Annotated in this window: 48 protein-coding genes and 1 tRNA gene; 31 read left to right on the top strand and 18 right to left on the bottom strand. The window is 69.2% G+C overall.

All coding sequences use genetic code 11. From position 1 onward, the window contains the following. The first annotated feature begins 44 nt into the window (after nt 1-44). Nucleotides 45-893, top strand: a complete 849-nt coding sequence (locus VEC04_RS01655) for a thioesterase family protein (protein ID WP_324773190.1) — start codon at nt 45-47, stop codon at nt 891-893. On the opposite strand, the gene VEC04_RS01650 is transcribed toward VEC04_RS01655, so the two are convergent. The 7 genes from VEC04_RS01650 to VEC04_RS01620 form a co-directional block, all read right to left on the bottom strand. Then, nucleotides 883-2826, bottom strand: a complete 1944-nt coding sequence (locus tag VEC04_RS01650) for a S9 family peptidase (RefSeq protein WP_324773188.1) — start codon at nt 2824-2826, stop codon at nt 883-885. The two genes, VEC04_RS01655 and VEC04_RS01650, sit on opposite strands and share 11 nt — an antisense overlap. A gap of 98 nt (nt 2827-2924) precedes the next feature. Continuing rightward, nucleotides 2925-3506: a hemerythrin domain-containing protein gene (locus VEC04_RS01645; protein WP_324773186.1), complete on the bottom strand. Its 582-nt coding sequence runs from the start codon at nt 3504-3506 to the stop codon at nt 2925-2927. Further along, the gene (gene mnmA, locus VEC04_RS01640) at nt 3499-4698 is read right to left on the bottom strand and encodes a tRNA 2-thiouridine(34) synthase MnmA (RefSeq protein WP_324773184.1); all 1200 of its coding nucleotides are present in this window, start codon (nt 4696-4698) and stop codon (nt 3499-3501) included. Before mnmA ends, VEC04_RS01645 begins: the two co-directional genes overlap by 8 nt. 115 nt (nt 4699-4813) lie before the next feature. Further along, entirely contained in the window at nt 4814-5104 is a 291-nt protein-coding gene (locus VEC04_RS01635; protein WP_168046867.1) for a DUF1153 domain-containing protein, read from the bottom strand. Between the two features lie 164 nt (nt 5105-5268). After that, the gene (gene flgE, locus VEC04_RS01630; RefSeq protein ID WP_324773180.1) at nt 5269-6723 is read right to left on the bottom strand and encodes a flagellar hook protein FlgE; all 1455 of its coding nucleotides are present in this window, start codon (nt 6721-6723) and stop codon (nt 5269-5271) included. A gap of 13 nt (nt 6724-6736) precedes the next feature. Continuing rightward, nucleotides 6737-7492 (bottom strand): flagellar hook assembly protein FlgD, encoded by a 756-nt coding sequence (locus VEC04_RS01625; RefSeq protein ID WP_324773178.1) that lies wholly within the window; start codon nt 7490-7492, stop codon nt 6737-6739. 3 nt (nt 7493-7495) lie between these two features. Next, on the bottom strand, nt 7496-8860 hold the full coding sequence (locus VEC04_RS01620) for a flagellar hook-length control protein FliK (RefSeq protein WP_324773176.1): 1365 nt from the start codon (nt 8858-8860) through the stop codon (nt 7496-7498). Nucleotides 8861-9250: 390 nt separating this feature from the next. Between VEC04_RS01620 and flgK the strand changes: the two genes are divergently transcribed. The 8 genes from flgK to VEC04_RS01580 all read left to right on the top strand — a co-directional run bounded on the left by flgK (nt 9251) and on the right by VEC04_RS01580 (nt 18597). Next, entirely contained in the window at nt 9251-11365 is a 2115-nt protein-coding gene (gene flgK, locus VEC04_RS01615) for a flagellar hook-associated protein FlgK (RefSeq protein ID WP_324773174.1), read from the top strand. Next, nucleotides 11365-12291, top strand: coding sequence for a flagellin (locus VEC04_RS01610; RefSeq protein WP_324773172.1), 927 nt, complete (start codon nt 11365-11367; stop codon nt 12289-12291). Before flgK ends, VEC04_RS01610 begins: the two co-directional genes overlap by 1 nt. 63 nt (nt 12292-12354) lie before the next feature. Next, nucleotides 12355-13596: a putative DNA modification/repair radical SAM protein gene (locus VEC04_RS01605; RefSeq protein ID WP_324773170.1), complete on the top strand. Its 1242-nt coding sequence runs from the start codon at nt 12355-12357 to the stop codon at nt 13594-13596. After that, on the top strand, nt 13596-15029 hold the full coding sequence (locus VEC04_RS01600; RefSeq protein ID WP_324773168.1) for a UdgX family uracil-DNA binding protein: 1434 nt from the start codon (nt 13596-13598) through the stop codon (nt 15027-15029). Before VEC04_RS01605 ends, VEC04_RS01600 begins: the two co-directional genes overlap by 1 nt. 113 nt (nt 15030-15142) lie before the next feature. Then, nucleotides 15143-16258 (top strand): ABC transporter permease, encoded by a 1116-nt coding sequence (locus tag VEC04_RS01595; protein WP_324773164.1) that lies wholly within the window; start codon nt 15143-15145, stop codon nt 16256-16258. After that, nucleotides 16255-17034: an ABC transporter ATP-binding protein gene (locus tag VEC04_RS01590; RefSeq protein WP_324773162.1), complete on the top strand. Its 780-nt coding sequence runs from the start codon at nt 16255-16257 to the stop codon at nt 17032-17034. Before VEC04_RS01595 ends, VEC04_RS01590 begins: the two co-directional genes overlap by 4 nt. Nucleotides 17035-17047: 13 nt before the next feature. After that, entirely contained in the window at nt 17048-17986 is a 939-nt protein-coding gene (locus VEC04_RS01585; protein WP_324773160.1) for an MlaD family protein, read from the top strand. After that, nucleotides 17983-18597 carry an ABC-type transport auxiliary lipoprotein family protein gene (locus VEC04_RS01580; protein WP_324773158.1) on the top strand — a complete coding sequence of 205 codons (615 nt, stop codon included), beginning with the start codon at nt 17983-17985 and terminating at the stop codon, nt 18595-18597. Before VEC04_RS01585 ends, VEC04_RS01580 begins: the two co-directional genes overlap by 4 nt. Here the strand turns inward: VEC04_RS01580 and VEC04_RS01575 are convergent, their stop codons facing one another. The 3 genes from VEC04_RS01575 to VEC04_RS01565 all read right to left on the bottom strand — a co-directional run bounded on the left by VEC04_RS01575 (nt 18598) and on the right by VEC04_RS01565 (nt 20900). Next, complete coding sequence (locus VEC04_RS01575; RefSeq protein ID WP_324773156.1) at nt 18598-19437, bottom strand: toxic anion resistance protein; 840 nt, start codon at nt 19435-19437, stop codon at nt 18598-18600. Between the two features lie 69 nt (nt 19438-19506). After that, the gene (locus VEC04_RS01570; RefSeq protein WP_324773154.1) at nt 19507-20160 is read right to left on the bottom strand and encodes a 3-oxoacid CoA-transferase subunit B; all 654 of its coding nucleotides are present in this window, start codon (nt 20158-20160) and stop codon (nt 19507-19509) included. Further along, nucleotides 20160-20900, bottom strand: coding sequence for a CoA transferase subunit A (locus VEC04_RS01565; RefSeq protein WP_324773152.1), 741 nt, complete (start codon nt 20898-20900; stop codon nt 20160-20162). Before VEC04_RS01565 ends, VEC04_RS01570 begins: the two co-directional genes overlap by 1 nt. 710 nt (nt 20901-21610) lie before the next feature. On the opposite strand from VEC04_RS01565, the gene VEC04_RS01560 reads away from it, so the two are divergent. From VEC04_RS01560 to VEC04_RS01530, 7 genes are all read left to right on the top strand, one after another. Continuing rightward, complete coding sequence (locus tag VEC04_RS01560; RefSeq protein ID WP_324773150.1) at nt 21611-22477, top strand: DUF459 domain-containing protein; 867 nt, start codon at nt 21611-21613, stop codon at nt 22475-22477. Nucleotides 22478-22479: 2 nt separating this feature from the next. Beyond that, nucleotides 22480-23775 carry a GDSL-type esterase/lipase family protein gene (locus VEC04_RS01555; RefSeq protein ID WP_324773148.1) on the top strand — a complete coding sequence of 432 codons (1296 nt, stop codon included), beginning with the start codon at nt 22480-22482 and terminating at the stop codon, nt 23773-23775. Further along, the gene (locus VEC04_RS01550; RefSeq protein ID WP_324773145.1) at nt 23776-25191 is read left to right on the top strand and encodes an MBOAT family O-acyltransferase; all 1416 of its coding nucleotides are present in this window, start codon (nt 23776-23778) and stop codon (nt 25189-25191) included. A 15-nt stretch (nt 25192-25206) separates the two neighbouring features. After that, nucleotides 25207-25722, top strand: a complete 516-nt coding sequence (locus VEC04_RS01545) for a hypothetical protein (RefSeq protein ID WP_324773143.1) — start codon at nt 25207-25209, stop codon at nt 25720-25722. Nucleotides 25723-25778: 56 nt separating this feature from the next. After that, nucleotides 25779-27098, top strand: a complete 1320-nt coding sequence (locus tag VEC04_RS01540) for a tyrosinase family protein (RefSeq protein WP_324773141.1) — start codon at nt 25779-25781, stop codon at nt 27096-27098. A 10-nt stretch (nt 27099-27108) separates the two neighbouring features. Then, nucleotides 27109-27930, top strand: coding sequence for a hypothetical protein (locus VEC04_RS01535; protein ID WP_324773139.1), 822 nt, complete (start codon nt 27109-27111; stop codon nt 27928-27930). Between the two features lie 67 nt (nt 27931-27997). Next, nucleotides 27998-30433 (top strand): S9 family peptidase, encoded by a 2436-nt coding sequence (locus tag VEC04_RS01530; RefSeq protein ID WP_324773137.1) that lies wholly within the window; start codon nt 27998-28000, stop codon nt 30431-30433. A gap of 702 nt (nt 30434-31135) precedes the next feature. On the opposite strand, the gene VEC04_RS01525 is transcribed toward VEC04_RS01530, so the two are convergent. After that, the gene (locus tag VEC04_RS01525; protein ID WP_324773135.1) at nt 31136-32056 is read right to left on the bottom strand and encodes a hypothetical protein; all 921 of its coding nucleotides are present in this window, start codon (nt 32054-32056) and stop codon (nt 31136-31138) included. 168 nt (nt 32057-32224) lie between these two features. Here VEC04_RS01525 and VEC04_RS01520 point away from each other — a divergent pair, with 168 nt between their 5' ends. The 4 genes from VEC04_RS01520 to VEC04_RS01505 all read left to right on the top strand — a co-directional run bounded on the left by VEC04_RS01520 (nt 32225) and on the right by VEC04_RS01505 (nt 36257). After that, nucleotides 32225-33652 carry a circularly permuted type 2 ATP-grasp protein gene (locus VEC04_RS01520; RefSeq protein WP_324773133.1) on the top strand — a complete coding sequence of 476 codons (1428 nt, stop codon included), beginning with the start codon at nt 32225-32227 and terminating at the stop codon, nt 33650-33652. Further along, a complete protein-coding gene (locus VEC04_RS01515) occupies nt 33652-34584 on the top strand; it encodes an alpha-E domain-containing protein (RefSeq protein WP_324773131.1) in 933 nt (310 codons plus the stop codon). Before VEC04_RS01520 ends, VEC04_RS01515 begins: the two co-directional genes overlap by 1 nt. 7 nt (nt 34585-34591) lie before the next feature. After that, nucleotides 34592-35416, top strand: a complete 825-nt coding sequence (locus VEC04_RS01510; RefSeq protein WP_324773129.1) for a transglutaminase family protein — start codon at nt 34592-34594, stop codon at nt 35414-35416. 73 nt (nt 35417-35489) lie between these two features. Next, on the top strand, nt 35490-36257 hold the full coding sequence (locus tag VEC04_RS01505; protein WP_324773127.1) for a peptidase: 768 nt from the start codon (nt 35490-35492) through the stop codon (nt 36255-36257). Nucleotides 36258-36260: 3 nt separating this feature from the next. Here VEC04_RS01505 and VEC04_RS01500 read toward each other — a convergent pair whose 3' ends face one another. Beyond that, nucleotides 36261-38522 carry a hypothetical protein gene (locus VEC04_RS01500; RefSeq protein WP_324773125.1) on the bottom strand — a complete coding sequence of 754 codons (2262 nt, stop codon included), beginning with the start codon at nt 38520-38522 and terminating at the stop codon, nt 36261-36263. A gap of 186 nt (nt 38523-38708) precedes the next feature. Between VEC04_RS01500 and VEC04_RS01495 the strand changes: the two genes are divergently transcribed. Both VEC04_RS01495 and VEC04_RS01490 read left to right on the top strand, forming a co-directional pair. Then, nucleotides 38709-40103: a glycoside hydrolase family 47 protein gene (locus VEC04_RS01495; protein WP_324773123.1), complete on the top strand. Its 1395-nt coding sequence runs from the start codon at nt 38709-38711 to the stop codon at nt 40101-40103. Between the two features lie 14 nt (nt 40104-40117). Next, nucleotides 40118-40642, top strand: a complete 525-nt coding sequence (locus tag VEC04_RS01490) for a hypothetical protein (protein ID WP_324773121.1) — start codon at nt 40118-40120, stop codon at nt 40640-40642. A 10-nt stretch (nt 40643-40652) separates the two neighbouring features. On the opposite strand, the gene VEC04_RS01485 is transcribed toward VEC04_RS01490, so the two are convergent. Both VEC04_RS01485 and VEC04_RS01480 read right to left on the bottom strand, forming a co-directional pair. Next, nucleotides 40653-42977: a GH92 family glycosyl hydrolase gene (locus VEC04_RS01485; RefSeq protein ID WP_324773119.1), complete on the bottom strand. Its 2325-nt coding sequence runs from the start codon at nt 42975-42977 to the stop codon at nt 40653-40655. Nucleotides 42978-43037: 60 nt separating this feature from the next. Next, a tRNA-Lys gene (locus VEC04_RS01480) sits at nt 43038-43113 on the bottom strand. Between the two features lie 171 nt (nt 43114-43284). Between VEC04_RS01480 and VEC04_RS01475 the strand changes: the two genes are divergently transcribed. Then, nucleotides 43285-44736 (top strand): amino acid permease, encoded by a 1452-nt coding sequence (locus tag VEC04_RS01475; RefSeq protein WP_324773117.1) that lies wholly within the window; start codon nt 43285-43287, stop codon nt 44734-44736. Then, nucleotides 44736-45089, top strand: a complete 354-nt coding sequence (locus VEC04_RS01470) for an Hpt domain-containing protein (protein ID WP_324773115.1) — start codon at nt 44736-44738, stop codon at nt 45087-45089. The genes VEC04_RS01475 and VEC04_RS01470 overlap by 1 nt, the downstream gene beginning before the upstream one ends. Here the strand turns inward: VEC04_RS01470 and VEC04_RS01465 are convergent. Together VEC04_RS01465 and VEC04_RS01460 are read right to left on the bottom strand one after the other, a co-directional pair. After that, the gene (locus VEC04_RS01465) at nt 45086-45451 is read right to left on the bottom strand and encodes a chorismate mutase (protein WP_324773113.1); all 366 of its coding nucleotides are present in this window, start codon (nt 45449-45451) and stop codon (nt 45086-45088) included. The genes VEC04_RS01470 and VEC04_RS01465 overlap by 4 nt on opposite strands. Beyond that, nucleotides 45423-46238: a ferredoxin--NADP reductase gene (locus VEC04_RS01460; RefSeq protein ID WP_324773111.1), complete on the bottom strand. Its 816-nt coding sequence runs from the start codon at nt 46236-46238 to the stop codon at nt 45423-45425. Before VEC04_RS01460 ends, VEC04_RS01465 begins: the two co-directional genes overlap by 29 nt. 104 nt (nt 46239-46342) lie before the next feature. On the opposite strand from VEC04_RS01460, the gene VEC04_RS01455 reads away from it, so the two are divergent. From VEC04_RS01455 to VEC04_RS01445, 3 genes are all read left to right on the top strand, one after another. Continuing rightward, nucleotides 46343-48670, top strand: coding sequence for a S9 family peptidase (locus tag VEC04_RS01455; RefSeq protein WP_324773109.1), 2328 nt, complete (start codon nt 46343-46345; stop codon nt 48668-48670). A 143-nt stretch (nt 48671-48813) separates the two neighbouring features. After that, nucleotides 48814-50319 carry an amidase gene (locus VEC04_RS01450; RefSeq protein WP_414642631.1) on the top strand — a complete coding sequence of 502 codons (1506 nt, stop codon included), beginning with the start codon at nt 48814-48816 and terminating at the stop codon, nt 50317-50319. 268 nt (nt 50320-50587) lie between these two features. Then, nucleotides 50588-51934, top strand: a complete 1347-nt coding sequence (locus VEC04_RS01445) for an amidase (RefSeq protein ID WP_324773200.1) — start codon at nt 50588-50590, stop codon at nt 51932-51934. Here the strand turns inward: VEC04_RS01445 and VEC04_RS01440 are convergent. After that, complete coding sequence (locus tag VEC04_RS01440; RefSeq protein ID WP_324773107.1) at nt 51931-52665, bottom strand: helix-turn-helix transcriptional regulator; 735 nt, start codon at nt 52663-52665, stop codon at nt 51931-51933. The genes VEC04_RS01445 and VEC04_RS01440 overlap by 4 nt on opposite strands. A 171-nt stretch (nt 52666-52836) precedes the next feature. Between VEC04_RS01440 and VEC04_RS01435 the strand changes: the two genes are divergently transcribed. From VEC04_RS01435 to VEC04_RS01420, 4 genes are read left to right on the top strand one after another with little or no spacing between them, the layout of a single operon-like run. Further along, entirely contained in the window at nt 52837-54957 is a 2121-nt protein-coding gene (locus tag VEC04_RS01435) for a marine proteobacterial sortase target protein (protein ID WP_324773105.1), read from the top strand. Beyond that, nucleotides 54954-55553: a class GN sortase gene (locus tag VEC04_RS01430; RefSeq protein WP_324773103.1), complete on the top strand. Its 600-nt coding sequence runs from the start codon at nt 54954-54956 to the stop codon at nt 55551-55553. The genes VEC04_RS01435 and VEC04_RS01430 overlap by 4 nt, the downstream gene beginning before the upstream one ends. Before the next feature lie 36 nt (nt 55554-55589). After that, the gene (locus VEC04_RS01425; protein ID WP_324773101.1) at nt 55590-56075 is read left to right on the top strand and encodes a low affinity iron permease family protein; all 486 of its coding nucleotides are present in this window, start codon (nt 55590-55592) and stop codon (nt 56073-56075) included. Beyond that, nucleotides 56072-56338, top strand: coding sequence for a SemiSWEET family sugar transporter (locus VEC04_RS01420; RefSeq protein WP_324773099.1), 267 nt, complete (start codon nt 56072-56074; stop codon nt 56336-56338). Before VEC04_RS01425 ends, VEC04_RS01420 begins: the two co-directional genes overlap by 4 nt. A 3-nt stretch (nt 56339-56341) precedes the next feature. Here VEC04_RS01420 and cysC read toward each other — a convergent pair. Beyond that, on the bottom strand, nt 56342-56958 hold a 617-nt coding region (gene cysC, locus VEC04_RS01415; RefSeq protein ID WP_324773097.1), incomplete at its 5' end, for an adenylyl-sulfate kinase.

The following is a 56958-nucleotide window of genomic DNA, read 5'->3' as shown; positions in this document are numbered from 1 at the left end:
GTTTCGGCCTTCCGCCCTCTCCTTGCTCGCGATACTCCGGACGCATGACCCAGCAGACGCTTGCCGAGGCCCTGACCCTGACCGACGACGGGGCGGGCGGCTTCACCACCCGGCTGGACGGCGGCTTCTCCAATGCGCCCCAGTCCGCACCGCAGGAGCGGGGTGCGCCCTTCGGCGGCCTGATGGCGGCGCTGGCGGCGGGCGCCATGCGTCAGGGCCTGGGCGTCGAGACGCCGCTGCAGACCCTCACCATCCAATACCTTGCCGCCGCCCGTTTCGAGGAGGCCCGATTCACGCCCGTCCTGAACCGCGGCGGCCGCAACGTCGCCTACGCCTCGGTGGTCGGCGGCCAGCCCGACCGCCCCGCCATCCAGGCGATGGGCACCTATGGTCGCGATGTCGCCGGTCCCGTGCTGACGCCCCTGACCGCCTCGCCCACGCCCGTCGACACGCTCGAGCCGACGCCCCTCGATCCTGCCTTCGGCCCCTGGTTCACCCGCCACATCGACTACCGCTTTGTCGCAGGGCCTCGCCTGTTCGGCGACAACGCCGGCCGCACGCCTGAACTCGGCTGCTGGATGCGGACCACCGACGCGGCCCCTCTGGACGAGGCGCGGCTGCTCTTCCTCCTCGACGGCCTCTACCCGACCTATTTCACCGCCCTCCCGGCCCCGCCGGTCATCTCCGCCAGCGTCGACCTGCGCGCCGACCTGCTGACGGAGATCACCCCGGACCTGTCGCCGGAGGGTTGGGCCTATTTCCACTTCACCAGCCGCGACGTTGGCGGCGGCTGGGCCGTCGAGGACGGGGTCGCCCACGCCCCCGAAGGCCGCCCCATCGCCCTGGTCCGCCAACGCCGCAAGCTGATGCCGAGCCGCGGCCCTACTTCCTGACGTAGCGGTTCAGGAAGGCCAGATAGGCCTCCTGCGCCGTGATCCGGTTCTCGCGCCGCTGGAAGCCGTGGCCCTCGTCGGGGAACAGCACGTATTCGACCGGCACGCCGTTGGCCCGAACGGCCGCGACGATCTCCTCGCTCTCGACGGGCAGCACCCGCGGATCGTTGGCCCCCTGAACCACCAGCATGGGCCGGCGGATGCCGGAGGCGTGGAACAGCGGCGAGATGCGCCGGTGCCGCTCGCCGTCCGTGGCCGGAACGCCCATCTCGTCGAACAGCGCGTCGCGCTGCGCGCCCCACCAGGCCGGAATCGACTCCAGCGTCCGCACCCAGTTGGTCACGCCGTAGATGTTGATCCCGGCGTCGAACGCCTCCGGATGGAAGGCCATGGCCGCGGCGGTCAGGAAGCCGCCGTAGGAGCCGCCCATCACCGCCACCTGGTCGTCGGCGACCCAGTCCTGCTGGCGCAGCCAATGCCCGGCGTCGACGATGTCCTGCAGGTCGGCCTCGCCGTGGGCGCGGTCGTCCATGTGGAAGAACGTCTTGCCGTAGCCCGACGAGCCCCGGTTGTTGGCCGCCAGCACCGCAAAGCCGTGGTTCACCAGATGCTGGATCTGGGCTGAGTAGCCGCGGGTGCTCTGCCCGCCGGGGCCGCCGTGGGTCAGCACGATGGCCGGGGCCGGGTTGGCCGCCGAGGCGCCCTTGGGCCGGTAGAGGACGCCGGGAATGATCGTCCCGTCGGAGGCGGCGTACCGGACTACCACCGACCCGACCAGATCGGCCTCGTTGATGGCCTGGTTCAGCGCGGTGAGCAGCCGCCGCGCCTGCCCCGTGGCGAGGTCGGCCGTCCAGACGTCGTTGGGCGAGGTGTCTGACGAGACGGTGAAGGCGATGCGCGTCTCATCGGCGTTGTAGCGGATCTGGCCGATGCTGCCGGCGGGCATGCCGTTCAGGCGGACCGGCTGGCCCGTCGCCGTGTCGAGCAGGGTCAGCTCCGTCGAGCCGTCCGCGTTCAGCGCCCAGACGCGATAACGGCCCGAGGGCGAATAGCTGACGAACTCCACATCCCAGTCGGCCTGGATCAGCGGGGCCTTGGCGCCGGTGGTCAGGTCGTGGGTCCAGGCCTGCCAGAACTCGCCATGCTCATTGGTGCCGTAGACCAGCTTCCGGCTGTCGGGCGTGAAGGCGTAGGTGGCATGGGCCACATCGCCTTCGTGGGCGGTGACCAGGCGCGGCTCGCGGTCGCCCTGCAGGTCGACCAGATAGACGTCGCTGTCGGCGCTGGTGACCGGCTTGTCGATGGCCAGCCAGCGTCCGTCCGGCGAGACATCGGCGATCAGCACGCCCGGGTTCTCGAACACCAGCCGGCTCTCGTAGGTGTCGGCGTTATAGGCGTAGAGATCGAAGACCTCCGGATCGCGGACGTTGGACGTCACCCAGAAGATGTCCCGGGCCGCGTTCCAGCCGAGCAGGTCGGCCTTCACCGCCTCGCCCGGCGTCAGGTCGCGCACCGTGCCGTCCAGCTCGCGGACATAGACGTGGGTCAGTTCGCTGCCGCCGCCGCCGCTGTCGGCCATGAGCAGCACGCGGTCGTCGTTCGGGAAGTAGCTGACGCCGCGCGTGGCCACCGTCGTCGAGGCGCTGAGCGCGACCGGCTCGCCACCGTCGATCGGCAGGGCGTAAGCGTTGAAAACCCCCGTCTGGTCGCTCGAGATCAGAACCGAACGGCCGTCGGTCGAGAACGCGAGCCCGGCGGGACTGGACATGCCGTAGCTGCGGGTCTGGAAGAACTCGGCGGCGCTGTAGGTGCGGTGCGCATCGGTTTCGACGGATGTCCCGACAGCCGGTTCGGCCCATGCCGGCGCGGCGACCAGAGGCGCGGCGGCGGCGAGCGCCAGAACGGACGCCATGCTGGCGGTGGTGAGTTTCATCGGTAGCCCCTGTCGATTGCTGGTGGTCATCGTCAGAGGAGGCAGGGGAGTGTTTCAGATGCGACCTGTCGCGGATTTAACCTCGGCCGCCACGGCGTTCACTCCAGCGGGTCGCCGCGCAGGGCGATCAGGGGAATGATGATCTCCTCCTCGTCGTCCAGATGCCGGCTCAGCTGGGGAGCGGCGAGAGCGAGCACTTCGGCCAGCCGTTCCACGCGGTCGCCCGCGTCGGCCGCGCCGCCGACGACCGCCTGATGCAGGGCCCGTCCGGTCTCCACCATCGCCTCGATGTGGGTGTGAATGGCGTCGTGGTCGCGGTCCAGCAGGTCGATGCCCGCCGCGATCCGCGGCTCCAGCCTCCGCAAGGCCGGGAAATAGTGGCCGCTTTCGATCCGGTGGTGGCCATCGAGGTGCTGCAGGAACTGCTGCAGGGCCGGGATCAGAGCCTGATGTAAGGTCCGGACATCGAACTGATCCGTGCGCCAGGCGCCGATCATCGCCCCCATCTCTGTCTGATGCGCGCGAAACCCGCCGTGCATGTGCAGCCAGCGGCGGGCGGTTGGATGCAGCCCGCCCATGGTCCAGCGCTCGCGCGGGAAGGATTGGCTCAGATACAGGAACTCGTCCGGCAGGCCGCCACGTGACGCGAGCGCCAGCGGATCGTCCGGCTTGTCAGGCAACGGCCGTCGTCGACTTGATGAAGCCGCCGCCCAGCAGCCGGTCGGCGTCAGCCGGATCGTACAGGGCGCAGGCCTGTCCCGGGGCCACGCCTTCCTCGCCGGTTTCGAAGGCGACGGAGACCGCGCCGTCGATCAGTGACAGGCGGGCGGGAGAGGGGGGGCGGGTCGAGCGGACGCGGGCCAGCACGGGGGCGCCCGCCTCCGCGGCCGCCTCGATCGAGGGCGCGTCGCCCAGCCAATTGGTTTCGTCGAGCGTCAAGCCGGCCGTCAGCAGGGCCTCGCGCGGGCCGACGATGACGTGGCGCCGGGCCGGATCGAGCTTCGTCACGAACAGCGGCTCGCCCACGGCGACGTTCAGGCCGCGGCGCTGGCCGATGGTGTAGTCCGTAATGCCCGAGTGCGTGCCGAGAACACGACCGTCCATGTGCACGATCTCTCCGGCCTCGCGTCCCTCCGGGCGCAGCTTGTCGATCAGCGTCCGGTAGTCGCCGTTCGGCACGAAACAGATGTCCTGGCTGTCCGGCTTGGCGGCGATGCGCAGGCCCAGCTCGGCCGCTACACCCCGCACCTGCGGCTTTTCCAGATCGGCCAGCGGGAAGCGCAGGTAGTCGAGTTGCTCAGCCGTTGTGGCGAAGAGGAAATACGACTGGTCGCGCGAGTGGTCCACCGCCTTGCGCATCTGAGGGCGGCCGCCGACGACGGAGCGGCGCACATAGTGGCCGGTCGCCATCGCCTCGGCGCCCAAATCGCGGGCGACGTCGAGAAGGTCGCGGAATTTGACCGTCTGGTTGCAACGGATGCACGGCACCGGCGTCTGGCCGGCGAGATAGGAGTCGGCGAACTGGTCGATCACCGCGTCCCGGAAGCGGCTCTCATAGTCGAGCACGTAGTGCGGGATCCCCAGCATCTCGGCGGCGAGCCGAGCGTCGTGGATGTCCTGGCCGGCGCAGCAGGCGCCCTTCTTCTTAAGCGCCGCACCGTGGTCGTAGAGTTGCAGTGTCACGCCAACGACATCGTAGCCGGCCTTGTGCAGCAGCGCCGCCACGACGGTGGAGTCCACGCCGCCTGACATCGCCGCCACAACGCGCGAGCCGACCGGCAGCCCGACCGCCGCGCGTGCGGCCTCGACCGCCGCGTCCATGTCGGCGCGGGCGATGGTCGGAACCGGGCAGATGTCTTCTGCGAGCGTCATGGCGCGCTATCTAGTGCGAAAGCCGCGCGATTTCGAGGCCGACGGAAAAACAGGCCGAAACGACAACGGCCGCCCCCGTCGCCGGGAGCGGCCGTCGCATCTTCGGGGAATGGATTTAGCTGCCGCGACCGTAGTGCTGGATGCGGGTCGTGCGCAGACCCTGCATGCCCCACTTGTCGATCGCCTTCTGCCAGGCGAGGAACTCCTCGGCGGTCAGGCGGTAACGCGCCAGCGCGTCGTCCAGGCTGATCAGTCCGCCGCGAACGGCGGCCACGACCTCGGCCTTCCGGCGGATCACCCAGCGGTCCGTATTGGCCGGCGGAAGATCGTGAAGGGTCAGGGGCGTGCCCGTCGGGCCGACCACGTACTGTTCGCCTTGATTGTTAAGGCGTCGCTCTTGCAACATGGGCTTATGCCTCATTGACCACCATCACTATGGTTCGAACCGTAGCGGTCGGCGGCTAAGGGCCGTTTAAGCGTCGTGGTGAAGGAAAACCTAAAATGGCCTTCCCCCACAGGCTCAATATTCAACAAAGACTTCATTGAGGTTTACGACCCCTTACCCAGAGATCAGCGTTTGATGCTGATCAGTTCGGCCAGCATCTCGTCTGCGGTGGTGATGATCTTGGAAGAGGCGGAGTAGGCGCGCTGGGTTGTGATCAGGCCGGTGAACTCGGCCGACAGATCGACGGTCGAGGCCTCCAGCTGGGAGGAGCCGATGGTGCCGGCGCCCCCGGTTCCGGCGGCTTTCAGATTGTAGGTGCCGGATCCCTGGCTGACCCGGAAGGCGTTGCCGGTGGACTCCAGCAGCGCATCGGGGCTGGGGAAGGTGGCCAGCGCGATCTGGGCGATACGGCGGGTCACGCCATTGTCGAAGATGGCGGTCACGAATCCCGTGTCGTCGATCTTGACCTCCGACAGGTTGCCGAAGGCGGTGCCGTTGGTCAGCACCGCCTGGACAACCGAGGCGCTGTCGTATTGCGTCAGGCCGCCGGCCGAGGCGGTCAGATCGAAGGCCAGAACCTGGTCGTCGATGCCGAGGCCCGCGGCCCAGTTGAACTCGCCGGCGGCAGGCGCGCCGCTGTCGGAGGCGCCGAAGGTCAGGGTCGCGGCCGCGGGGTCGGGGAAGAGGGCGGCGGCGCCCATCGCTTCCATCGCAGCGACGTCGAGCCGTCCGTCCTGGGTGAAGGCCACCAGACCGGTCTTGAGCTGGCCATTCGAGAGGCCCGCGCCGGTTGCGACGTCGGACTCGGGAATGGCCCGGATTTCCGCATACCACTGGTTCGGGACCGTGCTCTTCAGGAACGACAACGCGATGGTCCGCTGGCCGCCTTTGGAATCCGACACAGGGATGGTGAGTTCGAAGTCGGGCTTCACGCCGTCACCGGTTTCGGGATCCCACATCGACATCGAGTTGGTCGCGGGATCATAGGCGTTGGCGCCGACCGGCACGGCCGCGGCGTCCGCCGCCTCGGCGGAGATCGCCTGGCTGGACTTGATGTTGGCATTCAGCTGCACCCGGGTGGTGGGCTCGGCCGTACCGCCGACGGAACCGACGTTGATGGTGCGCAGACGGTTCAGGTCGGACGGATCGGCGTTGATGTTGCCGTCGGCGTCGACCGGCCAGCCCTGCAGGTAAAGGCCGGCGGAGTTCTTCAGATAGCCCAGGTTGTCGACGCGGAAGGCCCCCGCGCGGGTAAACAGGCGAGCGTCCGTGACTTGCAGGTTCTCAGCTTTCTCGGTGACGACGAAGAACCCTTGGCCGGCGATGCCGAGGTCGGTGTTGGACGTTGTCCGCTGCAACTGCCCGGCCTGGCTGGTGTAGTGGCGGGCGCTGGCCAGTACGCCGCCCGCAGAGTAGCCCGCGCCGGTGACCTGGCTGTTGATCACGGTCTGGAATTCGGCGGCCGAGCGCTTGTAACCGACCGTATTCACGTTCGCGATGTTCTGGGAGATGGCCGCGAGGGCGGCGGAGTTGGCGGTCAGGCCGGACACGCCGGCCAGAAGTGCGCTGTTGATGCTCATGGCGCGGGGCTCCTTACGAGAACAGTTTCAGGGGGTTGAGCGACGAGGCAAGCGAGGCCAGCAGGCTCTCGTCCTCTTCGTCGGCGGGAGAGGGAGTTCCGGCGGTGCGTGCTTCCTCGAGCGCGATGACGCTGGACATCGGCACGATCGAGTTGCCGACCGTCAGGTAGGTCTCGCCGTCGTACATCTCGACGCCGGTGATGCGGCCGCGGGTCAGGACCTGGGCGTCGATGGCGCCGCCGGCGGCGTCCTTGGCAACGACCTTCAGCGTATAGACTTGGCCCTCCTGGCCGTCGTTGCCGCTGGTGGCCTCGCCGTCCCACGAGAATTCGTGGACGCCGGAGGTCTTGTTCGGGGCGTCGCCCGACCAGACGACATTCCCCGAGCCGTCCAGCACCTCCAGCTTCACCGAGGCGGCGTTCGTGGCGACTTCATAGCTCCACCCGGCCTCGCCGTCGGTGAACTTGGTGGCGGTCCAGGCGGCGGTGGCGTCCTTGCCGATGTAGTTGGCGGCGCTGGCCAGACCGCCGCCCCCTTGCGCCGCGACAAGGCTCTTAAGCAGTTCGTTGGTCAGCAACTGCTGCTCGACCCCGGCCATCTGCGTCAGCTGGGCCGTGAATTGGTTGGAGTCGACCGGCGACAGCGGGTCCTGGTTCTTCAGCTGCGAGGTCAGCAGGGCCAGGAAGGTCTCGAAATTCGACGCCAGCATGGTCGTGCCGGCGTTGATCCGGTTGGTCGCGTTGTTGGCGGTGGTGACGGCGTCAACCATCGGTCAGACTTTCATGTCCACGCCCGCGGGCGAGAGGGAGAGCGCCAGCCACTGCGGCGGCTGGGCGACATCGGTTTCGGTGTTCAGACGGGCGGCGGCGGCAAAGGCGCGGTTCGATCCGTGCCGGGCGTCCTGACCCCTGTCGAAAGCGCTGGAGCCGCTGTCGCGTTCGGCGAACTCGAAGGCGTCGTCGGCGAGATGGAAGCCCGCGGCCTCCAGTTGGCGACGCAATTCGTCCGCCCGGCCGCGCAGGTCGGTGGCCGCCGCCGGGTTGTCGAACGCCAACCTCGCGGTCAGTCGGCCCTCGGTGTCGACGTCCAGCTTGACGTCCACCCGGCCCAGTTCAGCCGGCTTCAGCGTGATCTCGAAGCGGGTTGAACGACCCTCAAGCTTGCGCAGGATCTGCGCGGCGATCTGCGCCGTGGCGTCGACGGTGGCGCGGGAAAGGGTCGAGAGACTGTGCTCCCGCGCCGGGGCGGGGGCTTCGGTCTGGGTCGTCGCGGATCCGCCCGTCGCGCCCTCTTCCGGGGCCGGGACGGAGGCGTCAGCCTGCGGAGCGGTTCCCGTCGGAGCGGGCGGCGGCGTGGGTTTTGCCGGCTGGTCCGTCGGCGTGGCAGGCGATGACGCTGCCGCACCGAAGGCCTTCGCGTCCGCCGAAGACGGGGAAGGCGCGGAAGGCGCGCTCCCGTCGAGCGGCTTCGAGGTGCGTTCGGCCAAGGCGCGGAGCGGCGGCGGCGCCGGTTGGAGCGAAGCCGCCACAGCTCCCGGCGGCCTGATCGGATCGCCGGTCGGCCCGGGCGGGGCGAGATCTATGGAGTCGCCCTCGGTGGTGAGGGGCAGGGTGATGTCGCCCACTGCCGCGGGCAGGATTTGCGGCTCGGAATTCTTGCCTTGGGTCGTGCCTGGCAGCACCTGCGGTTCCTGGGCCTTGACGACGGGCGTTCCCGGCAGGACGAGCGGCTCTGGATCCTTGGACGGCGCCGTTCCCGGCAGGACCTGCGGCTCAAGAACCTTGCTGCCAACGGACCCCGGCAGAACCTGCGGCTCCGGCGCCTTCACGACCGTGCCCGGCAGAACCTGCGGCTCGGCATCCTTGCTCACGACGCCGCCCGGCAGCACCTGGGGTTCCGGAGCCTTTGCGTCCACGGCCCCCGGAAGGACAAGCGGTTCGGCGTCGGCGATCTTTTCGGGATCGGACGACTCCGTCGGCCGCTCCGGGTCGGTCGTCGGCCGGGCGCTCTCGCCGGCGTCCGAACGGAGCGCGGCTAGCAGCCCCCGGAAGCCGGACGCCTCGTCACCTCCGGACGGCCCCCGCGGGGTCGCCGGCAGGCGGGACGCGATCATGGCGAGGACGGCTTGAGCGGACATGGTCCCGAGGGGCGTCGCCGGAGCGATGTGGCTGGGGCGCCTGCTGCGCCGAACATTCGGATGATGCGGCGCAAGTCGTGGGCCACTTCACGCTCGGCTCACAATCTCCTGAAAAGAAATGGAAAACTCGCCGAGACATGACCAACGGATCGGGCGGCGCACGGTCGATTATTGCCGTGTGGAGACGTTTCTTGCCCGGCGCCGCCCGCCGGGCCGAGAGCCGCGTCATCTGGCCCGCGGTTTGCGCCCCTCGTCGGTCATGACCCAAGCGCGAAACGCGATCTCGCGAAATTACAGTGACTTGACCGGACGGCTGCATCCCGCCGCCGGGCAAAAAGCGCGCATCGGCTGGCAGGCCTTGCCGGGCGCCGCCGCATCGGAGGCCTCCGCATGTCGCTGAACGCCATCATGAACACGGCGACCAGCGGCCTGTCCGCGGCGCAGACCCAGCTCCGCGTCGTCTCGGACAACGTCTCCAACGTCAACACCCCCGGCTACGTTCGCAAGATCGCGGATCAGGTCACTCTGACGAGCCAGGGAATGGGCGCCGGGGTCGAGGTCGCTCGCATCCGCCTCGCGACCGACCGCTTCCTGCAGGCCGCCAGTCTGAACGCCGGCGCCGAGGCCGCACGGCAGGGCGTGCGCTACGAACTCTATGACCGCATCCAGTCCCTGTTCGGCGACCCGGGCGGCGACAGCGGCTTCTTCTCGCAGGTCGACGGCGTGTTCTCCGCCTTCGCCGCCAGCGCCGAGGATCCGACCTCCTCGCCGCGCCGGCAGGATGCCCTGTTCCGCACCCAGGCCCTGTTCGACGAAGCCGGCCGGATTGGCGAGCAGATACAGGCCGTGCGCGAGGACGCCGATGGCCGGATCCAGAGCGCGATCGAGAAGGCGAACAGTCTTCTGCAGCAGATCGAGGGCCTGAACCTCGAGATCGCCCGCGCCACGGTCGTGAATGGCGACGCCTCCGGCGCGGAAACGGCGCAGGCGGCCCTGATCGGGCAGCTGGCCGAACTGATGGACATCCGGGTCTCGGTACGCCCGGTCGGCGGGGTCTCGATCCGCACAGGCGCCGGAACCCTGCTGGCGGGAGAGGGCGCGGCGACGCTCAGCTATACGCGTGCGGGCACCGTCACGAGCGAAACCGCCTTCAACGAAATCTGGGTTACCGAACCGGGCGGGCAAAAGCGTTCGTTACTGGACAGCGTGGTGTCGGGCGAGATCAAGGGTCTGGTCGAGTTGCGCGACGTTGAGGCCCCAGCGACCGCGGAACGGCTGGCCGAGCTGGTCGCCCACGTCGCTGACGAACTGAACCGCGCTCACAACGCCAACAGCCCGGTCCCGGCCCCGACCAGCCTGACCGGCCGCAACGTCGGCCAGACGTTCGAAAGCGCCATTGCGGGCTTTGCGGGCCAGACCACGATCGCCGTTACCAATGCGGCGGGCGTCATCCAGAACCGCGCCGACATTGTCTTCAGCGGCGCCACGATGACGGTGAACGGCGCGGCCGCGACTCCCGCGACCTTCCTCACGGTGCTCAACGCCCAGCTGGGCGGCGGGGCGACCGCCAGCTTCGTCGACGGCAAGCTGACTATCGCGGCCGGCGGGAGCAACGGCGTCGCCATCGCCGACGATCCGACCAGCCCGTCGGCCAAGTCAGGCCGGGGCTTCTCGCACTATTTCGGGCTCAACGACCTGATCTCGACCGATCGCCCGGCCTTCTACGACACCGGTATGACGGCGGCCTCTCCCCACGGGTTCACGGCGGGCGAGGCCCTGAGCTTCCGGTTCACGGGTGAGGGCGGATCGAAGCTGCGCGATATACAGGTTTCGATCCCGGTGGGCGGCACGGTCGGCGACCTGATCACCGCTCTGAACGATCCGGCGACGGGCGTGGGTCGCTTCGGGTCGTTCGCCCTCGCGGCGGACGGATCGCTGGGTTTCACCGGCTACGGCAATCCCGCGCCGACGATGAGCGTGCTTGAGGACACGACGATCCAGGTTCCGTCAGGGGTTTCGGTCACAGAGCTGTTCGGGATCGGCGGCGGCGTCCGGGCGTCCCGCGCCGACGGCTTCTCGCTGCGCGCCGATATTCGCCAGAGCCCGGCGAAACTGGCGCTTGCCCAGCTGAACCTTTCGGTCGCTGTCGGAGCGTCGGCGCTGAGTCCGGGCGACGGACGGGGCGCGCTGCTGCTGGCCGACGCCGGCGAGCGCGCAGCCAATTTCGCGCCGGCCGGCGACTCCTCAGGCGGTTCGATCTCCGTCTCGCGCTACGCCTCCGAGCTGTCGGGCGAGATCGGCGGCAAGGCGGCCGCGGCCAGGAATCGCAACGACACGGCGGCGGCGCTCGCGACGGAGGCCTCGGCCCGGCAGACCGCTTATGAAGGGGTCAATCTGGATGAGGAGCTGGTGCTGATGACGACCTATCAGCAGGCCTTCAACGCGTCGGCGCGCCTGATCCAGGCCGCCAAGGACATGTATGACACGCTTCTGGGGATGGTCTGATGAACCGCGTCGCCACGTTCGGAAACTATCAGTCGGCCCTGCTGGACCTGATGAAGGCCCAGACTCGCGCCGCCGACGCCCAGGAGCGTGTGTCGACGCAGAAGAACGCCACGGACCTCAGCGGCTTCGGCCGGCAGTCGGAGACCCTGACCGCCCTGAAGGGCGCGCAAAGCCGCATCCAGGGCTTCATCGACACATCGAAGGCCGTCAGCGCCCGGCTGACCACCCAGAATCTGGCCATGACCCAGGTGAGCGACGGCATCGCCGGACTGCGGGAGGCCGTAGGCAGCGTGCTGGCCACGGACTCGGCCGGTTCGCTGATGCTGGAGCTGGAAGGTCATTTCCAGGCGATCCGCGGCGGCCTGACGATGCGGCACCATGGGGGCTATCTGTTCTCGGGCGCCTCCACCGCCACGTCGCCGGTGACGGCCGGCACCCTTGGCGAACTGGCGGCCGCGCCGGACGTGGCCTCGGTGTTTGTCAATGACACGCTGAAGACCGCCAGCCGGGTCGCGGAAGGCACAACGCTCGAGACCGGCTTCCTCGCCGATGATCTCGGCAGCGAGGTCTTCGAAATCCTTCGGGACATCCAGATCTTCCACACCGGCGTGAACGGTCCCCTCACCGGCAAGGTGACCGAGGCGCAGAAAACCTTCCTCACTGACCAGCTGGCGCGACTGGAACAGGCCGCAACGGGCGTCATCGACAAGATCGCCAAGACGGGATCGATCGCCAACCAGGTCGACAACATCACCACGGGCCACGAGGCGCAGCTGGGCTCGTTGGACGAACTGGTCTCGAACCGGACCGACGCCGACATGGCCGTCGCGATCACCGATCTTCAACTTTCGCAGGTGGCCATTCAGGCGTCGGCGCAGGTGATCTCTCAGCTCAGGCAGGTCTCGCTTCTCAACTATTTGAGGTAGCGCGACAAATCGCCTCCACGGCCATGCTGGACGCGCTGTTCCTGGCGGAACATAATGCGAACAATGGCTCAGATCGATCTCCGGCGAAAGCTGTCCATCCTCGCAGACGCCGCCAAATACGACGCCAGCTGCGCGTCATCAGGCACGTCGAAGCGCGACTCCGCGGGCGGCAGGGGCCTCGGGTCCACCGAGGGCATGGGCATCTGCCATGCGTATACGCCGGACGGACGTTGCGTTTCGCTGCTGAAGATCCTGCTGACCAATTTCTGCATCTACGACTGCGCCTACTGCATCAATCGGGCGAGCTCCAACGTGCCCCGTGCCCGTTTTTCGGTGGAGGAGGTCGTCGAGCTGACGCTGAAATTCTACAAACGGAACTACATTGAAGGGCTCTTCCTGTCGTCCGGCATTATCCGCTCGGGCGACTACACGATGGAGCAACTGGTGCGGGTGGCGAAGGACCTGCGCACCGAGCATGACTTCCGCGGCTACATCCACCTGAAGCTGATCCCGGAGGCTGACCCGCGGCTGGTCGAGGAGGCGGGTCTCTATGCCGACCGCCTCTCCGCCAATATCGAACTCCCCCGGGACGAGGCGCTGAAGCGGCTGGCGCCCCAGAAGAACGTTGGCGTCATCAAGAAGGCGATGGGCCAGGTCAGGCTGGCGAGCGAGGCGGCAAAGCCTGGCCGCCGGGACAAAGCCAAACCGCCGCAATTCGCCCCGGCGGGTCAATCAACCCAGCTGATCGTCGGGGCGGATGGAGCGCTCGACACCGAGATCATGGCCCGCAGCGCCTCCCTGTATGGCGGCTATGGGCTGCGCCGCGTCTACTATTCAGCGTTCAGCCCTATTCCGGACTCGTCGAGCGCCTTGCCGCTAACGAAGCCCCCGCTGATGCGTGAGCACCGGCTGTATCAGGCCGACTGGCTGATGCGCTTCTACGGCTTCTCCGCGCCGGAAATCGGCGAGGCGGCTACGGATGGGATGCTGGACCTCGCCATCGATCCCAAGCTGGCTTGGGCGCTGAACCGGCGGGAGCAGTTTCCTGTCGATGTGAACACCGCCCCGCGGGAGATGCTGCTCCGGGTGCCCGGGCTCGGCGTGAAGTCGGTGGACCGGATCGTTTCCGTGCGTCGTTGGCGCACGCTTCGGCTGGAGGACATCGCCCGTCTCTGCCGGGGCATCGACAAGGTGCGGCCGTTCATCACGGCGCTGGACTGGAGCCCGGGTGGGCTGACGGACGCCGTCGATCTGCGCGGAAGGATCGCGCCCGATCCGGCCCCGGTGCAGATGAGCCTGTTCTGATGCGTGTCGCGGCGCTCGCGGGAGAGATCGATTTCGGCGGCTGGCGCAAGGCGGCGAGGGCGTTCCGTCAGGCGGGCGTGACGCCGGAGCAGGCGGCGTTCCGCGTCGGAGCGGACGGCGATGGCCTGTTCGACGAAAGCCTTCCTCCGTCTGCGCCGGGCGCGCCGTCGTTCAGCGTCCCCAAGGCATTCGTCGACCTGGCGCAGGAGGTGATCCTGCATCGCTCCGCTGACCGTTTCGATCTGCTCTACCGGCTGCTGTGGCGGCTAGCCGCCGAACCGGACCTGATGCACGTAGTCACCGATCCCGACGTGGCCGACGCCGTGGAGCGGGCGAAGAACGTCAGCCGGGCCAGCCACAAGATGAAGGCCTTCGTCCGCTTTCGGCAGATGGAGGACGTGGCGGGTGAATGCTGGGTCGCGTGGTTCGAGCCGGTGCACCGGGTCGTGGAGAAGACGGCGCCGTTCTTCGTTCGCCGGTTCGCCTCCCTGCGCTGGTCCATCCTCACGTCCGACGGGTCGGCCTCATGGGACGGCGAAAAGCTGACCTTTGGCCCGTCGGCGACTCGCGACATGGCCCCGGCGGAGGACGAGATAGAGGAGTTCTGGAAGACCTACTACGCGTCAACGTTCAATCCGGCGCGGCTGAAGACAAGGGCCATGCAGGGCGAGATGCCACGGCGCTACTGGAAGAACCTGCCCGAGGCGGCGCTTATCCCGGAACTGGTGGCCCAGTCGGCGGTTCGAACGGAGGCCATGGTCGCCGCCTCCGCCCCCGAACCGAACGCCCGTCTCGCCAAGACGCTGTCGCGGTTGAATCGGGATCACGCCTTCGATGAAGGGTTCGTGCCTTCGACCCTGTCCGAACTCGATCAGGCGGTGCAGGCCTGCCGCCGATGCCCGCTGTGGCGCGACGCCACGCAGGGGGTTTGTGGGGAGGGACCCAAGCGGGCGAAGCTGATGATCGTCGGCGAGCAGCCGGGTGATCAGGAAGATCTCGCGGGCCACCCCTTCGTCGGTCCAGCGGGACGGGTGCTGGACGCGGCCCTGGACGAGGTGGGTATCGACCGGGAGGACGTCTTCGTCACCAATGCCGTCAAGCACTTCAAGCATGAGCCGCGCGGCAAGCGGCGACTGCACAAGACCCCGTCGGCAGGCGAAGTCAGCGCCTGCCGCTGGTGGCTCGATGCGGAGCGGCGGCTCGTCAAGCCGAAGGTGATCGTGACCCTTGGAGCGACGGCGGCGTTCGGCGTGCTCGCCCGCAAGGTGGCGGTGACGAAGGAGCGGGGCCGCGGCATCGATCTGACCGACGGCGCCAAGGCGTTGCTGACCGTACACCCCTCCTATTTGCTGCGCATTCCCGACGCTGCCGCCAAGGCCGCGGAGCGGGACCGCTTCGTCGCGGACCTCGAGCAGGCCAAGGTCCTGCTCTAGCGGCGAATTCACCGTGTCTGAACGAATACGGCCGGCCGGCGTTGTTCGGCTCTGCCCCAGCTTTGCCGTGGTCATACCGTAGGCAAATCGAACGGCGCAATCTAGGTAGGGGCATGGCCGCAGCGGACTTTCAGATTGACGAGGACGAGGGCCGCCTGACCCTGCGCCTGATCGGCGACTGGACCGCGACCAGCCTCGGCCGGATATCGCGCCGGCTCGACGACTCGCTGCATCAGCGCTGCGTCGACGCCGTCGATCTGAGCGAGCTCGGGCGTTTCGACACGGCCGGCGCCCTCGCCATCGTCCAGGCTAGCAACTGCGTCCTTCCGGAAACCGCATGGAAGCAGCGGCCCGAGGCGGGACGCACCTACGCCCTCGTCGAGCGGCTCGAGCGCGAGAGCGCGGGGCCGCCCCGTCGGTCGCCCGGCTGGGTCCGCGGCTTCGCCAAGGTCGGACGGGGCGTTCAGGACATCATCGGCGAGGCCACGCTTTCGATGGCGTTCCTCGGCCGGCTGATCGTCGCCGTCGGCGCGGCGCTGCGCCATCCCGGCCGCATCCGCTGGGCGGCGTGGTTCAGCCAGGGCGAACGCGCCGGCCTGGACGCCATACCGATCATCGCCGTGACGAACTTCTTCATCGGCGCGGTCATCGCCTATCTGGGCGCCAATATGCTGACCCAGTTCGGGGCCGCCGTGTTCACGGTCCAACTGGTCGCGGTCTCGGTGCTGCGCGAGTTTGCGGTGGTCATCACCTCGGTGCTGCTGGCGGGCCGGTCGGCCTCCTCCTTCGCCGCCGAGATCGGTTCGATGCGTATGAACCAAGAGGTGGACGCCATGCAGGTGATGGGGGTGAATCCCTTCCAGGCGCTGGTCATTCCCCGCCTCGCCGCCATGCTGGCGATGCTGCCGCTACTCACCTTTGTCGGCATGGTCGCGGGCCTGTTCGGCGGCCTGCTGGTGACATGGAACGAGCTGTCCTACGGACCGGCCTTCTTCGTGCAGCGGATCGCCGAGGACCCCAAAATGGGCACCCATCTCGGGGTCGGCTTGCTGAAGGCGCCCGTCTTCGCCGTGGTCGTCGCCGCGATCGGCTGCCGACAGGGAATGGCGGTGGCCGGCGACGTCGAGAGCCTCGGCCGCCGGGTGACCGCGGCGGTGGTGCAGGCCATCTTCGCGATCATCTTCCTGGACGCCGTGTTCGCGATGATCTTCCTGGAGCTGAACTGGTGACCGGGACGGCCAGAGCGGAAAACCTGATCGAGGTGCGGGGCCTGCTCAGCCAGTTCGGCGAGCGCGTCATCCACGAGGACCTCGACCTCGACGTGGAACGCGGCGAGGTGCTGGGGGTGGTCGGTGGGTCGGGCGCGGGCAAGACCGTGCTGCTCAACTCGATCATCGGGCTGAAGGAGCCCGAGGGCGGGTCCGTGCGGGTGTTCGGCCACGACATGGCGGACCTCAGCAAGGAGCAGTCGGCCGACATCGAACGCCGGACCGGCATCCTGTTCCAGCAGGGCGCGCTGTTCTCGTCGCTCAGCGTCATCGACAACGTCGCCTCTCCGCTGGTCGAGCACACGCGCCTGCCCAAAGATGTCATCCGCGAACTGGCCGAGATGAAGATCGCCATGGTCGGGCTCAAGCCCGAAGCCCACCACCAGAAGCCGGCCGAGCTGTCGGGCGGAATGCGCAAGCGGGTCGGACTGGCGCGGGCGCTGGCGCTGGATCCTGAGCTGCTGTTCCTAGACGAGCCCACCGCGGGTCTGGACCCGATCGGCGCGGCGGCGTTCGACGATTTGATCCGGCAGTTGTCCAACGACCTCGGCCTGACCGTCTTCATGATCACCCACGATCTCGACAGCCTCTACGCCATCACCGACAAGGTGGCGGTCGTGGCGGACAGGCGGATCGTGGCCAAGGCGACCGTCCAGGAGCTGGAACAGTCAGACCATCCCTGGATCAGGGAATACTTCCTCGGCCCGCGCGGCCGCGCCGGCAACAAGGCCGCCTGAGGAGAGCGGAGAGATGGAAAGAGACGCCCACTACGCCGCCGTCGGCATCGCCACCGTCGCCCTTCTGGCGGCCCTGGCTGTTTTCGCCATCTGGCTGGCCCGGCTGCAGTTCAACAGCGACTACGACGTCTACGATATTGTCTTCTACGGGCCGGTGCGCGGGCTGTCGGAGGGCGGCGAGGTGCATTTCAACGGCATCCGGGTCGGAGAGGTCACCGATCTGAACCTGGATCCGAACAAGGGCGACCAGGTGATCGCGCGCATTCGCGTGGACGGCACGACCCCGATCCGGGTCACCTCGCGCGCCCAGCTGGAGCCGCAGGGCATCACGGGTCTGAACTACATCCAGATCACCGCCGGCAATCCGAACAGCGCCATCCTGAAGACCCAGTATCCGGACAATGTCGTGCCGGTGATCCAGAGCCAGCCGTCGCCGATCGCGGAACTCCTTTCGGGATCGGGCACGGTGCTGGCGCAGACGGTGGATGCGCTGAACCGGATCAACCGGGTGCTGTCGGACGACAATGTGCGGTCGTTCTCGACCAGCCTGAAGAACATCGAGTCGTTGAGCACGGAGCTGGAAGCCCGCAAGGGCATGCTGCAGCAGCTGGAGCAGGCGCTGACCCGGGCCAACTCGGCGGTCGCCGAATACGAGGCGCTGGCGGTCAGCACGCGGGGCATCATCGAGGGCGACGGCCGCGAGGCGGTGGCCAAGATCAACGCGGCGGCCGAGGAGGCGCGGACCGCCGTGGCCGCGATCAACCGCATCACCACGGGGGCGGAGGGGCCGATCAACGAGTTCGTCACCACCGGCCTGCCGCAGATGCAGCAGGCGATCCAGGGACTCGACGAAGCCACCCGCTCGCTGGAGGGCCTGATCGACGAGGTGCGGACCAGCCCGCGCGAGTTCATCGGCCGCGGGCCGAGCAAGGAAATGGAGGTCCAGCCGTGATCCGCTCTTCGATCAAGTTCGCGCTTGCGGCGGCCGGCGCCCTCGCCGTGGCCGGTTGCGCCCTGCTGTCCTCGCCCGATCCGGTGCAGACCTACCGCTTCGGGGGACCGGCGGCGGCGAGCGCGGCAACCGAGGGCCAGACCGGCCTGCGCGAGGTCAACCTGCGGCGCGTCCAGTTCCCGGAGGCGGTCGAGGGCGACAAAATCCTCGGCGTTACCGGCACGGAGACGGCCTACATCAAGGGCGCGCGCTGGGTGTCGCCCGCCAGCGACCTGTACATGGAGAGCCTCGAGAACGCCTTCGCGGCGCAGGCCACGCGGGTGCGGCTGATCGGGCCGCGCGAGCTGATCCGGGGTGAGCGGTCGCTGGACATCGACGTGCGCGCCTTCGAGGCCCGCTATGACGCGCCGGGCGCGGTTCCGACGGTGGTGGTGACGGCGCGTGCCCGGCTGCTGGCGCTGCCGGACCGGACGGTGGCGGCGGAACGGACCTTCACGGTGCAGCAGCCGGCGGCGGCCAACCGGGTATCGGCCATCGTCGAGGCGTTCGATATCGCGGCGCGGGACCTGAACACGCAGATCGTCGACTGGACGGACGCCAACACGGGCTGATCAGAGCGGGGCCCGCAGCTCCGACAGACGGCTCTCGACCCGGGCGCGACGGGCCCTGGAGGCCGTCAGTTCGGCCAGCGCCCGGTCGATGCGGGCCACCATCTCGTCACGCAGGCGGAGCAGGCGCTCGCGGTCGGGTCGGACCTTCTTCGGGCGCTTGCCGGCGAGACCGAGCGCTTCGCTCCAGCCTTGACGCCAGTCGGCGACGCCGTCGTGGCAGGCCTTGATCGCTTCGGCGGCGCGGGCGTCGGCGTTCTGGGCGCCGCGGATCAGGGGCAGGGCGCCGAGGGCGGCGGCGCGGCAGGCGTCGAGCGCGGCCTTGCGGGCCTTCAGCGGATGCGGCGTATCCGGGTCGCCGTGGCCGGAGAGGCGGCGGGCGGCGGCGAGCAGGTACGCATCCAGCTCGACCATGGCGTCGCGGACGTCGGTCCAGGCGGTGTCGAGCGCGCCGGAGCGGCGGGCGGCGTCGTCGACGCGGGCTGTCAGGTCGGCGGCGGCCTCCGAGAGCGCGGCGGCGGCGCGGTGGAAGGTCTCACGGAAGGCCTTCAGGCGCTTGCCGTGGCTGTCGAACAGACCGGCGAGGCCTCGGCGGGGTTCGAGGGCCCCGGGGTCGAGGGCTTCGAGCACGGAACGGGCTCTTGTCAGCTGGCCGGCGGCCTCCGTCAGGTCGCCGGCGCGGGCGGCGGCGAGGGCCTGCTCGATCCGCTCGACGGCGGCGGCCCGGGCGGGCTCCGCGAAGGCGTGGGCCACGGCCTCGTCATAGGCCGCGTGGATCGCCTCGACGCGGGCGGCGTCGGGCGCGGGCGCATGGCCCTGCCAGCGGTAGGCTCCGTCCGCCATCACGTCCTCCCGGGCGCTACCGGCCGCGACGCGGTCGCGGCCTGCTTGAGCGCGTTCGGGGAAGTTTGACTACGCCTTGAGCCCTTCGGCAACGGTGTAGGTCGCCTCAGTCTTCGCGGCGACCTCCTCGAGGGTGACGCCGTCGGCCAGTTCGATCAGCTCCAGGCCCGCGCCGTCCGGCTTGACGTCGAAGACGCAGAGGTCGGTGATGATGCGGCTGACCACGCCCGTGCCGGTCAGGGGAAGGGTGCAGGCTTTCAACACCTTGGACTGGCCGTGCTTGTTGGCGTGATCCATGACCACGACCACGCGCCGGACGCCGGCGACGAGGTCCATGGCCCCGCCCATGCCCTTCACCAGCTTGCCCGGGATCATCCAGTTGGCGATGTCACCGTTCTCGGCCACTTCCATGGCCCCGAGGATGGACAGGTTGATGTGGCCGCCGCGGATCATGGCGAAACTGTCCGAAGAGCTGAAATAGCTGCTCTCCGGGATCTCGGTGATGGTCTGCTTGCCGGCGTTGATCAGGTCGGGATCGACCTCGTCCTCATAGGGGAAGGGGCCCATGCCGAGCATGCCGTTCTCGGACTGTAGGGTGACCTCCATGCCTTCCGGAATGTAGTTGGCGACGAGGGTCGGGATGCCGATGCCGAGGTTGACGTAGAAGCCGTCCTGCAGCTCTTTCGCGGCGCGTTCGGCGAGCTGTTCGCGGGTGCGGGGCATCAGGCTTTCTCCCTTTGGGCTGCCGCTTCGCTACTTGAGCCCGGCTCCCTCTGGCGGACGGTGCGCTGTTCGATGCGCTTCTCGGGCACGGTCTGGACAATGCGGTCGACGTAGATGCCCGGGGTATGGATGTTGTCCGGGTCGAGCGAGCCGGTGGGGACGATCTGTTCGACCTCGACGACGGTGACCTTGCCGGCCGTGGCCATCATCGGGTTGAAGTTGCGGGCCGTCTTGCGGAAGACGAGGTTGCCGCGCTCGTCCGCCTTCCACGCCTTGACGATCGACAGGTCGGCGACCAGGCCAGTCTCCATCACATACTGGCGGCCGTCGAACTCGCGGACTTCCTTGCCCTCGGCGACGAGGGTGCCGACGCCGGTGGCGGTGAAGAAGGCCGGAATGCCGGCGCCGCCGGCGCGGATGCGTTCGGCGAGCGTGCCCTGCGGGTTGAACTCGAGCTGGAGCTCCCCGGCCAGGTACTGGCGCTCAAACTCCCGGTTTTCGCCGACGTAGGACGAGATCATCCTGGAGATCTGGCGGGTCTCCAGCAGCTGGCCGAGGCCGAAGCCGTCGACGCCGGCGTTGTTGGAGATGACGGTCAGGCCCTTGGCGCCGCTGTCGCGCAAGGCGGCGATCAGATGCTCGGGAATGCCGCACAGGCCGAAGCCGCCGGACATGACGGTCATGCCGTCGAAGGTCAGGCCCTCCAGCGCGGATTTCGCGTCGGGGAAGATCTTCCGCATCGCTTCCTCTTGTTTTCACCACCTGATGAATATCGGCGGCCCTGTCCGGTCTCTACGGCGGCGGGACGGGCGGGGCAAGTCTCGGGACGGGCGTCGGTCGGAGAGGCGGATTTTACCCGGGTGAAATCCGCAAAAATCGATGTGGCACGGTCGGCAGAGTCGGCAGGGTCTGCAGAAATTCACTGTGGCAGAGTCGGCAGAGTCTACATCGGGGGGCTGAGGGGACGCGCCTGAAGCGGCGGGTCGGGGATTGGATTGTCAAAGACCAGCGAACGAACAGGCGCAGTATGCGCCCGCCGGTTTGTCCGGCGCGTCGACTGGTTTGAGAAAAGCGGATGTGGCTGAAAAGGCCGGGAGATTGCCGGACTATCGGACTATAATTCCGCGAATTGCCAGCGGAGCGTCAGGCTCACCTCCCCATCGGCGTCGCCGATGGGGAGGACAGGTCGATGCGAAGCAGCGACTGGTGGGGGCGGCGCGGGCCCAAAGTGATTGGCGCTCGACCGCCCCGCCTGCGACGCCCCCTCCTGACCGCTGACGCGGTCTGTCCTCCCCATTCGCCTGACGCGAATGGGGAGGTGAACGCGTTAACCTTTTTCTTCGCGTGAGGCGGGCGCGAGATGGTCAGGGGGCCGGGATGGGGTAAAAGGCGAGCCTTGGCGGATTCATGTTCGGGGGACGCGTTGCGGGCTGGCGTCAATACATTGACGGTGACCTTTCTGGTCGGGGTGGCGGCCGGATTGCTGCTGACTCCGGACGGACGCCAGTGGCTGCGCAATCCGACGGTGATGCTGGGCGACCGCGCCAACGCCTCGGCGCCGCCCGAAACCACGCCGGCCTCGCCGCCCGCGGCCGTGGTCGCCGCCCCGCCCGCCATCTCCGCCGTGACACCGCTGTCGGCGCGGCTGGCGCAGGGTCCGCTGCGCATCGGCGTGTTCGGGGATTCGATGGCCGACGGCCTCTACACCGGCCTTTACCGCGACCTGCGCGACCAGCCGAAGGTGACGGTGACCAAGTTCTCGGAGGTTTCGACCGGCCTTTCGCGTTACGACTACGTCGACATCCAGGCCAAGACGCAGCGGCAGATCGAGGAGACGCCGATCGACGTGGCGGTGATCCTGTTCGGCACCAATGACGCGCAGGGCATCAGCCTGGACGGGGTGATCCACGATTTCGGCACCGACGGCTGGAAGGCCGCCTATGCGACGCGGATCGACAATCTGGTGGCCATGCTGCGCAGCCGGGACGTGGCGGTCTATTGGGTCGGCCTGCCGCGAATGAAGAGCACCCGGTTCGACGGCCGCATGGCGCTGATCAACGACGTGGTCGAGGCGCGGATGCGGGCGCTGGGCGTACCGTATCTGGAGACCACCGCCCTGACCTCCAACGAGGAGGGCGGCTACGAGGCCTATCTGCCCAATGCGAGTGGCCGCAAGGTTCTGATGCGGGCCAACGACGGCATCCACATGTCGATGGCCGGTTACCTGCGCATGAGCGGCCCGGTGGCGGAGCGGCTGAAGCGCGACGCCGGGCTGGATCGGCCCGCGCCGACGCCCGTCCAGACTCCCGCCGCCTGAGCATGAAGCGGATCACGGCGGTCCTGGCATGGGGGCTGTTGGCGGCGCCGGCGCTCGCCGGGGGCGGGCAGGAGACGCCGTATGTTCCGGCGAGCCCGCCGGCGCCCGGAGCCGCGGTCTGTCCCGGCGGCCTGTGTCAGCCGGAAGCCCTGACGAGCCTGTTCGAGGCGCTGGCCGCAACCGAGGCGGGGACGCGGGAGGAGCCGGTCCGCATCCTGCAGATCGGCGACAGCCATACGGCGGGCGATCGCATCACCGGCAAGCTGAGGGCGGACCTGCAGCAGCGGTTCGGGGCAGGCGGGCGGGGCGGTCTGCCGGCGGGCGCGCCGCACGACGGCTACGCGCCCTATCAGGTGCAGCTGGAGACCCGCGGCTGGGCCGTGGAGCGGGCTCCGCTGCGCCCGGTCGCAGCGGGAGAGACAGGCCGGTTCGGGCCGGGCTCGGTCCGGGCGCTGGCCGCCCCGGGGGCGGAGCTGACGCTGCGGCTCGACCCCGGAGCGGAGGCCGGCCGGGTCGGAGTGTGCGGCTGGCCGCGGGGGCCGGGGGACGGACTTTCGATCGATGTCGGCGACGGCGAGCCGTGGCCCGTCGATCTGAACGGATCGGATGACGACGGGCCGGCCTGCTTCCGGATGGACCTTGACCGACCCGCGCCGGTGGTGACGCTGCGCGGCCGCGGGCGGGGCGTGGTCCTCGATTCGGTCTGGACGGAGCGGCTGGGACCGGGGGTGGTGGTGTCCAGTTTCGGGATGACCGGGGCGACGCTGGCGGACTTCGCCAGCCGCGACGAGCTGATGATGGACATGGCCATCGGCTTCCTGGCGCCGTCTCTGGTTGTGCTCGCCTACGGCACCAATGAAGGGTTCGATCCGGCCCTCGACCCGGCGGCCTATGAGCGGCTCCTGCGGGCCGAGGTCGAGCGGATGAGGCGGTTTGCGCCTTGGGAGGCTTCGATCCTGATCCTCGGCGCGCCCGACGCGCTGAAGAACGGGGTGGTCGACGGCTGCAGCGCCGACGGGCTGAGGGCCCCGCCGCCCACCCTTGCGATGGTCCGGGACGTGCAACGCCGGGTCGCCGCAGACATGGGTGTGGCGTTCTGGGACTGGCATGGGCGGATGGGCGGCGACTGTTCGGCGGACCGGCTGGCGTTGATGGCCGAGCCCTACATGCGCGGCGACCGGGTGCATTTCACCGGCGCCGGAGCCGACTGGATCGGCGGCGTGCTGGCCGACGACCTGCTGGCCGCCTACGAGGCGTGGAAGGCGGGGCGGGTCGAGAGCCGGGGGAGCGCCGGGTAGATGCTGTTCCCCACGCTGGCGTTCGGCGTCTTCTTCCTGATCGTCTATTTCACCGCCTGGTCGCTGGATCGCGAGAACGGACGGCGCAAGCTGTTCCTGCTGCTGGCCAGCTGGTTCTTCTATGCGCAGTGGGACTGGCGTTTCGTCGGCCTGCTGATCGCCTCGGCGATCCTTAACTGGGGCGTGGCGGCGCTGATCGCGCGCGACCGCGAGCGCCGGGCGGGGGCCAAGGGCGGCGGCTGGCTGGTCGGGCTCGGGGTCGCGGTCAACCTGCTGATCCTCGGCTTCTTCAAATACTACGGCTTCTTCGTCGAACAGGCGGGCGAGCTGCTGATGCGGTTCGGCTGGGAGCGGGACCTGCCGCTGCTGCAGATCGTGCTGCCGGTGGGGATCTCCTTCTTCACCTTTCAGGGCATCAGCTACGTCGTCGACGTGCATCGCGGGAAGACTCCGCCGGCGAAAAGCCTGCTCGACGTCATGCTGCTGATGAGCTTCTTCCCGCATCTGGTGGCGGGGCCGATCGTGCGCGCCTCCGACCTGCTGCCGCAGTTCGACCGGACGCCGCGGCTGACGCGGGTGATGGCCACGCACGGCCTGCTGCTGATCGTCTGGGGCCTGTTCAAGAAGACGGTGATCGCCTCCGAGCTGTCGACCAACCTGGTCGACCCGGTGTTCTTCGACCCGACGGCGTTCGGGGCGGTGGATATCGCGGCGGCGGTCTATGGCTATGCGGTCCAGATCTATTGCGACTTCTCGGCCTATTCGGACATGGCCATCGGGCTGGCGGCGCTGCTGGGCTATTCCTTCCCGCGCAATTTCGACCAGCCGTACCGGGCCAGTTCGATGCAGAGCTTCTGGCGGCGCTGGCACATCAGCCTGTCCAGCTGGCTGAGGGACTATCTGTATGTGCCGCTGGGGGGCGGACGGAAGGGGCTGTTCGCCAGCTGCATCAACGTCTTCATCACCATGGTGCTGGGCGGGCTGTGGCACGGGGCGGCGCTGACCTTCCTGGCGTGGGGCGCGCTGCATGGGGGCGTCCAGGTGATCGAGCGGTTGGGCCGGGCGGCGCTGGGGGACCGCAAGGTGGTTCCGACCGTGGTGGGCGTGCTGGTTACCTTCCATATCGTCTGCCTGGGCTGGATCCTGTTCCGGGCCGAGAGTTTCGAACTGGCCATGCAGATGCTGCAGGGTCTGGGACGGACCGGGCCGGTGGTCATGCTGACGCCGCTGCTGCTGACGCTGATCGTCGGCGGACTGGCCATGCATTGGCTGCCGCCGCGGGCGGTCGAGGGCATGGCGGAACGGCTGAAGACGGCCCCGTCGCTGACGCTGGGTCTGCTGATCGGCGCGGCCATTCTGCTGGTCGAGGCGGTGCGGCCCGAGGGCGTGGCGCCCTTCATCTATTTCCAGTTCTAGGGCGTTGGAGGGAGCATGACGAACTACCGCGACGATCCGCCGATCCCGCTGGAGCCGTTTCCGACGCTGCGGCCCGAGTCGCCGTTCCCGCCGCTGGCGGAGAGCGTCGCCGCGCCGGCCGAACCCGATCCCCCCAGCGACTGGATCGAGACGGCGGACGCCCACGATCTACCCACGCGGGAGAACGCTCTCGTGGCTCTGGGCCGGTTCGCCTTTCCGCCGGCGCCGCCGCTGGACGACGAGGGCGTGGCGGCGCGCGACCGGCGCTGGACCAGCCGGGCGGTGATGACGGCGGCGGCCTTCCTGCTGGTGTTCAACGCCGTGTCGCCGCTGAACTGGGCGCGGCAGCAGCCGCCGGGCTGGGTTCCGGAGACGGTGCGGCAGCTGTCGGAAGTGTGGGTCGCCCGGCTGGCGGTGTTCGCCGTCGACCAGCCGCGGCAGGGGCTGCGCGAGACCTGGGACGCGGCGCGGCGGGCGCGGTTCATCGGCCAGCAGCCGGCGGACGGCTCGACACCGGCGCGGGTTTCGTGAAACCTTGCGGTTGAGGCGGGCGCTCGCGTCGGCTGTGTGAAGCGGGGGCTTTGTCGATGAGGATGAACCGGCGGGTGGCGCTGGCCGGGGGGGCGGCGGTCGCGCTTGCGGCGGTCGGGGCGCGGGCGCAGCCTGGAGTGCGCATCCGCAAGGGCGCCGGCGGGCTGACCGCGACCAGCGATGACGTGGTCGCGCTCGGCGAGGCGGTGCGGATCATGAAGCGCCGCAACGACGGCCTGTCGTGGGCGCGGCAGAGCCAGATCCATCACCGGGATTCGCAGCACAACAACGGGCTGTTCCTGCCCTGGCACCGGCAGCAGCTGGTCCACATGGAGCGGATCGTGGCGAAGCTGACCGGTCACGACGGTTTCGCCATGCCCTACTGGGACTGGCAGGAGCACCGCTTCCTGCCGGACTGGATCAGCGGCCGGGAGTCGCCGCTGTACGAGCGCAACCGGGCGCGGGGCGTGGAGACGCTGGACTTCGCGGCGGCCCGCTGGGCAGAGTCGCCCTATACGGCGAAGCTGGCGTCGGACGACTTCGCGACCTTCTGCGGCAAGCTGCCGGAAGGGGCGGGGATGGTCGAGGGCTATGGCCACAACCACATCCACCAGCTGGTGGGCGGGCTGATGCGGCATCCGCGGACCTCGGCCGCCGACCCGCTGTTCTGGCTGCACCACGCCAACGTCGACCGGGTGTGGGCCACCTGGCACCGGAACCGGGGGCGGGACCTGTATCCGGCGGACTGGACGGCGCGGACGGTGACCGGCTTCGTCGATGTCGCGGGACAGCCGACGGGCGAGCTGCCGGTGGGCGGGACGCTGGAGACCCGGGCGCTGGGGTATGACTACGACCGGCTGTACCCGTTCCCGGTGTTCAGCGTGCTGGAGCAGGGGCCGCCGGGGGCGACGGGGCGGGTGCCCGTCGGCGGGCGAAGCTGGACCGTGCGGGCCGAGGGCGCGGGCGGGGGGCGGATGGGCCTGACCCTGCCGGATGAGGCCGTGGCGCGAATGCGCGAGGCCGACGACACCTTGATGATCAGCGGCGAGGGAGCGGTGGCGTATGAGCGGGAGGCGGCGCTGGAGGACCGGTCGCTGGAGATCCGCATGACCGCCGACGGACGGGAGCGGTCGCTGGGGTCGTCGCCGACCTTCGTGCATCTGCCCGAACCGGGGGCGGGGCATGCCGGGCATCGCGGGCCCTATGTGCTGCCGTTCCGCTTCGGCGAGGAGGTGCTGAACCTGCTGGCCTCGGGCGACGGGCCGGCGGCGGTGACGGTCTTCGCGGAGGACCTGGCGCCGGAGCTGGCGCGGCCCGCCGCGCGGGTGGCGTGGATGGAACTGACGCTGACGCTGACGGAGACGCGCTGGGCATGAGGGTCGGGGCATGAAACGGTTGAAGGTCGTTCTGCTGCTGGTGCTGGCGACGCTGGTCGCCGCCCCGATGGCGGGCTGCGCGCTGTTCCAGCAGGATCAGGAGCCGGCCTATATCCCGCCGCCGCCACCGCCGCCCCCGCCGCCGCCGCCGCCACCGCCGCCCCCGCCGCCCCCGATCGTCATGGCGCCCCCGCCGGCGGAGGCCGACATGTGGCCGGACGGGGTCGTGCCGATGTGCTTCCAGGCGCCGACGGACGACGACGGCTGGGCGCGGGACAAGGTCATGGAGGCGGCGGCGACCTGGGAGGCGGTGGCGAAGGTGGATTTCGACATCCGCGCCGACTGCGCCGACAGTCCGACCTCGGGGCCGCACCGGCGCATCCCGATCCGCATCGCCCACGATCCGGAGCTGTTCGCCTCGGCCAGCCATCTGGGGGTCAATCTGGTGCGGGGCGGGACCATCACGCTGAACGCGGAATACCTGGTCACCAACCGCATCTGCGGGCGGCGGGGCAGCGTGGGGCGCGAGGGCTGCTTCTACGCCGACGCCCTGCATGAGCTGGGGCATGTGCTGGGCTTTTCGCATGACCACGTCAGCCCGCGCGCGCCGGACTGCGTGGCCCGGATGAGCACGCCCGAGCCGGAGGTCGCCGACGAGACCTATTACGACGCGGCCTCGATCATGAACTACTGCAACCCCGAGCGCTGGAAGGGGCAGCTGAGCCCGGCCGACGTCTGCTCGATCCGGGCAGCCTACGGCGACCGGGAAGGGCGGCGGCCGAGCCGGGCCAGCTGCTACGCGATGACGGGAGCGGCGATGCAGCGGCCTTGACCGGCGGCGACGGGCGACCCTAGCGTGCCCCGCCCGCCGGACGGACCGGCGGCTGTGGGGTCTCAACATGCGTCATCGTCTTCTCGCCCGGGCCCTGCCCGCCTTCGTGCTGATCGCCGCCTTCAGCGGGCCCGTGGTGGCCCAGGACGGGCTGAGCTACCAGCAGCCGCCGGCGCCGATCGCGGACATTCTGGACACCAGGCCGACGCCGACGCCGAGCCTGAGCCCGGACCGGACCACGCTGGCGCTCTACGACCGGGCCAACCTGCCGCCGATCGCGGAGCTTGCCGAGCCGATGCTGCGGCTGGCGGGCTACCGGATCAATCCGCGCAACAACGGACCGGCGAACAGCCGGGTCAGCTGGCTGACGGGGCTGAGCTTCCAGCCCGTGGCGGGCGGACCCGCGCGCACGGTGCGGCTGCCGGAGGGCGCGCGCTTCACCTCGCCGGGCTGGTCGCCGGACGGCCGCTCGGTGGCCTTCCTGATGGACGCACCGACAGGGCTGGAACTGTGGGTCGCCGACGTGGCCACGGGGCAGGCCAACCGCCTGACCGACGCCCGGGTCAATGCGGCGGCGGGCGGGGCCTTCGACTGGACCCCGGACGGCGCCGCCCTGGTGGTTCGGATGGTGCCGGAGGGGCGAGGCCCCGCGCCGGACGTCACCCGGCCGCCGGCGGGGCCGATCGTCGAGGAGAGCATGGGGCGCACGGCCCCGGCCCGGACCTATCAGGACCTGCTTTCGAACAGCGGCGACGAAGCCTTGTTCGAGCACTATTTCACCTCGCAGCTGACGCTGGTTCCGCTGCAGGGCCGGGCGCGGACGATCGGCGAGCCGGCGATCCACCTCGGCGCGGGCGTGTCGCCGGACGGGCGCTACGTGCTGCGCACCCGGGTCAAGAAGCCCTACAGCTATGTGGTGCCGGCGGCGCTGTTCCCCGCCCAGGTTTCGGTCATCGACATGCAGGGCCGCGAGGTGCACCGCGTCGCCGACCTGCCGCTGCGCGACAACATCCCGACGCCGTTCGACGCCACCGCTCCGGGACCGCGGTCGGTCAACTGGCGCGCCGACGCACCGGCGACGCTGGTCTGGGCCGAGGCCCAGGACGGCGGCGATCCGCGCAACCCCGCCGAGGTGCGCGACCGGGTGTTCATGCTGGCCGCCCCGTTCACCGCCGAGCCGACACCGTTGGTCGACCTGAAGGAACGCTACGCCGGGGTGACTTGGGGCGACGCCGACACCGCGCTGGTCAACAGCCGCTGGTTCAACAACCGCCACGAGACGCGCTACGTGGTCGATCCGTCGAACCCGGGAACCGGGCGGGTGCTGCTCGAGCGCAACTATCAGGACCGCTACAACGATCCGGGCTCGCCGGTGACCGAACCGAACGAGGCGGGCTTCCCGGTGGCGCGGTTCACCTCCGACGGGCGGGTGCTGATGACCGGTCCCGGCGCGACTCGCGAGGGCGAGTATCCGTTCCTCGCGGCGATGGACCTGACCACCGGTCAGGCCGAACGGCTGTGGACCTCGGCGACCGGCGACTACGAGAGCATCGTCGGCATCCTCGACGACGACGCCCGGCGGCTGGTGACGCGGCGCGAGACCCGCAACGATCCGCCCAACCTCTACGTCCGCAATCTCGATGCGCAGGCGCCGGACGCCCTGACCACCTTCCCGGATCCGGCGCCGCAGCTGGCCGGCGCGACCCGGCAGCTGATCACCTACACCCGCGCCGACGGTGTGCAGCTGTCGGGCACCCTGTATCTGCCGGCGGGCTACGACAAGGACCGCGACGGGCCGCTGCCGCTGGTGATGTGGGCCTATCCGGCCGAGTTCACCGACGCCGCCGTGGCCGGGCAGGTGGTCGACAACGCCAACCGCTTCGTGCGCCCGGGCGGCTCAAGCCATCTGTTCCTGCTGACCCAGGGCTATGCGGTGCTGGACGATCCCTCGATGCCGATCGTCGGCGCGAACGGGGCCGAGCCGAACGACACCTATATCGAGCAGCTGCGCGCCTCGGCCGAGGCGGCGGTGAACGCGGTGGTCGAGATGGGCGTGGCCGATCGCGACCGCATCGCCGTCGGCGGGCACAGCTACGGCGCCTTCATGACCGCCAACCTGCTGGCCCACACCGACCTGTTCCGCACCGGCATCGCCCGCTCCGGCGCCTATAACCGGACCCTGACGCCGTTCGGCTTCCAGGCCGAGCAGCGCACCTACTGGGAGGCGACCGACACCTATACGGAGATGTCGCCCTTCACCTACGCCAACCGGGTCAACGAACCGATCCTGCTGATCCACGGCGAGGCCGACGACAACTCGGGCACCTTCCCCGTGCAGTCGGAGCGGTTCTATGCGGCGCTGAAGGGCCATGGCGCGACGGTGCGTTATGTAGTGCTCCCGCTGGAAGCGCACGGCTACCGGGCGCGGGAGTCGGTGGGCCACACCCTGTGGGAGATGACCCGCTGGCTGGACACCTATGTGAAGAACGCGCAGGCGCGGTAGGAGATGACTGGCTTGTCGGACGTTTCCACGACCCGCACCCGAGGAACGAGGGCCCTGTTGTCCATCCTGTGTGCGGCGTTTGTTGCGGGGTTTGCCTCTACGCCCCAGGAAGCCACGAAAGTCAGCGTTACGACGGCTGAGGTCGCCGCGTATGTTCGCGCCAACTGGGCACAATACGCGCCGCGAGTCGCGAGCGAACTAGGCACGGAGCAACTTCCTGAACTCGTCTCTCTCACTGTGACGGAGTGTGAGGTCTACCAGACTGCCGAGTGCGTCCTCGTTGCAAGGGTCAGCTTCGGAGACGAGTTCGTTGGACATACCTTCCGGAGCGCCTTTGCTCGAAACGCGGACGGCACGGTGACGGGGGCGATCAAGCTGAGTCACGACCGGACGCTTTGGCCGGCGGGTCTACGCCGCCGATTGTCATCCCGGACGCCGCGAAGCGGCGATCCGGGACGAGCGGGGCAGTCTTCTCACCTCCCGGAAATCGCCTGCGATTGTCCGGGAGACTGGTGACCGCCGCAGCGTGCCTGACCGGTCTCCCGGATAACTGCTGGCGCAGCTTCCGGGAGGACGGTGTTTGGAGTGGGCGCGTCCCGGATCGCCGCTTTGCGGCGTCCGGGATGACAAGGGGTCCGGGACCTGGAAGCAGAAAGGGCCCGGCGTCGCCGCCGGGCCCTTCGTCACGCAGGAGAGGCGCGGTCAGCGCTTCTTCGCGTCCGCGGCGTTGCCCGTGCCGCCGTCGGAGACGTCGCCGACGATGGGGTTTTCGGCCGGGGTGTGGTGCTCCCCCGAGGCCTCGCTTCGCGGTCGGCTCTGGCGCCAGGTGTCGAACTCCGCCGAGAATTTCTGACGCCGTTCGTTGCGCCAGTCGCTGTAATCCTTGTCGAAGGCCGAGAGCTGCTGCTGCCGCCAGTGCAGGTAGTCGGGCTCGAAGTCGTGGTGCTCATGGGTCTGGCCGCCCATGCCCCGGCCGGAGCCTTCCCAGATCTGGGCGCCCGGGGCGTAGCCGTGGGTAGCGTGACCCTGGCTCATGCCGCTCTGACCGCCGTAACTCTGGCCGCCATAGCTCTGGCTGCCGTAGTTCTGGCCGCCATACATCGGGCCGGCGTAGCCCTGGCCCATCTGCGAGCCGTAGCCGCCGTACTGGCCACCGGACTGGCTATGGCCGCGCAGGTCGAACGACTGGGCGCCCATGCCGCCGTAGCCCATCGAGCCCTGTCCCATCGATCCATGGCCCATCGAACTCTGGCCCTGACCGTAGTCCGACGAACCATAGCCCTGTCCGTGTTGCGGTCCCCCATACGCTTGGGAACCCGACTGATAGCCGGACGGGCCATAGGGGCCGCTGGAGCCGCGGTCGCCGCTGTACGGCGTCGACATGCCCTGCCCGTACTGGCTCTGCTGGTGCTGGCCATGGCCCCAGCCAGCGTCGCCGGAAGGCTGGCGATACTGATCATGCCCCTGACCGCGGAAGGCCTCGGCGGTGCGGCCGCCGTCGCCGCCGCCCCAGGTGCGGTATTCCTCGGGCCGATTCCGGCCGCCCCCGTCGCCTTCGCGCGACAGGCGGTCGTCGTGGTCGGGACGCCCCTGATGATCGTCATGACGGAAGGGATTCTGCATGGTCCTGCACTCCGTTGATTGGGGGTGCAAAACCGGACCTGATCGAGGATGTTCCGGCGAACGGCCGCGCTCACGAAGGTGTCAGCGCCGGCAGTGGCGGTGCAACATTCCTGTTGCGCGCGCGTAGGTTATCTGGCCACGCTTGTGGCTCATTGCAGCGGGAGCGGCATGGCCTTCGACGAAATGTCAGGAGACGCGGCCGCCTATGGGGCGGACGTCCGGGAGAGCTATCGGGGACTGGCGCGCTGGCTCGCGGAGGCGCCGGACGGTCTGCTGCAGGCGCGCTCGCGTCAGGCCGAACTGTTCTTCCGCCGCATGGGCATCACCTTCGCCGTCTATGGCGACGCGGAATCGAGCGAGCGGCTGATCCCGTTCGACGTGGTGCCGCGCATCATCGGCGCGTCCGAGTGGGCCGGGCTGGAGGCGGGACTGGCCCAGCGGGTCAACGCCATCAACCTGTTCCTCGCCGATGTCTATGGGCCGCAGGAGTGCTTGAAGGCGGGGGTGCTGCCGGCCGAGCTGGTGCTGACCAATCCTCACTACGTGCCGGAGATGCAGGGCCGCCGTCCGCCGCGCGGCGTGTGGGTGCAGATCGCCGGCGTCGATCTGGTGCGCACGGCCGACGACGAATTCTACGTGCTGGAAGACAATTGCCGCACGCCGTCCGGGGTCTCCTACATGCTGGAGAACCGCGAGATGATGATGCGGCTGTTCCCGGACCTGTTCGCCGACTATCCGGTGCGGCCGGTCGAGACCTATGCGGACATGCTGCTGGCCTCGTTGCGGGCCTGCGCCCCGGAGGCGGCGGGGAGCGACCCGGTCATCGTGGTGCTGACGCCCGGGCCGTTCAACTCGGCCTATTACGAACACAGCTTCCTGGCCGACAAGCTGGGCGTCGATCTGGTCGAGGGCCGCGATCTGTTCGTCGACGACGGCAAGGTGTTCATGCGCACGACGCAGGGCCGCCAGCAGGTCGATGTGGTCTATCGCCGGATCGACGACGACTTCCTCGATCCGCTGACCTTCCGGCCGGACTCGGCGCTGGGCGTGCCGGGACTGATCACCGCCTATCAGGAGGGGACGGTGACGCTGGCCAACGCCGTCGGCACCGGCGTGGCCGACGACAAGGCCGTCTACACCTACATGCCGGAGATCATCCGCTTCTTCACCGGTGAGGAGCCGATCCTGAAGAACGTGCCGACGTGGCGGTGTCGCGAGCCGGAGGGGCTGAAATATGCGCTCGCGCATCTCGACGAGCTGGTGGTCAAGGAGGTCGGGGGCTCGGGCGGCTACGGCATGCTGGTCGGGCCGGCGGCCTCGAAGACGGAGATCGAGGCCTTCCGCAAGCGGTTGATCAACGATCCGGACGACTTCATCGCCCAGCCGACGCTGGCGCTTTCGACGGCGCCGACGCTGGACAAGGCCGGCGAGCTGGCGCCGCGGCACGTCGACCTGCGGCCGTTCGTGCTGTCCAGCCCGGAGGGGGTGAAGGTGGCGCCGGGCGGACTGACGCGGGTGGCGCTGAAGCCGGGCTCGCTGGTGGTCAACTCCAGCCAGGGCGGCGGGACCAAGGACACCTGGGTGCTGGACGTCTGATGCTGAGCCGCACCGCAGACAGCCTGTACTGGACCGGCCGCTATATCGAGCGGGCGGACTTTCTGGCGCGCATCCTTGAGGCGACCATCCGGCTGGCGGCCATCCCGACGCGCGGCGACGGCGACGGCGGAACGGTGTGGGCCAGCGCCCTGGCCTGCGCCAGCGCGCCCAAGGCGCTGGGGCGATCGCCGACCGAGAAGTCGGTGCGGGAATACCTAGCCTTTTCGCCGGAAAATCCGTCGTCGATCGCCGCCTGCATCACCCGGGCCCGCACCAACGCGCGGTCGGTGCGCACCGCCCTGACGATCGAGCTGTGGGAGGCGATCAACGGGGCCTGGAACGGGCTGGAGGAGCAAGGGCAGCCGACCCGGCGCGACGACTTCACGCGCTTTCTCGAGTGGGTGAAGGCCATGACGCTGGCCGTCGAGGGGGCGACCTCGCGGACCATGCTGCGCAACGACGGCTACTATTTCCTGCGGCTGGGCGCGGCCATCGAACGGGCCGACAACACCGCGCGGCTGCTGGACGTCAAATACCACCTGCTGCTGCCGGAAGGGGAGCGGGTCGGCGGGCAGCTGGACTATTTCCAGTGGACCACCCTGCTGAGGGAGGTGTCAGCGCTGACGGCCTACCGCTGGGTCTATCGCGACTCGGTCAAGCCGTGGCTGGTGGCCGACCTGCTGGTGCTGAACCGGCAGATGCCGCGTTCGCTGGCCAGCTGCCAGGCTTCGATCGTCCGCTATCTGGAGCGGCTGGCCAACGACTACGGACGGCGCGGGCCCGCCCAGCGGCTGGCGGCGGACCGGATGCGCCAGTTCGACAACTCGCGCATCGAGGCGATCTTCCAGTCCGGCCTGCACGAATACATCCAGGCCTTCCTCGCCGAGAACGGGCGGCTGGGGCAGGCCATCCACGACCAGTATCTGAGCTAGGGCGGCCGTGCGCATCCAGATCGATCACGCCACGACCTACGCCTACGACCGGGCCGCGCGGTTCATCATCCAGAGCCTGCGCCTGACGCCGCGCTCGAGCGAGGCGCAGCAGGTGCGCCACTGGGCGGTGGAGACCGACGTCGACGCCCGCCTTCGCCGCTCGGAGGACGCCTTCGGCAATGTCGTGCACACCCTCTACACCGAGCAGCCGACGCAGAGCCTGACGGTGCGCGTGTCCGGCGAGGTGATCACCAGCGACACCGGCGGCGTCGTGCCGCCGGATCAGGAGACGCTGTCGCCGCTGGTGTTCCTGCGCGACACGCCGCTGACGAAGCGGGACAAGCTGATCTCGGTGTTCGCCTCGGAGTTCTCGGCCCATCCGCCGCTGGACCGGATGCACCGGCTGATGGCGGCCATACACGGCTCGGTGGCCTTCGAGGTGGGGGTGACGACGCCGACGCACACCGCCGCGGAGGTGCTCGCGCTGGGGCGCGGCGTCTGTCAGGACCACGCCCATGTGTTCATCGCCTGCGCCCGCCAGACGGGCGTGCCGGCGCGCTACGTCTCGGGGCATCTGTTCCGCGACGACACCGAGCAGCAGGAGGCGTCGCACGCCTGGGCCGAGGCGTGGATCGAGGATCTCGGCTGGGTCGGCTTCGATCCGGCCAACGGCGTCTGCCCGACTGATCGCTACGTGCGGGTGGCGGCGGGGCTGGACTATCTGGGCGCGGCGCCGGTGCGGGGGGCCAGCTACGGCGGCGGCGGCGAGCGGCTGGCGGTGCGGCTGAGCGTGCGTGATGCCGACATGCAACAGAGCCAGCAACAGGCGTAGTTGCGGGATCGACAGGCGGGGGAATCTGTTACCGTCCCCACATGACGGACGCAGGCCGGACCCGGTTCATTCCATGACCTATTGCGTGGGCATGCTGGTCGAGGAGGGGTTGGCGATGATCGCCGACACCCGGACCAACGCGGGCGTCGACAACATCTCGTCGTATCGCAAGCTGCACGTCATCGACCGGCCGGGCGACCGGGTGCTGGGCATCTGCACCGCCGGCAACCTGTCGGTGACGCAGACGGCGATGGCGATGATCCGCGAGGGCGTGCATCTGAAGGTCGGCGAGCCGTCGGAGACGCTGGAGACGGCGCCGAGCCTGTACCGCTGCGCCCAGCTGCTGGGCCACGCGCTGCGCAGCGTGCGGCAGTCGATCGCGCCGGCGCTGGAGGCGGACAGCCTGAACACCTCGGCCTCGATGCTGCTGGGCGGCCAGATCGCCGGCGGCGAGATGGGTCTGTTCCTGATCTACAGCCAGGGCAATTTCATCGAGTGCGGGCGCGACACGCCCTATCTGCAGATCGGCGAGCTGAAATACGGCAAGCCGATCCTCGAGAGTGGGCTGGCGTACGACACGCCGCTGGCCGAGGCGGTCAAGCTGGGCCTTATCTCGTTCTCGACCACGATGCGCTCGAACGTGGCGGTGGGCGCGCCGTTCGACCTGCTGACCCTGCGGCGCGGCTTCCTGAGCGGGGACGTGCGCCGGATCGAACAGGACGATGCCTATTTCAGCGACCTGCACGACCAGTGGACCCGCGCCCAGGCGGCGGCCCGGCGCTCGATGCCGGAGCCGCCGTGGATGAAGGGCGGCCCCCGGCTGGCGGCCAGCCGGGGCTGAGGCTCAGAGCAGCCAGCCGTCGTCGCGATGGGTCGGGCCGTCGATGACCGCGCCGGCGGCGTCCAGTGTCGGCATCACGCCTCCGGTCATGGCCAGACGCGCTTCAAGCCCGAGGAAGAGTCGGGCGGCGGGGTCTTCGACCCCGGGCAGCACGAGGGCGTCGTCGCTGAATTTGTCCGCCTCGGCGCCGGGCAGGACCAGCGGCTGGTCGTCCGGGAAGAGAGGGAGGACGAAGGGATCGTCCCCGGCGGTATCGGCGGGAGGGAGCTCGAACTGCCGGGCGAGATCGATGACGCTGCCGTCCGAGAACCGGAGGATCTCCACGCCGGACAGCCGGTCGGAGCCGTCGAGACCCTTGACGATGAAGTCCTCGCCCGAGCGGAGCACGACGTAGTTCGCCCTGGTTCCCTGCAGCACGAGGGTGTCCCAGCCGGTCCCGCCGAGGATCGTATCGTCACCCGCGCCGCCGTTCAGGGTGTCGTCGCCGGAGCCGCCGACCAGCTTGTCCCGACCGGCGCCGCCGGACAGCGAATCGCCTCCGTCGCCGCCCTCGAGCTCATCCCCGCCGCCGCCGCCTGACAGCAAGTCGTCGCCGGCGTTGCCGAACAGAAAGTCGCTGTAGAGGCCTCCGGTCAGGGTGTCGCCGGCCGATCCGCCATAGACGTGGAGCTCCTCGACGCCAGTCACCGAGCCGCGGGCGACTCCGCCCACGGTGATCTGGTTGATGGCGGCGGCGTTGGTGTTGTCGAAGACGACGGACTGGGTGGAGGCGGCGTACATCAGGTGTGCGATGTCGAAGCCGGCGCCGCCGTCCACCGTATCCGAGCCGCCGTCCCGGCTGTGGTCGAACACGGGGGTGAAGTAGTAGGGCGGATAGGCGTTGTCGGTGATCACCCGTCCGGTGATGAGGATGTCCAGCCCGTCGCCGCCGTTCAGAAAATCATCGCCGCCGCCACCGGTCAGGGTATCGTTCCCCGCCCCTCCGTTCAGGATGTCATTTCCGTTGGCGCGGTCATCCGGCAGATAGTAGTCGCCGAACAGCACGTCGTGACCGTCGCCGCCGTTCAGGGTGTCCCGACCGCCGCGCCCGACGAGGGTGTCGGACCCGCCCAGCCCGTTGATGGTGTCGTCCTCGTCGATCCCTTGCAGGGTGTCGCCGAAAGCCGTCCCGCCGGTGACGGCCGGAAAGGGCCGATAGCCGCCGAAATTGTGAGAGGTCAGCGATGTGGCGGGAACCTCCAGCCACACCAGTGACGAATACCCGCTGGCCCCGCCGTCGGCGCTGAACTCCAGTTGAACGATGTCGGCGTTCACGCTGGTGATGCGAAGGTGGCCGGTTTCGAAGGGGTTGGAGCCGGCAGGAAAATTGGTCAGGCCCGCCGAGGTCAGGAAGGTCGAAAGGTCGATCACATCGCCAGCGGAACCCGCGGTGAACTCGTAGAGCAATATCCCCGGACTGGACGACGACGGCGGCGACCCCGTCAGGACGATCCGGTCAGCGCCGGCGCCAAGGAAGACGCTCGAGCGTCCCCGGGCGTCGAGCGTGATGACATCATCCCCGTCGCCGGCGTGGATGACGGTCGAGACGCCTCCGACGACCGTGATGGCGTCGGCGCCCGAGCCGCCGTTCATCAGGATTTCAAGCGAACCGAGGTTCAGGCCATCGACCGAGAGGACATCGTTTCCGTCGCCGCCGTTCATCGTGATTCGGCCGCCATCGAGATGGAAGGCGTTGAGCGTGACGATATCGTCGCCGATCCCCCCGTCTGCGGAGACTGTCACAAATGCGAAGCTGTCGGGATGGGCGCCCCGGTTGATGGTGATGACGTCGGCGCCTCCGCCGCCCGCGAGCAGGTCGTTGCCGCCGGCGCCTTCGTAAATCTGGTTGGCGTTGTCGTCGCCGGTCAGGACGTCGTCGAAAGCCGAGCCTTCAATGTTTTCGATCGAGATCAGAGTATCCAGACCTTCGCCGGTGTTCTGCGCCACGCCCTGCTGGCCGAGATTGACCGTCACGCCTCCGGTCGCCGCCCAGTACGACACCATGTCGACGCCGGCTCCGCCGTTCAGGGTGTCGTTCCCGAGGCCGCCGATGAGCAGGTCGTCGCCGTCGCCACCCTGAAGGACGTCGGCGCCCGCGCCGCCGTCCAGCCGGTCGGCGTCGCCCAGTCCGGAGAGGGTGTCGTTTCCGCCGAGGCCCTCGATGACGTCGCTCTCGCCCGAGCCGACCAGAACGTTGTCGCCGGCGTCTCCGGTGATGACTGCCATGGTCGCCCCCAACTCACGCTCGCGGGCCGACGCGACCCTAGGAGACGACGCGTGAACACTACGGCCATTCCTCCGGCGTCACGCTATGGGTCTCTACCTGTGGTGGCAAGAGGCGTGCTCAGACCCTTCGGCTCGCCGGCCGCCGTAGGACTGTTGCGGATGCACGCAGCCGGGATACGGTGACGCATGACCCAGCCCCGCCTGCACCGCCGTCACGCCTTGGCCCTGATGGGTGGTTCCGTTCTCGCCGGGGGGGCCAGTTGGCCCGCCGCCGCCCGCTCCGAGGACTGGGCCGCGCTGGGCGCCGACGTGAAGGCCGAATTCAAATGGGCGTGGGACCACTATGTCGCCCGGGCCTGGGGCAGGGACGAGATCAATCCGGTGTCGGGGACGGCGAAGTCGTTCTTCATCGAGGGGCATGACCTCGGCCTGTCGCTGGTCGAGGCGCTGGACACGCTGTGGCTGATGGAGCTGGACGAGGAGTTCCAGCAGGGCGTGGAGTGGGTGAAGTCCAGCCTCGACTTCGACATCGACGGCTATTCGCAGGTGTTCGAGACCAATATCCGGCTGGTCGGCGGCCTGCTGTCGGCGCATCTCGCGTGCGGCGATCCGGTGCTGCTGGGCAAGGCGAAGGATCTGGCGGACCGGCTCATGAAGGCCTTCGACGCCTCGCCGCATGGCCTGCCGTACCGCTATGTGAATCTGAGGACCGGGGCGGTCCGCGATCCGGAGACCAACCTCGCCGAGATCGGCACCTATGCGACCGAGTTCGGGGTGCTGGGCCAGCTGACCGGCGACGACCGCTATTATGCGGCGGCGAAGCGGGCGATGAAGCATGCGCTGGACCGGCGCTCGGATATCGGCCTGATGGCGGCGAACATCCATGCGGGGACGGGCGAATTCATCAGCCGCAACGCCTCGATCGACGTCTATGCGGACAGTTTCTACGAATACCTCTGGGACAGCTGGGAGCTGTTCGGCGACGCCGAGATGAAGGGCTGGGCCGAGGAATGCCTGGCGGCGATGATTGCCCATCAGGGGAAGCGCTACGACGGGCGGCTGTGGTTCCCGATGGTCGATTACGAGACCGGGGCGGTGACCGGGGCGTCGCAGACGGTGCTGGGCGGCTATCTGGCCGGCTTGCTCGGGCAGGCGGGGTTCAAGGGCGAGGGCGACGACTTCCTGGCCAGCTACACGGCGATGCAGGAGCAGTACGTCATCATCCCGGAGTCGATCAACGTGACGACGGCGACGCCGCGCGGCAAGCGCACGGGGCTGCGCCCGGAGTTCGCCGACGCCTGTCTGAACCTGTGGCGGGATGACCGGGACGAGCGATACCGGGCGCTGACGGCGGTCCACTACCGCAACATGAAGGAGACCTCGAAGGCGGCCTACGGCTACACCTCGCTGGCCGACATCACCACGCGGCCGATGACCCAGGGCGACAACTGCCCGGGCTACTGGTGGTCGGAGCAGATGAAATACTACTTCCTGATGTTCGCGGAGCCGAAGCGGATCGACCTGAACCGGCTGGTGCTGAGCACGGAGGCGAATGTGCTGAGAGGGTTTGTGGCCGGATAGATCAGGAGGGCGGAATGGACGTCAGGGCTCCCAGGGCGCAGCAGCGCAAAGTGGCGGTGCGGATGGGGCTGGCCCTCGCGACGACCGGCGCCGGCCTCGCCGCCGTTGCTTGTTTCGGAGCCGGAGACGTTCCAGCGGACCTAGGCGGACGCCTAGTGGCAGCCTCGATCGCAGGACTTGTGCCGGCGTTCTGGCTGGCGGCCACGATTGGCGACGTGGCGCGGCGGAGATTCCTTTCGCCCGACGCCATCGGTGGCGGCGACACGCCGGCGCTGGAGGCGGCGCAGGCGATCTTGAGGAACACGCTGGAGCAGGCAGCGCTGGCATGGCCGATCTGGCTGGCGGTCGCGATGCTGCTGGACAGGCCCGCCGGGCCGCTGATCGCGCTGGCCGGGCTGTTCTCGCTGGGCCGGCTGCTGTTCTGGACGGGCTGGCGCAAAGGGGCGGTGGCGCGGGCCTTCGGCTTCGGCCTGACCTTCTATCCAACGGTTGCGGCGCTGGTGCTGGCCTCACTGTCAGCCGCCGGCGCGCCGTGGTGAACGGCCGGTCCTACTGCGAGTATCCGGTCATCGAATACGGCCGCGCCTTCGGGCCCGCGCCCCAGGCCGTGTTCGGCTCCGCCCCCATGACGAAGCGCAGCTCGCCGCCGGCCATGATCTCGTCGTGGCCGATCCAGGTGCGGTCGAGGGGGCGTCCGTTCAGGGTGACCGACTGGATGTAGGGGTGGTCGTCGGACAGGCCCTCCGTCGCGATGGTGAAGCGGCGGCCGTTGGCGAGGTTCAGCACCGTGCGGTCCGTGAAGGGGCGGCCGATGACGTACTGGCCCGAGCCGGGGGTCACCGGATAGAAGCCCATGGCCGTGAACATCAGCCAGGCCGACATCTGGCCGACGTCGTCGTTGCCGCTGAGGCCGTCCGGGGCGGCGCGGTACTGGCTGTCCATGATCTGCTTCAGCCGGGCCTGCGTCCGCCACGCGGCGCCGGCGTAGACATAGGCGTAGGCCGAGTGGTGGCTGGGCTCGTTGCCGTGGATGTACTGGCCGATCAGGCCGGCGATGTCCTCGGCGTGGGAGTAGTCGAGGCCGGTGTTATCGAAGTCGAACATGGCGTCCAGCTTCGCCACCGTGGCCTCGTCGCCGCCCATGGCGGAGACCAGCGCCGCCATGTCCTGGGGCACGAACCACGAATACTGCCAAGCGTTGCCCTCGGTGTAGTCCGATCCGTAGTTGATGGCGGTCGGGTCGAAGGGCTCGCGGAAGGAACCGTCGGCGAGCCGGGCGCGGACGAAGCCGGTCCCGGGGTCGAAGCTGTTGCGCCAGAAGCCGGCGCGGCGGTCGAATTCCGCGGCGACGTCGGTCTTGCCGAGCCGCTCGGCCATGCGAGCGATGGTCCAGTCGTCATAGGCGTATTCGACCGTCTTGGACGCGGCCTCTGGCTCCCGGTCGATGGGCACGTAGCCGAGGTCCATATAGTCGCCCAGACCGCCGTAAGGGCGGTAGGTGGCGCTGGCGATCATTGCGTTCAGTGCGGCCTCGCCGTCGACACCGGGCAGGCCCTTCAGATACGCGTCGGCGATGACCGGCACGGCGTGATAGCCGATCATGGTCCAGGTTTCCTGACCATGGAACGACCACACCGGCAGGATGCCGTACGGGCTGACCTGCTGCGCCGCGATGAGCGAGTTGATCATGTCGGCGTTGCGGAAGCCGGGCTGGACCAGGGTCAGCAGCGGGTGCTCGGCGCGGAAGGTGTCCCACAGGCTGAAGGTCGAATGGACGGTGAAGTCGGCCTGGTGGACGCCATTGTCCGGCCCCCGCCAGCGGCCGTCGGCGTCGCTGTGCACCGAGGGGGCGATCAGCGCGTGGTAGAGGGCGGTGTAGAGGCTGGCGCGCATCTCCGGCGCGGCGTCGATCTCGACCACGTTCAGGGCCTCCTCCCACTGGGCGCGGGTGTTGGCGCGGACGCTGTCGAAGTCGAAGGCTCCGCCCTCGCTCTCCAGGTTGGCGAGGGCCCCGGCCTCGTCGACCGAGGAGACGCCCACCTGCACCAGCAGGGGCCCGTCGATCTCGCCGAAGTCGAAGGCGGCCTCGAGCTGGCGGCCCTCGACCTGCTGGCGGTCGGAGGGCGAGCGACCGGGCTGGCGGAAGCCGCGGTAGGGGACGTTCTCCTCGCGGTCGCGCAGCTGGTATCCCGTGACGGGCCGGGAGAAGCGCAGGGCGAAATGGAACTGGCGGCCGGGCGCCCAGCCGCGGGTTTCGCGGAAGCCGGTCACCGTGCCGTCGGGATGCACGCGGATGCGCGACCACAGCACCTTGCCCGGGTAGTCGTAGATGGACGGGCGGAAGTCGATCAGAACCCGGGCCGGCGCGCCTTCGGGGAAGGTGTAGCGGTGCAGGCCGACGCGGACGCCGGTGGTCAGTTCGGCGCGCACGCCGGAGTCGGTCAGGTTCACGGCGTAATAGCCCGGCTCGGCGACCTCGGAGGCCTTGTCGTAGCGCGAGCGGTAGCCCGAGCCGGGCTGGTCGGCGGCGCCGGCGTCCCACCGCAGCTCGCCGGACTGGGGCGTGACCAGCAGGTCGCCGAGGTCCGAATGGCCGGTGCCGGAGAAGTGGGTGTGCGAGAAGCCGAGGATGGTCGGATCGTCGTAGCGGTAGCCCGAGGCCCAGTCGTAGCCCTCGCGCAGCAGCTTGTAGTCGGTGTCCGGGCTGAGCTGGACCATGCCGAAGGGGGCCACGGCGCCGGGGAAGGTGTGGCCCTTTCCGGCGGTGCCGATGAAGGGATCGACGGCGTCGTAGGGGGAGGGGACGTCCTGCGCCGCCGCTGCGCCCGGAAGCCCGATCGCCAGAACCGCCGCCATGATCGCCATCCGCCGCATGCCGCCCTCCGCCGTGAGACGGTCGAGCCTAGGCAGGATGGCGATGTGAGGGAAGGACGATGGTGGGTGATGTAGGGTTCGAACCTACGACCCGCTGATTAAGAGTCAGCTGCTCTACCAACTGAGCTAATCACCCGGACCATACGTCGCTCGCCGCGGCGGTCGGAGACCGGCCCCGGCGGGAGGGGGCGGACATAAAGATTGTTGATCGCGGGCGCAAGGGATTTCAGGCGCATTCCGGTTTGCCGCGGAACCACGTAGGCTCCCCTCCGGAATCGGCCGCCGGGGCGGCGAGGGGGAGAGGTTCATGGCCTTCTGGAATCGACGGCGCTCGATCGACGCGCTTGTGGCGCCGCACAGCGGACCGGCCCTGAAGAAGACGCTGAGCTGGCCGCATCTGGTGGCGCTCGGGGTCGGAGCCATCGTCGGCACCGGCATCCTGACCCTGATCGGGGTCGGCGCCGGACTGGCCGGGCCGGCGGTGATGATCAGCTTCGCCCTGGCCGGGCTGGTCTGCGCCTGCGCCGCCCTGGCCTATGCCGAACTGGCGACGATGATGCCGGCGGCGGGCAGCGCCTACACCTATTCCTACGCCGTGCTGGGCGAGCTGATCGCGTGGATCGTCGGCTGGAGCCTGATCCTCGAATATTCGCTGGTGGTGTCGGCGGTGGCGGTGGGCTGGTCGGGCTATGCGACCGGGTTCCTCGCCGGTATGGGCGTCGAGCTGCCGGCCATGCTGGCGGCCGGACCGCACGTCGAGGGCGGGCTGATCAACCTGCCGGCGGTGTTCATCATCGCGGTGGTGACGGGCCTGCTGCTGCTTGGCACGCGGGAGAGCGCCACGCTCAACGCCATCCTCGTGGTCATCAAGGTGGCCGCCCTGGTCGCCTTCGTGGCCATCGCCCTGCCGACCTTCAACAGCGCCAATTTCACGCCCTTCATGCCCAACGGCTTCGGCGCGCCGAGCCTGCCGTTCATGGAGCAGATCACCGGCCAGCCCGTGGTCCAGACCGGGGTGATGGCGGCAGCGGCGATCATCTTCTTCGCCTTCTACGGCTTCGACGCCATCTCGACGGCGGCCGAGGAGACCAAGAAGCCCGAGCGCGATCTCGCCATCGGCATCGTCGGCTCGATGGTGGTGTGCACCGCTCTGTATCTGGTCGTGGCGGCCGCCGCGATCGGGGCTCGGCCGGTGGCCAGCTTCGCGGAGAGCCCGGAACCTCTGGCGCTGATCCTGCGCGAGCTGGGGCAGGGGACGGCGGCGCAGTGGATCGCGGTCTCGGCCGTGGTCGCCCTGCCGACCGTGCTGCTGGCCTTCCTGTTCGGCCAGAGCCGCATCTTCCTCGGCATGGCCCGCGACGGGCTGCTGCCGCGGAGACTGGCCCGGGTGTCGGTGCGCGGCGTGCCGGCGGTGGTGACGATCTTCACGGCCATCGTGGTCGGTGCGCTGGCCGGGGTCATGCGGCTGGACGAGCTGGCCTCGCTTGCCAACGCCGGGACCTTGGCGGCCTTCGGCGCGGTCGGGGTCTGCCTGATCGTGCTGCGGTTGCGCGAACCGAACCGCAAGCGGCTGTTCAAGGCCCCGCTCTGGCCGCTGGTCGGGGCGATCACCATCATCGGCTGCATCGTCTTCTTCTTCAGCCTGCGCGGCTCGACCCAGCAATGGTTCCTGATCTGGAACGGCGTCGGCCTGGTGGTCTATTTCGCCTGGTCGGCGTGGAACTCGCGGCTGGCCAAGGGCGAGGAGGCCGAGGGCTGATGGCCCGCCGGGATCTCTCGGGCGCGGTCGATTTCGCCGTGCTGGAGCGGATGACCGGCGGGGACGACGCGGTCAGCGAGGAGGTGCTGGGCCTGTTCGCCCAGCAGGCGGCCCTGTGGTCACCCATGCTGGACGTCCGCGAGGACGGCTGGCGCGACGGGGTGCACACGATCCGGGGCGCGGCGGCGGGGATCGGCGCGGGTCCGCTGGCGGAGGCGTGCGCGGCGGCAGAGGCGGCGGACAAGGCCGAGGCGCCGCCGCTGCTGGATCGGGTGCGGGACGCGCTGGACGCGGCGCTGGCCGACGTCGCGGCCTTCCGGCACGAGTTGCTGCTGAGGGGACTGCGGGGCTAGCTCCGCGTGCGATCCCAGGTGTCGAACTCGTGGGCGATGCAGCGGTCGATGAGGGTGCGCCAGACCGGCTCGGCGATGGCCGGCGACAGGCCGGCGGGACCGGCCGCGGCGAGCACCTTGCGCACCACGTCCTCGATGCGGGCTTCATCGTGGACGACGGAGCGGTCCGGCTTGATGCGGGCGGCGGCGTCCATGTAGCGCTGGCGCTCGGCGAGCAGGACGACGAGGGCGCGGTCCAGCGCGTCGACGCCGTGGCGGACCTCGGCCATGGTCAGGCAGGCTTCCGGCGCGACCCTCGCGTCGACGGCGACCACGGTCGGGGGGTCTTTCAGGTCAGCCGACAAAGGCGCGCTCCAGCACATAGTCGCCGGGCTCGGCGTTCGAACCCTCTTTCAGGCCGTAGGATTCCAGCAGTTCGCCGGCTTCCTTGATCATGGCCATCGAGCCGCACAGCATGACCCGGTCGGTGTTGGGCGAGAAGCCGGCGGGCAGGCCGAGGTCGGCGAACAGGTCGCCCGAGCGGATGCGGTCGGTGATCCGACCCGGCGTCTCGAAGCGCTCGCGCGTCACCGTCGGATAGTAGGTCAGCTGGGCCTTCGCCTCGTCGCCGATCAGCGGGTCCTCGCGGATGCCGGAGGTGAAGAAGTCGCGGTAGCTCAGATCCGCGACGTTGCGCACCGTGTGGCAGACGATGACCTGGCCGAAACGGCTGTAGGTGTCGGGATCGCGTGCGACGCTGAGCCAGGGCGCCAAGCCCGTGCCGGTGCCGATCAGCCAGAGGCGGTCGCCGCCGGTCAGGGCGTCGAGCACCAGGGTGCCGGTCGGTTTCTTGCCCATCAGCACGGTGTCGCCGGGCTGGATCTTCTGCAGGCGGGAAGTGAGGGGGCCGTCGGCGACCTTGATCGACAGGAACTCCAGCGCCTCGTCCCAACTGGGGCTGGCGATGGAGTAGGCGCGCAGGATCGGCTTGCCGCCGTCGTCGCCGGGGAGGCCGAGCATGACGAACTCGCCGGAGCGGAAGCGGAAATCCTCCGGGCGGCGGATGCGGAAGCTGAACAGCTGGTCGGTCCAGTGATGCACCCACAGCACTTCCAGCTCGTGGAAGGGCGAGGCTTTCGCGGGCGGGGCGGAGACGGCGACGTCGGTCATCGGGGGCTTATTAGGGGCCGAAAGGCGGAGGGGGAAGGGATGGGGTGTCGCGCATCGGGAACAAGGGGATGACGGCGGCGGAATTCGCCTTTAGCGTCCCGGTCATGCGCAACATTCTCCTCGCCTCCACCCTGTTCTTCGCGGCTCAATCGCCGTTCACCCTCGCGATGGCGCAAACGCCGGACCCCGCGGTGCTGACGCCCGAGCGGGTGTTCTCGGACCCCGCCCTGGCAGGGCCTGTGGCCAAGGGGGTCAGCCTGTCGCCCGACGGCGAGCTGGTGGCCTTCCTGAGGTCGCGCGAGGACGACGTCGAGGTGCAGGACCTGTGGGCCGCGCCGACGGGCGAGGGCGAGCCGTTCAAGCTGATCGACGCGCGGGCGCTGGTTCCGGACGCCGGCGAACTGTCGGAGGCCGAGAAGGCCCGGCGGGAGCGGATGCGGATCAGCGCGCGCGGGGTGGTCGAATATTCGTGGGACGAGCAGGGGCGCTACATCCTCGCGCCGCTGGAGGGCGACGTCTTCCTCGCCGAACGGGAAGGCGGGGCGGTGCGCCGGCTGACCGAGTCCGAGGCCGACGAGATCGACGCCAAGGTGTCGCCGGACGGCAATTTCGTCTCCTGGGTCCGGGATCAGGACCTGGTCGTCTACGACCTGGCCAGCGGACGGGAGACCGAGGTCACCAATGATGGCGAGGGGCTGATCACCTGGGCCACCGCCGAATTCATCGCCCAGGAGGAGATGGATCGCGACACCGGCTACTGGTGGAGCCCGGACGAGCGCTACATCGCCCTGCAGCGCACCGACGAGTCGGGCGTCGACGTCATCCCGCGGCTGGACATCACCGGCGGCGGCGCGACCGTGATCGAGCAGCGCTATCCGCGCGCCGGCCGTCCAAACGCGGTGGTCGAGCTGTATGTGCATGACCGCCAGACCGGGCGGCGCACCAAGGTCGATCTGGGGACGAACACCGACATCTATCTGGCGCGGGTGAACTGGTCGGCCGACGGCCGGACGCTCTATGTGCAGCGCCAGTCGCGCGATCAGAAGACGCTGGACCTGCTGAGCGTCGACCCGGCCACGGGCGCGTCGCGGGTGATCGTGACGCAGCGTTCGGACGCATGGGTGCCGCTGACCCACGACTTCAAGGCGCTGGACGACGGGAACTTCATCTGGTCGTCGGAAGAGACGGGCTGGAAGCATCTGTACCTGTACGACCGCGACGGGCGAATGATCCGGCCGATCACCTATGGGCCGTGGGCGGTGAAATCGCTGAACGGCGTCAACCAGCGGACTGGCGAGGTCTTCTTCACGGCCTCGTTCGCCTATGCCGAACGGCCCGAGGGCGTCACCGGCGGGCATAGCGTCTGCCCGATGCCGGGCGGTCGCAGCATGATGTGCGACGTCCAGGGCGAGACGCCGACCACGCAGCGGCTGTGGCGCGCCTCGCTGAACGAACAGGGCGGGCGGTTCACGCCGGTGACGCCGGACGGCGGCTGGTGGTCGGCGTCGATGAACCGGACCGGCACGGCCTTCGTCGGCAACTATTCGGACCTGAACACCCCGCCGCAGTCGGGTCTGTATCGGGCCGACGGGACCTTTGTCCGCTGGATCGAGGAGAACCGGCTGGACGAGGATCATCCCTACTTCCCCTATGCGTCGCGGCGCGGCGAGGTGACCTTCGGCACGCTGGAAAGCCACGGTGAAACCTTGGTCTGGCAGATGACGACGCCGCCGGGCTTCGATCCGTCGAAGACCTATCCGGTGATCATGCAGGTCTATGGCGGTCCGTCGGGCGGCGGCGTGAAGCGCGGCTGGCAATCGGCTACCAATCAACTGTTGACGGAGGCTGGCTACATCGTCTTCCGGCTGGACAACCGCGGCGAGGGCGACCGCTCGGCGGCGTTCAAGCAAGCCCTCCACCTGAAGATGGGCCAACCTGAGATCGAGGATCAGGTTCTCGCGGCGAACTATTTGAGATCGTTGCCATTCGTCGATGACAATCGCATCGCGGCCATGGGCTGGAGCTACGGCGGCTTCATGACCCTGCACATGCTGACCGAGCCGGACATGGGCCTGACCTCGGCCATCTCGGGGGCGCCGGTGACCGACTGGAGCCTGTACGACACGCACTACACCGAGCGCTTCATGTCGACGCCGCAGGCCAATCCGGAGGGCTATGCGGCTTCGGACATCGTCGATCAGCTGGATCGGCTGACCGGGCGGCTGCTGCTGATGCATGGCATGGCCGACGACAACGTGATCCTCGAGAACTCGACGCGGGTGATGGATGCGCTACAGGCCTCGTCCATTCCCTTCGAACTGATGCTCTATCCCGGACAGCGCCACGGCGTGCGGGGCAACGAAAGGCAGCTCCAGCAATGGCGGACGTATCTCGACTTCCTCGACCGCACGATCGGTTCGCGGTCACAGTGAAGTCTGCGCTCCTCGGCGTAAGGACTGTCTCGAGGGGTCGTCGAAGCGCCGCACTGGCCGCCGTGATGGCCGGCGTCGCCGCAGGGTGGAGTGCCCCCACTGCGGCGCAGACGGCGGCCTCCGCTCCGGAACGAAGCTGCCGGATGGTGAGCGAGATGCCGGCTGCGGAACAGGCCGCTATCCGCGGCGACGCCGCCAACGCCGGACGTCCCATTCCCGACGGAGCCGAGATCGAGGTCTGCCGCGAGCGGATTCGGAGCGGTACGCTTCTGGCGGACCTGTTCGGACCGCAAGATGCGCCCTACCGCAGCGTGATCCGCTGGACGCCGGGCGCAGAACTCCCGATCCGCGGCCGACCCGACGCGATTCTTCGCGGCATGCTCATCCTGCTGAAGGACAATATCGAAACGGCGGATATGCCGACGACGGCCGGCTCCTTGGCGCTCGTCGACAACGCGCCCGGCCGTGATGCTCCGCTGGTCGCGCGCCTTCGCGAGTCAGGGGGCCTTATCGTCGGCAAGGCCAATCTGTCCGAATGGGCCAACATCCGCTCGTCGCAGTCGATCAGCGGGTGGAGCGCGGTCGGGGGGCAGACGCGCAATCCCTATGACCCGGAGCGGACGCCGTGCGGCTCGTCGGCGGGCAGCGCGGTGGCGGTGGCCATCGGTCTGGCGCCGGCGGCGATCGGGACGGAGACGGACGGGTCGATCACCTGTCCGGCCTCGGTCAACGGCGTGGTCGGGTTCAAGCCCACCGTGGGGCTGGTCAGCCGCACGCACATCGTGCCAATCAGCCATTCGCAGGACACGGCCGGGCCGATCACCACGTCGGTCGAGGACGCGGCGCGGGTGCTGACGGTGATCGCCGGGTCGGACCCGCTGGACCCGGCCACGGCCGAGGCCGACGCGCGCAAGGTCGACTATCGGGCGGCGCTCGACGCGGACTCCCTGAACGGCGCGCGCATCGGGGTGCTGCGGTTCCTCGTGCCCAACTATTCGGCCGAGACCCAGGCGGTGTTCGAGGCCAATCTGCAGGCGATGCGTGACGCCGGGGCCGAACTGGTGGAGATCACCGAGGCGCCGGCGGATTTCCGGCAGATCGGCGGCTGGGAGCTGACCGTGCTGCTCACCGAGCTGAAGCACGACCTGAACCTGTATCTCGCCTCGACCGATCCGGCGCAGGTGAAGACGCGCACCCTCGCGGACGTCATCGCCTTCAACGCCGCCGAGCCGCGCGAGACGGTGCTGTTCGGGCAGGACCTGTTCGAGCGGGCCGAGGCGACCGGCGGGCTGACCGACCCCGCCTATGTCGAGGCGCGCGAGCGCTCGTTCCGCGCGGCCGGGCCGGAGGGCATCGACCGGATGATGGCGGAGCACGGGGTGGTCGCCCTGACCGCGCCAACGACCTCGCGGGCGTGGACCAACGATCCGAACGACGACGACCGCTCGCAGGGCTCGGCCAGCCGGCTGGCGGCGGTGGCGGGCTATCCGCACCTGACCGTGCCGATGGGCTTCGACCGCGGCATGCCGGTCGGGATCAGCTTCATCGGCGGCAAGTGGGACGACGCCAGGGTGCTGTCGCTGGGCTACGCCTTCGAACAGCGGACGCTTGCGCGGCGGGCGCCGGAGATGCGGCCGCCTGCCTCCTGATCCGCTCATCGCCGCGAAGGCGGGGACCCAGTTCATTTTTGCTGAAACGCCCATGTCGGGGATCAACACCATGCAAGTCCGTCACAACCGACCGTCCAAAGGTCCGGGTCCCCGCCTTCGCGGGGATGAGCGGAAGTGGGGGGTGATCCTCGCGGTTGGCCTCTACCTCGCGGCGAGCCCGGCTCTGGCTCAGGAAGTGTATGGCGCGCGTCATGTGACGCCCGAGGAAGCGGCGACGAACAGCGTCTTGGTCTGGACCGATCCAGAGATGGTGGTGCGCTGGGAGGCGGGTTCCGGCATCGCAGGCATGCCGATCCTGCTGAAGGACAATATCGAGACGCGCGACATGCCGACCACCGCCGGATCGCTGGCGCTGATCGGCAACGCGCCCGGACGGGACGCGCCGCTGACGGCCCGGCTGCGCGAGGCGGGGGCGGTGATCCTCGGCAAGACCAATCTGTCGGAGTGGGCCAACATCCGCTCATCGAATTCGACCAGCGGCTGGAGCGCGGTGGGCGGACTGACGCGCAATCCGCACGCGCTGGACCGCAACGCCTGCGGCTCGTCCTCGGGCAGCGGGGCGGCGGTGGCGGCGGGGATCGCCCCCGCGGCTATCGGCACCGAGACTGACGGCTCGATCACCTGCCCGGCGGCGATCAACGGCATCGTCGGTTTCAAGCCGACGGTGGGGCTGGTCTCGCGCACCCACGTCGTGCCGATCAGCCATTCGCAGGACACCGCCGGGCCGATGACCCGCACCGTCGAGGACGCAGCCGTCGTGCTGTCGGCCATCGCCGGCTCGGACCCGATGGACGCCGCCACGGCCGAGGCCGACGCGCGCAAGGTCGACTATCGGGAGGCGCTGGACGCCGGCTCCCTGAACGGCGCACGCATCGGCGTGATGCGCTTCTCGATGGGCTATTCGCGCAAGACCGACGCGGTGTTCGAGGAGAACCTGCAGCGCATGCGCGAGGCCGGCGCGGTGATCGTCGACATCACCGAAGGGCCGGACATGAACGCCATGGGCGCGGCCGAGCTCGAGGTCCTGCTTTACGAGCTGAAGGCCGACCTGAACGCCTACCTCGCCTCGACGGACCCGGAGCAGGTGCAGACGCGCACGCTGGCGGACGTCATCGCCTTCAACGAGCGGACGCCGCGCGAGCTGGCGCTGTTCGGCCAGGAGCTGTTCATCCAGGCCCAGGCCAAGGGCGACCTGACCGATCCGGCCTATGTCGAGGCGCGCGCGACCTCGCTGAGGCTGGCCGGGGCTGAGGGTATCGACGGGCTGATGCGCGAGCATGACGTTGTGGCGCTGATCGCCCCGACCACGGGTCCGGCCTGGACCACGGACGTGATCAACGGCGACCACTACGCCGGGGCCGCCAGCCAGATGCCGGCCATCGCCGGCTATCCGCATCTGACGGTGCCGATGGGCTTCGTCGACGGACTGCCGGTCGGGATGAGCTTCATCGCGGGCAAGTGGGAGGACGCCAAGGTGCTGTCGCTGGGCTACGCCTTCGAACAGCTGACCCAGGCGATGCGGTCGCCGGCGTTCGCGCCCACGGTGGACGTCGCCGAGACGCTGGCCCCCCTGCTGGCGCCGCTGGCGCGCTAGCGCGGGAAGCGGGCGAAATCCCCCGCGATGACGCCGTCCAGCTCCGCGCGATACCGGGCGTGGGCGGGCTGGCCTGGCGCGATGCGGCCGAAGGCGACCTCGTCCCCGGCTCCCGTATCGAGCCGCAGCATGGCCAGTGGCACGGACGTGGGCACGAGCTGCGAGCCGTTGCCGACCAGCAGCGTAGTCAGGATGCCGTAGAGCGCCCGCTTGATCGTCGGCCGGCCGAGCACGGCGAGGCGGTACTGGCCGTCGACGTTGGTGACGAGATAGGTGTGCCCGGACAGGTGCGGCATCGACACCCTGCCGCTCTGCGAGAAGGAGCTGTCGATCCGTTCCGACTCGCGGAAAGCCAGATGCGACCCGGCCGCGTCCCATTCAATGGTGGTCAGATAGGCGTAGATGTCCGCCGGGTTGCCGAATGACGGGCGCAGGGTCAGGTAGCGGCCCTCGATCCAGCGCACGGCGCCGCGCGAATAGCCGCCCAGATCCCCGGCGGAGTCTGCCCGCGGATCGATCGCCGGAGCGGGCCGGACCCGGAGCGGCGTGCCGAGCGCCTCCTCAAGCCGGATCACGGTGGCGAGGGTGAAGGCGCGGCGGCCGGAAAGTGCCTTTTCCAGCGTCGAGATGCTGATCCGGGCCATGTCGGCCAGCGCCTGGCGCGAGATGCGGCGGCGCGCAAGCTCCTCGCGCACGCGGGCGGCGATCTCCTGGGCCTGCGGATCGTCCATACCGTGATTCATCCCCTGCGAGCCCCCAGTCCGCACATTTCCGCACATGCCGTCAAGCTGGACCGTGGATGGCCGCCGAAGCGGCGCCTTGTGGCGGTGATTTGCGTCGATTTCTCGTGGCTGTGCGGGATCGGCAGGGCCTAGTCAGCAGGCTCCCGATGGAGCTTTGCCATGACAAATTCCGCTCTTCTCCGCCTCCCCCGCCGCCCCATGTGGCGCGGCGTCGGCCTGTTGTTCGCCATCGCGCTGGCGGTGACCGCCATCGCGTCCCTGGTCTCCGCGCGGGAGGCGCCGGAAGGCGACCTGGATGAGCCGTCCGCCGGCGCGCTGCAGTTACGCACCAGCCGGGGCACGGTCAGTTCGGCGGTGCGGCTGGGCACCGACATGCAGGTCACCGTCACCGGCCAGTCGGCGCGGGTGAAGGTGGTGCAGGCCTTCCGCAACACCGGGCGCGAATGGGTCGAGGCGACCTATCTCTATCCGCTGCCCGAGGACGGGGCCGTCGACAGCCTGAAGATGGTCGTTGGCCAGCGGGTCATCGTCGGCGAAATCCATCGCCGCGAAGAGGCGCGCGAGATCTATGAGACGGCGAAGGCCGAGGGTCAGCGCGCCGGGCTGGTCGAACAGCAGCGGCCGAACATGTTCACCAACCGCGTGGCCAATATCGGGCCCGGCGAGACGGTGTTGATAGAGATTGAATACCAGGCGCCGGTGCGTCGCGTCTCGGGCGAATACTCCATCCGGCTGCCGCTCGCCGTCGGTCCCCGCTACATCGCCGAACGGTCGCTGGCCACGGCGGCGGGACGGGCGGACGCGCGGGCCACGTCCGCGCCGGTCGCCGTTCCCGGACAGGGCGTCACGCTCAATCCGGTGTCGATCACCGTCGATCTGCGGCCCGGGTTCGCCCCCGCGCGGATCGTCAGCCCCTACCATCCCGTGCGGATCGCGGAGGCCGGCGCCACCGGTCGGACCGTCACCCTGGCCGCCGGTGAGGTTCCCGCCGACCGCGACTTCGAGCTGCGCTGGCGTACGGCGGACACGGAACCGACCGTCGGCCTGTTTCGCGAGCGGCTGAATGGCCACCACTATCTGATGGCGGTGATCAATCCGCCGGCGCCCGACCGCAGCCGGCCGGCGCCGCCGCGAGAGCTGGTGTTCGTGATCGACAACAGCGGCTCGATGTCCGGCGAGTCGATGGAGCAGGCGCGGGCGAGCCTGAAGCTGGCGCTCGACACCCTGACCCGCGCGGACCGGTTCAACGTCATCCGCTTCGACGACACCATGACGGAGCTGTTCGACCGGCCGGTGCAGGCCACGCCGGACCAGCTGGCGCTGGCGCACCGGTTCGCGGACTCGCTCGACGCAAACGGCGGCACCGAAATGCTGCCGGCCCTGCAGGCGGCGCTGGTCGATGACACGCCCGGGGACAGGGAGCGGGTGCGGCAGGTGATCTTCTTGACCGACGGCTCGATCTACAATGAGGACGAGATGCTGGCGGCGCTCGGCGCCGACCGCGGCCGCAGCCGGGTGTTCATGGTAGGCATCGGCTCGGCGCCCAACACCTTCCTGATGAACCGCATGGCCGAGGTGGGGCGCGGGACCTACACCAACATCAGCGACACGACCGAGGTCACGGCTCGGATGACCGAGCTGCTGGACCGCCTCACCCGGCCCGTCGCGACGGGGCTGACCATCGCCAGCGACGGGGGTGCGCAGTTCGCGCCGGAGGTGCTCCCCGATCTCTACGAGGGCGAGCCGCTGGTCCTGCTGGCGCGGTCGCGGCGCGCCGCCGGCAGGGTGACGGTGTCGGGCGTGACCGACGGCCGCCGCTGGAACCGCACGGTCGATCTCGGCCAGGCTGTCGAAGGCCCGGGTGTGGCGCGGCTGTGGGCGAAGCGCCGGATCACCGACATCGAGGTCGAGGACAGCCTCGGCGACAGCGACGGCGCGGCTGCCGCCGAAGCGATCGCCCGCCTCGGCCTGGAGTTTTCGCTGGTCACCCGGGAAACGAGCCTGGTGGCTGTCGACCGCACCCCCGCCCGCCCCGAAGGCGCGCGGCTCACGGAAGAGGAACTCCCGCTGAACCTGCCCAAGGGCTGGGACTTCGACCACCTGTTCGGCGGGCCGCTGGCCGAGGGACGAGCGCCTGGCGTCAATCCGGACGATCCCGCCCAGCTGCTGGAGCTGCCGCAGACCGCCGCCGGCTGGGCCACGCCGCTCCTAAACGGCCTCATGCTGCTCCTGACGGGCGTCGGCGGCCTGTGGCTGATGCGCCGGCGGAGGACGGCATGACCGGCCTGATCGCAGGAAAGGGAGGGCGCGCCGCCGGGCGCGTCTTCCGCCTGCCGCTGATCCTGGCGGTCGTCGCCGGGCTGGGCCTGATCGGCCACGGACTGTTCGTCCCGGTCAAGGCGGCGGTGGCCCAGGTCCTTCTCGAGCGAGCCTTCGACCGGGCGCGGGACACCGGCCGTCCGGTCAAGGCCTGGCCGTGGGCTGACACGGCTCCGACGGCGCGGATCAGCGTACCGCGTCTCGGGGTCAGTCAGATCGTATTGGCCGGCGGCTCGGGAGAAGCCCTGGCCTTCGGGCCGACGCTGCTGCCGGGCGGCGCCGAACCGGGGCGGCGCGGGACGGCGGTCTTCGCCGCCCATCGGGACACGCACTTCCGCTTCCTCAAGGACCTTCGGCGTGACGATCTGATCGTCGTCGAGACGATCGCAGGCGGGCGAAGTGAATTCCGGGTCAGCGGCGGCGCCGTGGTGCGCCGGGACCGGTTCGGCGTCGACCGCTACGCTTCCCAACCCTCGATTGCACTGACGACCTGCTGGCCGTTTGACGCCCCGGAGCGCGGCCCGTGGCGCTTCATTGTCTCGGCGCGCCGCGTCTGACGTGCAACCTTCGCCGTGGGCGCGGGTTGGGCTGCGATGGAAAAGTACTTCCTCCGCTTCGCGACCTACACCGCCCGGCTGACGGGCAAGCCGTGGACCTTCCTGCTCTGCCTGGCGGTGGTGATCGTCTGGGCGGTGACGGGCCCGATCTTCGGCTTCAGCGCCGACTGGCAGTTGGTCATCAACACCGGCACCACCATCGTCACCTTCCTGATGGTCTTCCTGATCCAGAACACCCAGAACCGCGACGGGGCGGCGATTCAGGCCAAGCTGGACGAGTTGCTGCACGCGGTCAGCAAGGCGGACGAGCGCTTCGTCGGCATCGAACGGCTGAGTGAGAAGGAACTCGACCTGATCCTCGCCCAGGTCGAGGCGCGGGCCGAAAGGGTCCGCAAGCTGGGCGGCCCCCTGGTCGCCACACGCGACGAGGACACCGAGCGGAAACGCCAGAGGGTGCGAAAGAGCGGCGGCGCCCGGAAGGTGACGGTCACCACGGCGCGGCGGGGAAGGGCCAAGGCTTGAGCGACCTCGCCGCCAATGTCGTCGGCTCGGCCGCGGCCCTGTGTTCAATCACCAGTTTCGCGCCACAGATGGTCAAGATCTGGACGACGCGAGACGCCTCGGCCGTTTCGCTGAAGACCTATTCGCTGACGGTCACCTGTTTCGTGCTGTGGACGGCCTATGGCGTGATGACGGACGCCTGGCCGATCATCGTGGCCAACGCCTGCGCCCTGCTGATGTCCGCGGGCGTGCTGGCCATGAAGTGGAAATTCCGCGACGCCTGACGGTCAGAGGCGGTCGCGGATCGCCTCGATGATCCGCTCGCAGGCCTGTTCCGGCGTCAGGGCGGCAGCGTCGATGTGGATGTCGGGACGTTCGGGACGCTCATAGGGGCTGTCGATGCCGGTGAAATTGCGCAGCTGGCCGGCGCGGGCCTTGCGGTACAGACCCTTGACGTCGCGGTTCTCGACGACCTCCAGCGGTGCGTCGACGAAGATCTCGACGAACTCGCCCGGCGCCATCCGCTCACGGGCCATGCGGCGCTCCGCGGCGAAGGGCGAGATGGCGGAGACCAGCACGATCAGGCCGGCGTCGGCCATCAGCCGGGCCACCTCGGTGATGCGGCGGATGTTCTCGACCCGGTCGGCGTCAGTGAAGCCGAGGTCCTGGTTGAGGCCGTGGCGGACGTTGTCGCCGTCGAGCAGGAAGGTGTGGCGGCCGAGCGCCGCGAGGCGCTTCTCGACGAGGTTGGCGATCGTCGACTTGCCGGCGCCCGACAGGCCGGTGAACCACAGCACGCAAGCGCGCTGTCCCTTGAGGCTCGCGCGCGCGAGCTTGTTTACGTCGAGCGCCTGCCAGTGAATGTTGTCCGCTCGACGCAGCGCGAAGCTGAGGAGACCGGCGC

Source organism: Brevundimonas sp., from assembly GCF_035626535.1.
Taxonomy (GTDB): domain Bacteria; phylum Pseudomonadota; class Alphaproteobacteria; order Caulobacterales; family Caulobacteraceae; genus Brevundimonas.
The sequence above is the reverse complement of the archived record's forward strand: the minus strand, read 5'-3'. Positions and strand labels throughout refer to the sequence as shown.

Bases quoted from the DNA above. Each gene is read 5' to 3' on its own strand.
- VEC04_RS01655 (WP_324773190.1), top strand. From the start codon at position 45: ATGACCCAGCAGACGCTTGCCGAGGCCCTGACCCTGACCGACGACGGG.
- VEC04_RS01650 (WP_324773188.1), bottom strand. From the start codon at position 2,826: ATGAAACTCACCACCGCCAGCATGGCGTCCGTTCTGGCGCTCGCCGCC.
- mnmA (WP_324773184.1), bottom strand. From the start codon at position 4,698: ATGACGCTCGCAGAAGACATCTGCCCGGTTCCGACCATCGCCCGCGCC.
- VEC04_RS01635 (WP_168046867.1), bottom strand. From the start codon at position 5,104: ATGTTGCAAGAGCGACGCCTTAACAATCAAGGCGAACAGTACGTGGTC.
- flgE (WP_324773180.1), bottom strand. From the start codon at position 6,723: ATGAGCATCAACAGCGCACTTCTGGCCGGCGTGTCCGGCCTGACCGCC.
- VEC04_RS01625 (WP_324773178.1), bottom strand. From the start codon at position 7,492: ATGGTTGACGCCGTCACCACCGCCAACAACGCGACCAACCGGATCAAC.
- VEC04_RS01620 (WP_324773176.1), bottom strand. From the start codon at position 8,860: ATGTCCGCTCAAGCCGTCCTCGCCATGATCGCGTCCCGCCTGCCGGCG.
- flgK (WP_324773174.1), top strand. From the start codon at position 9,251: ATGTCGCTGAACGCCATCATGAACACGGCGACCAGCGGCCTGTCCGCG.
- VEC04_RS01610 (WP_324773172.1), top strand. From the start codon at position 11,365: ATGAACCGCGTCGCCACGTTCGGAAACTATCAGTCGGCCCTGCTGGAC.
- VEC04_RS01605 (WP_324773170.1), top strand. From the start codon at position 12,355: ATGGCTCAGATCGATCTCCGGCGAAAGCTGTCCATCCTCGCAGACGCC.
- VEC04_RS01600 (WP_324773168.1), top strand. From the start codon at position 13,596: ATGCGTGTCGCGGCGCTCGCGGGAGAGATCGATTTCGGCGGCTGGCGC.
- VEC04_RS01595 (WP_324773164.1), top strand. From the start codon at position 15,143: ATGGCCGCAGCGGACTTTCAGATTGACGAGGACGAGGGCCGCCTGACC.
- VEC04_RS01585 (WP_324773160.1), top strand. From the start codon at position 17,048: ATGGAAAGAGACGCCCACTACGCCGCCGTCGGCATCGCCACCGTCGCC.
- VEC04_RS01575 (WP_324773156.1), bottom strand. From the start codon at position 19,437: ATGGCGGACGGAGCCTACCGCTGGCAGGGCCATGCGCCCGCGCCCGAC.
- VEC04_RS01570 (WP_324773154.1), bottom strand. From the start codon at position 20,160: ATGCCCCGCACCCGCGAACAGCTCGCCGAACGCGCCGCGAAAGAGCTG.
- VEC04_RS01565 (WP_324773152.1), bottom strand. From the start codon at position 20,900: ATGCGGAAGATCTTCCCCGACGCGAAATCCGCGCTGGAGGGCCTGACC.
- VEC04_RS01555 (WP_324773148.1), top strand. From the start codon at position 22,480: ATGAAGCGGATCACGGCGGTCCTGGCATGGGGGCTGTTGGCGGCGCCG.
- VEC04_RS01550 (WP_324773145.1), top strand. From the start codon at position 23,776: ATGCTGTTCCCCACGCTGGCGTTCGGCGTCTTCTTCCTGATCGTCTAT.
- VEC04_RS01545 (WP_324773143.1), top strand. From the start codon at position 25,207: ATGACGAACTACCGCGACGATCCGCCGATCCCGCTGGAGCCGTTTCCG.
- VEC04_RS01540 (WP_324773141.1), top strand. From the start codon at position 25,779: ATGAGGATGAACCGGCGGGTGGCGCTGGCCGGGGGGGCGGCGGTCGCG.
- VEC04_RS01535 (WP_324773139.1), top strand. From the start codon at position 27,109: ATGAAACGGTTGAAGGTCGTTCTGCTGCTGGTGCTGGCGACGCTGGTC.
- VEC04_RS01530 (WP_324773137.1), top strand. From the start codon at position 27,998: ATGCGTCATCGTCTTCTCGCCCGGGCCCTGCCCGCCTTCGTGCTGATC.
- VEC04_RS01525 (WP_324773135.1), bottom strand. From the start codon at position 32,056: ATGCAGAATCCCTTCCGTCATGACGATCATCAGGGGCGTCCCGACCAC.
- VEC04_RS01520 (WP_324773133.1), top strand. From the start codon at position 32,225: ATGGCCTTCGACGAAATGTCAGGAGACGCGGCCGCCTATGGGGCGGAC.
- VEC04_RS01515 (WP_324773131.1), top strand. From the start codon at position 33,652: ATGCTGAGCCGCACCGCAGACAGCCTGTACTGGACCGGCCGCTATATC.
- VEC04_RS01505 (WP_324773127.1), top strand. From the start codon at position 35,490: ATGACCTATTGCGTGGGCATGCTGGTCGAGGAGGGGTTGGCGATGATC.
- VEC04_RS01500 (WP_324773125.1), bottom strand. From the start codon at position 38,522: ATGGCAGTCATCACCGGAGACGCCGGCGACAACGTTCTGGTCGGCTCG.
- VEC04_RS01495 (WP_324773123.1), top strand. From the start codon at position 38,709: ATGACCCAGCCCCGCCTGCACCGCCGTCACGCCTTGGCCCTGATGGGT.
- VEC04_RS01490 (WP_324773121.1), top strand. From the start codon at position 40,118: ATGGACGTCAGGGCTCCCAGGGCGCAGCAGCGCAAAGTGGCGGTGCGG.
- VEC04_RS01485 (WP_324773119.1), bottom strand. From the start codon at position 42,977: ATGCGGCGGATGGCGATCATGGCGGCGGTTCTGGCGATCGGGCTTCCG.
- VEC04_RS01475 (WP_324773117.1), top strand. From the start codon at position 43,285: ATGGCCTTCTGGAATCGACGGCGCTCGATCGACGCGCTTGTGGCGCCG.
- VEC04_RS01470 (WP_324773115.1), top strand. From the start codon at position 44,736: ATGGCCCGCCGGGATCTCTCGGGCGCGGTCGATTTCGCCGTGCTGGAG.
- VEC04_RS01465 (WP_324773113.1), bottom strand. From the start codon at position 45,451: ATGTGCTGGAGCGCGCCTTTGTCGGCTGACCTGAAAGACCCCCCGACC.
- VEC04_RS01460 (WP_324773111.1), bottom strand. From the start codon at position 46,238: ATGACCGACGTCGCCGTCTCCGCCCCGCCCGCGAAAGCCTCGCCCTTC.
- VEC04_RS01455 (WP_324773109.1), top strand. From the start codon at position 46,343: ATGCGCAACATTCTCCTCGCCTCCACCCTGTTCTTCGCGGCTCAATCG.
- VEC04_RS01450 (WP_414642631.1), top strand. From the start codon at position 48,814: ATGGTGAGCGAGATGCCGGCTGCGGAACAGGCCGCTATCCGCGGCGAC.
- VEC04_RS01445 (WP_324773200.1), top strand. From the start codon at position 50,588: ATGGTGGTGCGCTGGGAGGCGGGTTCCGGCATCGCAGGCATGCCGATC.
- VEC04_RS01440 (WP_324773107.1), bottom strand. From the start codon at position 52,665: ATGGACGATCCGCAGGCCCAGGAGATCGCCGCCCGCGTGCGCGAGGAG.
- VEC04_RS01435 (WP_324773105.1), top strand. From the start codon at position 52,837: ATGACAAATTCCGCTCTTCTCCGCCTCCCCCGCCGCCCCATGTGGCGC.
- VEC04_RS01430 (WP_324773103.1), top strand. From the start codon at position 54,954: ATGACCGGCCTGATCGCAGGAAAGGGAGGGCGCGCCGCCGGGCGCGTC.
- VEC04_RS01425 (WP_324773101.1), top strand. From the start codon at position 55,590: ATGGAAAAGTACTTCCTCCGCTTCGCGACCTACACCGCCCGGCTGACG.